At 41.5% G+C, this 56,272-nt stretch carries 59 protein-coding genes, 2 tRNA genes, 1 other RNA gene and 1 pseudogene (2 of these 63 only partly in view); 26 read left to right on the plus strand and 37 right to left on the minus strand.

Annotation, left to right across the window (positions count from 1 at the left end):
• The 3 genes in view from E7413_03770 to E7413_03780 are tightly spaced (at most 34 nt apart) and all read right to left on the minus strand, a layout consistent with a single transcriptional unit that may run on beyond the window.
• Nucleotides 1-168, minus strand: the 5' end (the start) of a protein-coding gene (locus tag E7413_03770) for a SigB/SigF/SigG family RNA polymerase sigma factor (protein ID MBE7018979.1). 555 nt of this gene lie to the left of the window's left edge; the window shows 168 of its 723 coding nt (coding positions 1-168); its start codon is at nucleotides 166-168; its stop codon lies beyond the left edge, outside the window.
• Nucleotides 169-202: 34 nt separating this feature from the next.
• Nucleotides 203-640: an anti-sigma F factor gene (locus E7413_03775; GenBank protein MBE7018980.1), complete on the minus strand. Its 438-nt coding sequence runs from the start codon at nucleotides 638-640 to the stop codon at nucleotides 203-205.
• Nucleotides 628-975: an STAS domain-containing protein gene (locus tag E7413_03780; GenBank protein ID MBE7018981.1), complete on the minus strand. Its 348-nt coding sequence runs from the start codon at nucleotides 973-975 to the stop codon at nucleotides 628-630. Before E7413_03780 ends, E7413_03775 begins: the two co-directional genes overlap by 13 nt.
• 177 nt (nucleotides 976-1,152) lie before the next feature.
• Here E7413_03780 and E7413_03785 point away from each other — a divergent pair, with 177 nt between their 5' ends.
• The 6 genes from E7413_03785 (at nucleotide 1,153) to E7413_03810 (ending at nucleotide 4,392) form a co-directional block, all read left to right on the plus strand.
• Nucleotides 1,153-1,641: a dUTP diphosphatase gene (locus E7413_03785; GenBank protein MBE7018982.1), complete on the plus strand. Its 489-nt coding sequence runs from the start codon at nucleotides 1,153-1,155 to the stop codon at nucleotides 1,639-1,641.
• A gap of 49 nt (nucleotides 1,642-1,690) precedes the next feature.
• A complete protein-coding gene (locus tag E7413_03790) occupies nucleotides 1,691-2,266 on the plus strand; it encodes a peptidylprolyl isomerase (protein ID MBE7018983.1) in 576 nt (191 codons plus the stop codon).
• A 570-nt stretch (nucleotides 2,267-2,836) separates the two neighbouring features.
• Nucleotides 2,837-2,918, plus strand: a tRNA-Leu gene (locus E7413_03795).
• A 71-nt stretch (nucleotides 2,919-2,989) separates the two neighbouring features.
• On the plus strand, nucleotides 2,990-3,178 hold the full coding sequence (gene rpmB / locus E7413_03800; GenBank protein ID MBE7018984.1) for a 50S ribosomal protein L28: 189 nt from the start codon (nucleotides 2,990-2,992) through the stop codon (nucleotides 3,176-3,178).
• A gap of 158 nt (nucleotides 3,179-3,336) precedes the next feature.
• Nucleotides 3,337-3,855 (plus strand): hypothetical protein, encoded by a 519-nt coding sequence (locus E7413_03805; protein MBE7018985.1) that lies wholly within the window; start codon nucleotides 3,337-3,339, stop codon nucleotides 3,853-3,855.
• 39 nt (nucleotides 3,856-3,894) lie between these two features.
• A complete protein-coding gene (locus E7413_03810) occupies nucleotides 3,895-4,392 on the plus strand; it encodes a hypothetical protein (GenBank protein MBE7018986.1) in 498 nt (165 codons plus the stop codon).
• A gap of 120 nt (nucleotides 4,393-4,512) precedes the next feature.
• Here the strand turns inward: E7413_03810 and E7413_03815 are convergent, their stop codons facing one another.
• Genes E7413_03815 through E7413_03825 form a run of 3 tightly spaced genes read right to left on the minus strand, consistent with a single transcriptional unit; the run spans nucleotide 4,513 to nucleotide 7,061 of the window.
• Nucleotides 4,513-4,986: a 23S rRNA (pseudouridine(1915)-N(3))-methyltransferase RlmH gene (locus E7413_03815; GenBank protein MBE7018987.1), complete on the minus strand. Its 474-nt coding sequence runs from the start codon at nucleotides 4,984-4,986 to the stop codon at nucleotides 4,513-4,515.
• Entirely contained in the window at nucleotides 4,986-5,780 is a 795-nt protein-coding gene (locus tag E7413_03820; protein MBE7018988.1) for an MBL fold metallo-hydrolase, read from the minus strand. The genes E7413_03815 and E7413_03820 overlap by 1 nt, the downstream gene beginning before the upstream one ends.
• 18 nt (nucleotides 5,781-5,798) lie before the next feature.
• Nucleotides 5,799-7,061 (minus strand): UDP-N-acetylglucosamine 1-carboxyvinyltransferase, encoded by a 1,263-nt coding sequence (locus E7413_03825; GenBank protein MBE7018989.1) that lies wholly within the window; start codon nucleotides 7,059-7,061, stop codon nucleotides 5,799-5,801.
• A gap of 266 nt (nucleotides 7,062-7,327) precedes the next feature.
• On the opposite strand from E7413_03825, the gene E7413_03830 reads away from it, so the two are divergent.
• The 4 genes from E7413_03830 to E7413_03845 all read left to right on the plus strand — a co-directional run bounded on the left by E7413_03830 (nucleotide 7,328) and on the right by E7413_03845 (nucleotide 10,737).
• Nucleotides 7,328-8,584: a D-alanyl-D-alanine carboxypeptidase gene (locus tag E7413_03830; GenBank protein ID MBE7018990.1), complete on the plus strand. Its 1,257-nt coding sequence runs from the start codon at nucleotides 7,328-7,330 to the stop codon at nucleotides 8,582-8,584.
• A gap of 77 nt (nucleotides 8,585-8,661) precedes the next feature.
• The gene (locus E7413_03835; protein ID MBE7018991.1) at nucleotides 8,662-9,432 is read left to right on the plus strand and encodes a type III pantothenate kinase; all 771 of its coding nucleotides are present in this window, start codon (nucleotides 8,662-8,664) and stop codon (nucleotides 9,430-9,432) included.
• A 17-nt stretch (nucleotides 9,433-9,449) separates the two neighbouring features.
• On the plus strand, nucleotides 9,450-10,052 hold the full coding sequence (locus E7413_03840; GenBank protein MBE7018992.1) for an ECF transporter S component: 603 nt from the start codon (nucleotides 9,450-9,452) through the stop codon (nucleotides 10,050-10,052).
• A gap of 19 nt (nucleotides 10,053-10,071) precedes the next feature.
• Complete coding sequence (locus E7413_03845; GenBank protein MBE7018993.1) at nucleotides 10,072-10,737, plus strand: TVP38/TMEM64 family protein; 666 nt, start codon at nucleotides 10,072-10,074, stop codon at nucleotides 10,735-10,737.
• 48 nt (nucleotides 10,738-10,785) lie between these two features.
• Here E7413_03845 and E7413_03850 read toward each other — a convergent pair whose 3' ends face one another.
• The 3 genes from E7413_03850 to E7413_03860 form a co-directional block, all read right to left on the minus strand.
• A complete protein-coding gene (locus E7413_03850) occupies nucleotides 10,786-11,274 on the minus strand; it encodes a metallophosphoesterase (GenBank protein ID MBE7018994.1) in 489 nt (162 codons plus the stop codon).
• Nucleotides 11,275-11,284: 10 nt separating this feature from the next.
• A complete protein-coding gene (locus E7413_03855; protein ID MBE7018995.1) occupies nucleotides 11,285-12,037 on the minus strand; it encodes a Nif3-like dinuclear metal center hexameric protein in 753 nt (250 codons plus the stop codon).
• A 68-nt stretch (nucleotides 12,038-12,105) separates the two neighbouring features.
• The gene (locus tag E7413_03860) at nucleotides 12,106-12,717 is read right to left on the minus strand and encodes a hypothetical protein (protein ID MBE7018996.1); all 612 of its coding nucleotides are present in this window, start codon (nucleotides 12,715-12,717) and stop codon (nucleotides 12,106-12,108) included.
• A 191-nt stretch (nucleotides 12,718-12,908) separates the two neighbouring features.
• Here E7413_03860 and E7413_03865 point away from each other — a divergent pair, with 191 nt between their 5' ends.
• Entirely contained in the window at nucleotides 12,909-13,856 is a 948-nt protein-coding gene (locus E7413_03865) for an L-lactate dehydrogenase (protein MBE7018997.1), read from the plus strand.
• 511 nt (nucleotides 13,857-14,367) lie between these two features.
• Here E7413_03865 and E7413_03870 read toward each other — a convergent pair.
• The 9 genes from E7413_03870 to E7413_03910 form a co-directional block, all read right to left on the minus strand.
• Entirely contained in the window at nucleotides 14,368-14,835 is a 468-nt protein-coding gene (locus E7413_03870; protein ID MBE7018998.1) for a hypothetical protein, read from the minus strand.
• 187 nt (nucleotides 14,836-15,022) lie between these two features.
• Nucleotides 15,023-15,241, minus strand: coding sequence for a hypothetical protein (locus E7413_03875; protein MBE7018999.1), 219 nt, complete (start codon nucleotides 15,239-15,241; stop codon nucleotides 15,023-15,025).
• Between the two features lie 10 nt (nucleotides 15,242-15,251).
• A complete protein-coding gene (locus E7413_03880) occupies nucleotides 15,252-15,629 on the minus strand; it encodes a metal-dependent transcriptional regulator (GenBank protein MBE7019000.1) in 378 nt (125 codons plus the stop codon).
• A gap of 52 nt (nucleotides 15,630-15,681) precedes the next feature.
• Nucleotides 15,682-16,014, minus strand: coding sequence for a branched-chain amino acid transporter AzlD (locus tag E7413_03885; protein MBE7019001.1), 333 nt, complete (start codon nucleotides 16,012-16,014; stop codon nucleotides 15,682-15,684).
• Entirely contained in the window at nucleotides 16,011-16,700 is a 690-nt protein-coding gene (locus tag E7413_03890; protein ID MBE7019002.1) for a branched-chain amino acid ABC transporter permease, read from the minus strand. The genes E7413_03885 and E7413_03890 overlap by 4 nt, the downstream gene beginning before the upstream one ends.
• Nucleotides 16,701-16,704: 4 nt before the next feature.
• Nucleotides 16,705-17,979: an amidohydrolase gene (locus tag E7413_03895; protein ID MBE7019003.1), complete on the minus strand. Its 1,275-nt coding sequence runs from the start codon at nucleotides 17,977-17,979 to the stop codon at nucleotides 16,705-16,707.
• A 15-nt stretch (nucleotides 17,980-17,994) separates the two neighbouring features.
• Nucleotides 17,995-18,615, minus strand: a complete 621-nt coding sequence (locus tag E7413_03900) for a YigZ family protein (GenBank protein ID MBE7019004.1) — start codon at nucleotides 18,613-18,615, stop codon at nucleotides 17,995-17,997.
• Nucleotides 18,602-19,852: a GTPase HflX gene (hflX, locus tag E7413_03905; protein MBE7019005.1), complete on the minus strand. Its 1,251-nt coding sequence runs from the start codon at nucleotides 19,850-19,852 to the stop codon at nucleotides 18,602-18,604. Before hflX ends, E7413_03900 begins: the two co-directional genes overlap by 14 nt.
• Nucleotides 19,853-20,668, minus strand: coding sequence for an HAD family phosphatase (locus E7413_03910; GenBank protein ID MBE7019006.1), 816 nt, complete (start codon nucleotides 20,666-20,668; stop codon nucleotides 19,853-19,855).
• A 290-nt stretch (nucleotides 20,669-20,958) separates the two neighbouring features.
• Between E7413_03910 and E7413_03915 the strand changes: the two genes are divergently transcribed.
• Nucleotides 20,959-21,210 (plus strand): hypothetical protein, encoded by a 252-nt coding sequence (locus E7413_03915; protein MBE7019007.1) that lies wholly within the window; start codon nucleotides 20,959-20,961, stop codon nucleotides 21,208-21,210.
• Between the two features lie 53 nt (nucleotides 21,211-21,263).
• On the opposite strand, the gene ftsZ is transcribed toward E7413_03915, so the two are convergent.
• The 14 genes from ftsZ to mraZ form a co-directional block, all read right to left on the minus strand.
• Nucleotides 21,264-22,388, minus strand: a complete 1,125-nt coding sequence (gene ftsZ, locus E7413_03920) for a cell division protein FtsZ (GenBank protein MBE7019008.1) — start codon at nucleotides 22,386-22,388, stop codon at nucleotides 21,264-21,266.
• 147 nt (nucleotides 22,389-22,535) lie between these two features.
• Nucleotides 22,536-22,922: a DUF1290 domain-containing protein gene (locus tag E7413_03925; protein ID MBE7019009.1), complete on the minus strand. Its 387-nt coding sequence runs from the start codon at nucleotides 22,920-22,922 to the stop codon at nucleotides 22,536-22,538.
• A gap of 18 nt (nucleotides 22,923-22,940) precedes the next feature.
• Complete coding sequence (locus E7413_03930; protein MBE7019010.1) at nucleotides 22,941-23,696, minus strand: DUF881 domain-containing protein; 756 nt, start codon at nucleotides 23,694-23,696, stop codon at nucleotides 22,941-22,943.
• Nucleotides 23,662-24,447, minus strand: a complete 786-nt coding sequence (locus E7413_03935; GenBank protein ID MBE7019011.1) for an FtsQ-type POTRA domain-containing protein — start codon at nucleotides 24,445-24,447, stop codon at nucleotides 23,662-23,664. Before E7413_03935 ends, E7413_03930 begins: the two co-directional genes overlap by 35 nt.
• Nucleotides 24,448-24,519: 72 nt before the next feature.
• Nucleotides 24,520-25,809: a UDP-N-acetylglucosamine 1-carboxyvinyltransferase gene (gene murA / locus E7413_03940; GenBank protein ID MBE7019012.1), complete on the minus strand. Its 1,290-nt coding sequence runs from the start codon at nucleotides 25,807-25,809 to the stop codon at nucleotides 24,520-24,522.
• A gap of 50 nt (nucleotides 25,810-25,859) precedes the next feature.
• The gene (gene murG / locus E7413_03945; GenBank protein ID MBE7019013.1) at nucleotides 25,860-26,957 is read right to left on the minus strand and encodes an undecaprenyldiphospho-muramoylpentapeptide beta-N-acetylglucosaminyltransferase; all 1,098 of its coding nucleotides are present in this window, start codon (nucleotides 26,955-26,957) and stop codon (nucleotides 25,860-25,862) included.
• A 35-nt stretch (nucleotides 26,958-26,992) separates the two neighbouring features.
• Nucleotides 26,993-28,138 carry a putative lipid II flippase FtsW gene (gene ftsW / locus E7413_03950; protein MBE7019014.1) on the minus strand — a complete coding sequence of 382 codons (1,146 nt, stop codon included), beginning with the start codon at nucleotides 28,136-28,138 and terminating at the stop codon, nucleotides 26,993-26,995.
• 52 nt (nucleotides 28,139-28,190) lie between these two features.
• Nucleotides 28,191-29,153, minus strand: coding sequence for a phospho-N-acetylmuramoyl-pentapeptide-transferase (locus E7413_03955; protein ID MBE7019015.1), 963 nt, complete (start codon nucleotides 29,151-29,153; stop codon nucleotides 28,191-28,193).
• Between the two features lie 7 nt (nucleotides 29,154-29,160).
• The gene (locus E7413_03960) at nucleotides 29,161-30,513 is read right to left on the minus strand and encodes a UDP-N-acetylmuramoyl-tripeptide--D-alanyl-D-alanine ligase (GenBank protein MBE7019016.1); all 1,353 of its coding nucleotides are present in this window, start codon (nucleotides 30,511-30,513) and stop codon (nucleotides 29,161-29,163) included.
• A complete protein-coding gene (locus tag E7413_03965) occupies nucleotides 30,504-31,961 on the minus strand; it encodes a UDP-N-acetylmuramoyl-L-alanyl-D-glutamate--2,6-diaminopimelate ligase (GenBank protein MBE7019017.1) in 1,458 nt (485 codons plus the stop codon). The genes E7413_03960 and E7413_03965 overlap by 10 nt, the downstream gene beginning before the upstream one ends.
• Nucleotides 31,958-34,165, minus strand: coding sequence for a PASTA domain-containing protein (locus tag E7413_03970; GenBank protein MBE7019018.1), 2,208 nt, complete (start codon nucleotides 34,163-34,165; stop codon nucleotides 31,958-31,960). The genes E7413_03965 and E7413_03970 overlap by 4 nt, the downstream gene beginning before the upstream one ends.
• An 86-nt stretch (nucleotides 34,166-34,251) precedes the next feature.
• Nucleotides 34,252-34,719 carry a hypothetical protein gene (locus E7413_03975; protein ID MBE7019019.1) on the minus strand — a complete coding sequence of 156 codons (468 nt, stop codon included), beginning with the start codon at nucleotides 34,717-34,719 and terminating at the stop codon, nucleotides 34,252-34,254.
• 45 nt (nucleotides 34,720-34,764) lie between these two features.
• Nucleotides 34,765-35,685 carry a 16S rRNA (cytosine(1402)-N(4))-methyltransferase RsmH gene (gene rsmH / locus E7413_03980; protein ID MBE7019020.1) on the minus strand — a complete coding sequence of 307 codons (921 nt, stop codon included), beginning with the start codon at nucleotides 35,683-35,685 and terminating at the stop codon, nucleotides 34,765-34,767.
• Between the two features lie 4 nt (nucleotides 35,686-35,689).
• Nucleotides 35,690-36,118: a division/cell wall cluster transcriptional repressor MraZ gene (gene mraZ / locus E7413_03985; GenBank protein MBE7019021.1), complete on the minus strand. Its 429-nt coding sequence runs from the start codon at nucleotides 36,116-36,118 to the stop codon at nucleotides 35,690-35,692.
• Nucleotides 36,119-36,583: 465 nt separating this feature from the next.
• Between mraZ and E7413_03990 the strand changes: the two genes are divergently transcribed.
• From E7413_03990 to malQ, 3 genes are all read left to right on the plus strand, one after another.
• Nucleotides 36,584-36,659 (plus strand) — tRNA-Val (locus tag E7413_03990).
• Between the two features lie 150 nt (nucleotides 36,660-36,809).
• Entirely contained in the window at nucleotides 36,810-37,475 is a 666-nt protein-coding gene (locus E7413_03995) for a hypothetical protein (protein ID MBE7019022.1), read from the plus strand.
• A gap of 111 nt (nucleotides 37,476-37,586) precedes the next feature.
• Entirely contained in the window at nucleotides 37,587-39,014 is a 1,428-nt protein-coding gene (gene malQ / locus E7413_04000; GenBank protein MBE7019023.1) for a 4-alpha-glucanotransferase, read from the plus strand.
• Between the two features lie 18 nt (nucleotides 39,015-39,032).
• Here the strand turns inward: malQ and E7413_04005 are convergent, their stop codons facing one another.
• The gene (locus E7413_04005) at nucleotides 39,033-39,914 is read right to left on the minus strand and encodes a LysR family transcriptional regulator (protein ID MBE7019024.1); all 882 of its coding nucleotides are present in this window, start codon (nucleotides 39,912-39,914) and stop codon (nucleotides 39,033-39,035) included.
• A gap of 134 nt (nucleotides 39,915-40,048) precedes the next feature.
• On the opposite strand from E7413_04005, the gene E7413_04010 reads away from it, so the two are divergent.
• The 4 genes and pseudogenes from E7413_04010 (at nucleotide 40,049) to E7413_04025 (ending at nucleotide 44,140) form a co-directional block, all read left to right on the plus strand.
• Nucleotides 40,049-41,239, plus strand: a complete 1,191-nt coding sequence (locus E7413_04010) for a F420-0--gamma-glutamyl ligase (GenBank protein MBE7019025.1) — start codon at nucleotides 40,049-40,051, stop codon at nucleotides 41,237-41,239.
• A 399-nt stretch (nucleotides 41,240-41,638) separates the two neighbouring features.
• Nucleotides 41,639-42,664, plus strand: a pseudogene (locus E7413_04015) (Gfo/Idh/MocA family oxidoreductase).
• Nucleotides 42,665-42,818: 154 nt separating this feature from the next.
• Nucleotides 42,819-43,856, plus strand: coding sequence for a DUF3048 domain-containing protein (locus E7413_04020; protein ID MBE7019026.1), 1,038 nt, complete (start codon nucleotides 42,819-42,821; stop codon nucleotides 43,854-43,856).
• Nucleotides 43,856-44,140 carry a DUF1294 domain-containing protein gene (locus tag E7413_04025; protein MBE7019027.1) on the plus strand — a complete coding sequence of 95 codons (285 nt, stop codon included), beginning with the start codon at nucleotides 43,856-43,858 and terminating at the stop codon, nucleotides 44,138-44,140. The genes E7413_04020 and E7413_04025 overlap by 1 nt, the downstream gene beginning before the upstream one ends.
• 52 nt (nucleotides 44,141-44,192) lie before the next feature.
• Here the strand turns inward: E7413_04025 and E7413_04030 are convergent, their stop codons facing one another.
• Complete coding sequence (locus tag E7413_04030; protein ID MBE7019028.1) at nucleotides 44,193-45,431, minus strand: hypothetical protein; 1,239 nt, start codon at nucleotides 45,429-45,431, stop codon at nucleotides 44,193-44,195.
• A gap of 221 nt (nucleotides 45,432-45,652) precedes the next feature.
• Between E7413_04030 and E7413_04035 the strand changes: the two genes are divergently transcribed.
• The 5 genes from E7413_04035 (at nucleotide 45,653) to E7413_04055 (ending at nucleotide 49,745) form a co-directional block, all read left to right on the plus strand.
• The gene (locus E7413_04035; GenBank protein ID MBE7019029.1) at nucleotides 45,653-46,861 is read left to right on the plus strand and encodes a cofactor-independent phosphoglycerate mutase; all 1,209 of its coding nucleotides are present in this window, start codon (nucleotides 45,653-45,655) and stop codon (nucleotides 46,859-46,861) included.
• Nucleotides 46,862-47,007: 146 nt separating this feature from the next.
• The gene (locus tag E7413_04040; GenBank protein MBE7019030.1) at nucleotides 47,008-47,808 is read left to right on the plus strand and encodes an SDR family oxidoreductase; all 801 of its coding nucleotides are present in this window, start codon (nucleotides 47,008-47,010) and stop codon (nucleotides 47,806-47,808) included.
• 15 nt (nucleotides 47,809-47,823) lie between these two features.
• Nucleotides 47,824-48,279, plus strand: coding sequence for a DUF386 domain-containing protein (locus E7413_04045; GenBank protein ID MBE7019031.1), 456 nt, complete (start codon nucleotides 47,824-47,826; stop codon nucleotides 48,277-48,279).
• A gap of 47 nt (nucleotides 48,280-48,326) precedes the next feature.
• Nucleotides 48,327-48,672, plus strand: an RNA gene (rnpB, locus tag E7413_04050) — RNase P RNA component class A.
• A gap of 107 nt (nucleotides 48,673-48,779) precedes the next feature.
• Nucleotides 48,780-49,745: an S-layer homology domain-containing protein gene (locus E7413_04055; GenBank protein ID MBE7019032.1), complete on the plus strand. Its 966-nt coding sequence runs from the start codon at nucleotides 48,780-48,782 to the stop codon at nucleotides 49,743-49,745.
• A 566-nt stretch (nucleotides 49,746-50,311) separates the two neighbouring features.
• Here the strand turns inward: E7413_04055 and E7413_04060 are convergent.
• The 3 genes from E7413_04060 to radA form a co-directional block, all read right to left on the minus strand.
• The gene (locus E7413_04060; GenBank protein MBE7019033.1) at nucleotides 50,312-51,394 is read right to left on the minus strand and encodes a hypothetical protein; all 1,083 of its coding nucleotides are present in this window, start codon (nucleotides 51,392-51,394) and stop codon (nucleotides 50,312-50,314) included.
• A 61-nt stretch (nucleotides 51,395-51,455) separates the two neighbouring features.
• Nucleotides 51,456-52,028: a sigma-70 family RNA polymerase sigma factor gene (locus tag E7413_04065; GenBank protein MBE7019034.1), complete on the minus strand. Its 573-nt coding sequence runs from the start codon at nucleotides 52,026-52,028 to the stop codon at nucleotides 51,456-51,458.
• Nucleotides 52,029-52,049: 21 nt separating this feature from the next.
• A complete protein-coding gene (gene radA, locus E7413_04070; protein MBE7019035.1) occupies nucleotides 52,050-53,429 on the minus strand; it encodes a DNA repair protein RadA in 1,380 nt (459 codons plus the stop codon).
• Between the two features lie 372 nt (nucleotides 53,430-53,801).
• Between radA and E7413_04075 the strand changes: the two genes are divergently transcribed.
• Nucleotides 53,802-55,040: a glycosyltransferase gene (locus E7413_04075; GenBank protein ID MBE7019036.1), complete on the plus strand. Its 1,239-nt coding sequence runs from the start codon at nucleotides 53,802-53,804 to the stop codon at nucleotides 55,038-55,040.
• A gap of 105 nt (nucleotides 55,041-55,145) precedes the next feature.
• Nucleotides 55,146-56,272, plus strand: partial view of a cysteine desulfurase NifS gene (gene nifS / locus E7413_04080; protein MBE7019037.1) — the 5' portion only. The gene runs 58 nt beyond the window's last position; 1,127 of the gene's 1,185 nt are visible here — the first part of the coding sequence; the start codon lies at nucleotides 55,146-55,148; its stop codon lies off the right edge, out of view.

A 56,272-nucleotide genomic window follows, 5' to 3' on the forward strand; every position in this document is an offset into this window, starting at 1 on the left:
TCCGATACAACCAATCTGAATGGCATCGTCCGGCTCAATTCCGCGGTTTAAAAATCGTAGAGCAATTTTTTTTACCAAGCCCATATTGAGAGAAAAAAGCTGCTCCATCGCAGCAGTATCTCCCATTTTTGCCAACTTAATCAGTTCGTTGTTTTTGTCAAACAACATAGCACACCTCGTCTTCTTAGCAGGTTTTCTGTTGTTATGTATGGTTGGGGTGAAGCCGTTTTTTCATAAAAATACGGGTACCTTTTCTCGGTGCCGAGTCCACTTCCAAAATATCCATAAAGGATTCCATTACGGTGAATCCCATTCCCGAGCGTTCTTCTTCAGTTTTGGTGGTGAAAAGGGGTTCTCTCGCTTTTTCGATATCGGGGATTCCTTTTCCCGAGTCGGTTACAGTGATTTCCACGCTGTAATCGGAAAAAAGACGCATCTCCAGCGTGATAACGCCAACTGTTTTATCATATCCGTGGATGACTGCATTGGAAACTGCTTCCGAAACAGAAGTTTTTACTTCCACAAGCTCTGAAACAGTGGGGTCTAACGGAGAAATGAATGCTGCAGCTGTAATACGTGCAAAGCCTTCGTTTTCCGATTTGGATAAAAACATCAATCGCATTTCATTTAGAATTTCCATAGTTTGCAAAGCTCCTTTCCGTGGGAGAGAATGGTAACCAGTTCTTGCATATTTGCCATGGTAAATATTCTTTGGTAACGTTGGTTGGTGGTATATATATAAGTACGGGCATCAAAAACGGAGGCAAGCTTGTAGCCATAGGCAACAAAACTGATGCCGGAGCTGTCCATAAAGTCAAGACCTTCTAAGTTGAAAATGATTCGTCGGTAGTTTTTCTCCGACAGTTTTAAAGCAAGTTGTTCCCGCATGCCAATACTGTTATGATGATCAAGTTCTCCCCGAAGCAGTATCATTAGAGTGTCGTTTTGTTCTTCAAAGAAAATTTCCATATTCATTCCTCATTTTTGTCAGTTTTTCTTATTGTAGCATAGCCCCTATGAAAAGTCCGTTGTAATTTGTCGTGAGAGTGAAAAAATCGTTCGACAAAATGATTTGTTTTTTGAAAAAGCGGTTGATTTTTTTGAGAGACTGTGTTATCATATAGAAGATTGATTGCAAAGGAGTATGTTATCATGAAACAAAGAGGCTTTGAAGTTGCCAAGGATTTTTTAGAACGGGATATTAAACTTCCCGAGCGTTCTACGAAAAACAGCGCAGGTTATGATTTTTTTGCTATCGAAGATACCGTGATTCCGTCTTATTATGCTCAGCTATTGGAAAAAGTGGTATCCAAAGAACCCATTAAACCCACGTTGGTAAAAACCGGAATCAAAGCGTATATGGGCGAGGATGAAGTGTTATCCATCTACAATCGTTCTTCCAATCCCGGTAAAAAAGGCTTGATTTTAGCAAATTCCGTTGGGATTATTGATAGTGATTATTATTCCAATCCGGATAATGACGGTCATATCATGTTTGCTTTTTACAATTTTATGCCTTTTGCCATTACCATTAAAAAAGGCGATAAAATCGGGCAGGGGATTTTCACCAAATTTTTAAAAGCGGATGACGATAACGCTCAAGGTGACCGTACCGGTGGCTTCGGTAGTACCGGTAAATAAAAAAAGGAGTAAAAAAATGAAAAAAATTTGTTTAGTACTGTTGGCAACTATGCTTGTATTAACAGGCTGCAGCCAGACATCAGAACAAGAAACTACGCAACAGACAACACAATCAACACAAACCACACAAACCAAAGGAGATGCTGATATGAAAGCAATTGTTACTATGAAAACCGTTACCGTGGATAAAACTGATGCGCAAAAACCTATTGTGACCATCGAAATGGAATCCGGCGGTATCATCAAAGCAGAATTATACCCTGATGTAGCCCCCATCACCGTGGAAAACTTTATTTCCTTAATTGAAAAAGGATTTTACAATGGTTTAACTTTCCACAGAAATATTCCCGGTTTTGTAATTCAGGGCGGATGTCCTCAGGGTACCGGTACCGGTGGCCCCGGTTACACCATCAAAGGAGAATTCTCCTCTAACGGCGTAGAAAACAACTTAAAACATACCCGTGGTGTGCTTTCCATGGCAAGAGCTATGGATCCCGATTCTGCAGGCAGCCAGTTCTTCATTATGCATGCAGATGCACCTCATCTGGATGGGGATTATGCGGCATTCGGTATGGTAACTGAAGGTATGGATTATGTAGATTCCATCGCAACCTCCGGTATGTAATAAGGCTTGTAAAAGAATCCAGAACGCAAAAGGCATAGGTTTCTATGCCTTTTTGTTTTTTAAGGTGAAAATTTGTTAGCACAAATTTTGATTGATAATGCCTTTTGCTATTCACAAACTTCTCCTCTCGCAGTACCTGTGTACGGCTTTGGGGTCAGTTTGTGAATTCTGAATCCTTTTCCTGCACCTTTCATATCCGGTTTGAAAAATTGGCTTAAATGAATGAACCTCACCGCTCGCTGTACACACGGTACAGCTTCGGGCTCGTCAAGGCGTTGCCTTGATTCGATTTCCGAATTCTGCATCAATTTTTCTTCACCTTAGAAAATATGGAAATAGCAAAGACGGAATCTTTGATGGGTTTCGTCTTTTTGTTTGATGTAAGAAACATCATTTGTAGGGGAGGGTGGGCATCCCCTTTCATTGTGAGAGCACTTCATTTGGCAAGATAGGAATCGCGATTTCCCGCTCGTCACATTCTGAAAGAAAAATACAAAAAAATTCCTGAAATCTCTTGACAAATAGGATTGTTTGTGATATATTATTTTAAGTCAGCTTATGTGTTTATATGCCGGTGTGGCGGAATGGCAGACGCGCGCGACTCAAAATCGTGAGGGAAACCGTGGGGGTTCAAGTCCCTTCACCGGCACCATCATTATAAAACCGTGTAAAAAATCGCTGATATATAAACTATATCTAATTTGTTTGGAGGTGCAATCGACTATGGCAAAATGCGAAATTTGCAACAAAGCTACCACTTTTGGTATTCAGGTTTCCCACTCTCACAGAAGATCCAACAGAACCTGGAAACCCAACATCAAAAAAGTAAGAGCAATTGTTGACGGTGCTCCGAAAAAAATTACCGTTTGCTCTAAATGCTTAAAATCCGGTAGAGTTATCAGAGCTATCTAATTGAAAAGCAAAAAAGAAAAAGACCGTTTTTAACGGTCTTTTTTGTATTGATAAAATTTCATTTTTGATACATTTTAAAAAAATTGTTGAATTTTGTGATGAAATATGCTAGGATAAGATTAGTTTAATAATCTTTTTGATTTAGGAGAATGTTCACTATGAAAAAACTAATTGCTATTTTACTTGTTGTCCTGATGGCATTATCTTTATGCGCTTGTGGTAAAAACGAAGCGAAACAGCCGGAATCTGCTAAAGAAAGTTCCATCGATTCCGATGTGGAAGCTCCCGAGATTGTGAGTTCTGACGAAGATTCCCGGGAAAGTATTGTGTCTAAGGTACAGGGGAACTGGGTAAGTCCCGACGGCTATTTCCTGCAATTTAGCGGAAATCGTTTTTCTGACGGACATTACAGAAGCGAGGGTGGACTTTCCGGAAATATTTCTTTGTTCAGAAATGTAGGTGCTGAAGAATTCGAACTTACCATTCATTTTCCTGATGGATATATTTATGAGGAGCTTATCCCGGCACATGACAAAATTTTTATCGTAAAAAGTGACGACAGCTTTGAAAATCAGATGACGGTAACTGATGAACAGGGCAATGTTTATGAATGCCAATATGCAGGAACCACTGATGATGAACTGTTTGCAAAATGTGAAGAAATTGTAGCAGATTAAAAATGTTTCCAATTACTAAACACAGGAAGGAGAATTTTTATGAAAAAGCTTATCAGTATGTTGCTGGTTTGTTTGATGATTGTATCTTTATGCGCTTGCAATCCTGTGGAACGTTTGATATCTCCGGAGAATTCTGAAGAAAAGGGTGCTTCCAACCTTACCGAAGAAACCCTGATAGATGAACTTCAGGGCTGGTGGGTCGGAGAAATTTCCGATGGCTTAGCTTATTTGATGCATTTTAATGGAGAACGTTTTACGGATGGTCAGTATCCGGGATCTTACAATGTTGCCGGAAGTGTTGTGAAAGTAACTGAGCTCGGTACCGATGAATTTGAAATTCAGATTCATTTTCCGGAAGGAACGGTTGATGGCGAAACGATTGCAGAGCACGACGAAACAATGATCGTAACAAGTGATGATGGTTTTGAAAAAACTGTGACAGTTGCCACTTCAGATGGTGAGGCTTATCAATGTGAATATGCCGGAATTACAGATGTTGAACGATTGGAAAAATGTACTGAAATTACCGGTTTTTAAAAGTGGAATATGGCAAATAAGAACCCGACCCGATGACGCAATCGAAGATTGCGGTCGGGTGCCCCGGAACCTTGTTGTATTTACAATAAAAAAGTCCGTTTTGATAACGGACTTTTTTGTTTACTTATGATAGCTTTCATGGTTTAAAATTTTAAAGCCACGGTAAATTTGCTCTGTTAAAAACAAACGGGCAAGATTATGAGGGAAGGTCATTTTAGACATAGATATTTTCATTCGGCAGGCGGCGAGCACATCAGGATGCAACCCGTGAGAGCTGCCGATAATAAAGCACATCCCGCCTTCTGTAGCCTTTTTGTCAATCAGCTCGGCAAATTCTTCGGAGGAATACTGTTTGCCGTTGATTGCCATTGCAACCGGCACCATATTCTTAGGAATATTTTTTAGAATTTGTATTCCCTCTTTTTTGAGAACCGATTCGATTTCTTTTTCTCCCGGACGGTCGCTTAACGGTAAGTCAGGAACCTCAATATGGGTAAAATCGGTATATTTTTTCAGTCTCTTTTCATATTCTGAAATCAGATTACGAGTTGCTTCCTCTTTAATTTTTCCAACGGTGATAATGGTGGTTTTTATCATAATAATACCACCTCACCAAGCATACCGCGGTGTGACACGGAAAGCTCCGCGTCTTGATTCACTTTGATTTTGGATTCTTTTAACACATCTTCTACCGTGTGAAATGCAAGTTCGGAAGTGTTTGCTTCACCGCTTAAGTGGCCCAAAATGATTTTTTTCGTACCGCCTTTTATCAGATGTGTGGCAAATTTTCCTGCATTTTCATTGGAAAGGTGCCCTTCATTTCCACGGATTCTTTGTTTTAAATGGAAAGGATAGGAGCAATTTTCCAAAGCATTTAAGTCGTGATTGGATTCTAAGAAAACCAGTTCTTTTCCTTTTACATCGGTAAATAAATTCTCTGCCAAATGACCAACGTCTGTCAGGATGCTGATGGTTTTTTCGTCGGCAAACAGATTGTATCCCACAGTGTGACAGGCATCATGTGGAACAGGGAAAGATTCAATCCGTAAATCCAAAACACCCACACTCTGATTACGGTCAATCTGAAAAATGCGTTCAGAATAGTCGCAGATTTTGGGATAGAGTTCAATTAATGTGCCTTTGGTGCCACACACCTTCACATTAAGATGCTTCATCATCATGGGAAGGGCTGAGGTGTGGTCAGTGTGAGCGTGGGTTAAAAAAACGGCATCCAGTTTGCCGATGTCTTCCCCGATGGAATCCAATGACTCACGAATGCGCTTAAAGCTGCACCCGCAGTCCACCAGGATGCGGGTGCCTTTATAGGATATGAAAATAGAGTTACCGTTACTTCCTGAAAATAACGGACAAAATTTCAATTGATTCATATATTTTGATATACGGGCTTAGTTTTCTGTTTCGATTTTCTGAATGTCGCCGCCCATTCCTTTGATTTTATCAACAATTTTTTCATAACCGCGTTCAACGTGAAAAATATCAGAAATTTCAGTTGTTCCGCGAGCCATCAGCCCTGCAATTACCATAGCGGCACCTGCACGAAGGTCGGTTGCTCTCAGGGGAGCGGAGGAAAGCTCGTCCACTCCGGTAATCATTGCCATATTACCACTGACTTTAATGTCTGCTCCCATTTTCTTTAATTCTTCGGTATATTTAAAACGGGAATCCCAGATGGTTTCAGTTACGGTGCTGGTCCCTTCAGACACGCACAGTAAGGTGGCAATCAGGGGCTGCATATCGGTGGGGAATCCGGGATATGGTAAGGTTTTTACCACAGTCTTCTTGGGACGTTTTTTGTAGAATACTCTGATAGAGTCGTCTCCTTCTTCCACACCAACACCAATTTCTGTGAGTTTTGCGCTCATACATTCCAAGTGGCGGGGAATTACATTTTTCACCACAACATCACCTTTAGTAGCTGCTGCCATTACCATATATGTACCTGCTTCGATCTGGTCAGGAATGATGGAATAGCTGGAACCTTTTAATTCCTTTACGCCCACGATTTTAATGGTGTCGGTACCTGCGCCTTTGATTTTTGCGCCCATGGAGTTTAAAAAGTTTGCCACGTCAACAATGTGCGGTTCTTTTGCCACATTTTCAATAATGGTGGTGCCCTGCGCTTTGCAGGCACACAGCATAACATTGATGGTTGCGCCAACAGAAACCTGGTCGAAAAATACAGGGGCGGCAGTTAAGGCATTGGATTTTGCAACGATGGCACCGGATTTTACTTCGGTTTGCACGCCCAATGCTTCAAATCCTTTTAAATGCTGGTCAATAGGACGGTTTCCTAAATGGCATCCGCCGGGAAGAGCCACTTCTGCCTGATTGAATTTACCTAAAAGTGCGCCGATAAAGTAATAAGAGGCACGCATTTTGGTTGCCAGTTCATAAGGAACCTTAGAAGTGTTCATCTTGGTAGAATCAATATAGAGAACGCCGGGCTCTTTATAATAAACCTCTGCGTTCATCTGTTTTAAAATATTAATCATAATGCGCACGTCAGAAATATCGGGCACATTTTCTAAAACACAAGGAGTATCAGACAGCAAAGCAGCAGGAATCATAGCAACCGCAACGTTTTTTGCACCGCTGATTACTACTTCTCCGGTTAAAGGCTTTCCGCCGTTAATAACATATTTTTCCAAGTGGTTATCACACCTTTCGTCTATCTTAACAGCATGTTACTTTCCAAAAAATAACAGACTATTACATTCTGAAACCATTATAGCATATTGTTTCCAAAAAATAAAGTCTTTTTTTCACATTTTTTTATTTTTATCTGCTTTTTCTGAAAAAAAGTGGGTTTTCTCAAAAATCTTATGAAAAAAATGGTTGATTTTGTTGCAAACCGGATTGGATTGTGTTATACTATATAATAACCGAATTATAATTTAAAATAAACGGATGGAGAATGATTGTGAAAAAGCTAGTTTGTTTGATTCTTTGCGTTTTGTTACTCCACACGTCCGTGTGGGCAGCAAACCCCGTCCCGAAATTTGATATCTTGTCTAAAAATGCTGTGGTAATGGAAGCGGAAACAGGGCAGGTGTTGTTTGACCAAGGGATGAATGAGCAGAAATATCCTGCCAGCATCACCAAGGTGATGACTGCTTTGATTGCTCTGGAGCATTGTGAACTGACAGACGTTATTACGGTCAGTGATTATGCGGTGGAGCAAACGTTGGGAACCAGCAGTATCGGCCTTGCTGCAGGTGATGTCCTTACCGTGGAAGATGCTTTGCACGGGATGATGTTGGAATCTGCCAACGATTGTGCTATTGTTATTGCAGAAGATGTGGCAGGCAGTGAAAAAGACTTTGTAAAGTTGATGAATGAAAAGGCAAAAGAGTTGGGCGCCACCAACACCAACTTCGTCAATTCTCACGGTCTTCATGATGAGAAACACTATACCACTGCATATGATATGGCGTTGATTACCAGAGAAGCTATGAAAAATCCTGATTTCGTGAAGATTGCCGGAGCAAAAACATACACCATGTCCGACAATCCTGACAGGGTTCGTTCCAATAAAAATCTGATGCTGCAGTCCGGTCCGTATTATTATGAATATGCACGGTTTGGCAAAAATGGGTTTACTACCCCTGCGCAGAACACGATGGTAGTGGAAGCAAAGCGGGGAACCTTGGAGCTGATTTGTGTGGTAATGAACTGTACCGACGGTGAGAAGAAATATGAGGATGCGGCTAATCTTTTGGATTTTTGCTATGAAAACTTTTATAAAACCAAGATTGATAATGATTTGATTGATCCTCCTGCAGGCAAGCTTTGGGGAACCTTTGGGAAAATAGGACGTGTGGATTTTCAGTTGGATGGAGAGGCATTTGTGATGCTTCCCAATGGAGTTGGGGCAGAAGAGTTAAGTTTTTCTTATGAACTCGCTCCCCGCTATAAAAGAGCAGAAGAATACACTGCCAGTGTAACGGTTTCCTCCGACGGAGCAGAATTGTTTCAGATTCCTATGACGGGAACTGCTAAAAAGACCATTACGTTTTATAATATTTTAAAAACCATTTTCTGGTTGATTATTGCTGCAATTGTCTTTATTATTGGCGTTGCGGTGTATTACATCATAGAAGCGGAACGTAAGAAAAAACAGCGCCGCAAGGCGAAATTCCGCAGAACCTTCCGTGTGAAGAAAGATCTTTAAAATTATTTGTTCAAAAAAATAAAATAATATACATTGCATCCGCCTACCGCGGAGCAGTAGTGAAAGGAACAAAAGCGATGATTTTAGCGATTGATGTGGGCAACTCCAACATTGTGATTGGAGCTATCCATCAAAACGAAGTATGCTTTGTATCCAGGATGGCAACCGAAGGGTGCCGTACCGAGGACCAGTATGCGATTTATTTCCGTGAAATTTTGCGGCTGTATAATATGGAAGAAACTTCCTTTGAAGGCGGCATTATTTCCAGCGTAGTACCTCCCGTGACCAATGTAATCGCCAAAGCGGTTTCAAAACTCATCGGGAAAGATCCCTTGATTGTGGGACCCGGTATCAAAACAGGGCTCAATATTTTGATTGATAACCCTTCTCAGCTTGGGTCCGATATTGTGGTGGATAATGTGGCAGCACGGCATTTATATAAAACTGCCGTGATTGTGATTGATATGGGCACTGCCACCACGATTTCTGTGACGGATGAAAAAGGAAATATCCGTGGCGGTGCTATTGCACCCGGAGTTGGTATTTCCTTAAATGCGTTATCTCAGAATACCGCACAGCTTCAGGGAATCAACCTGGATTCTCCCAAAAAAGTAATCGGCACCAACACTGTAGATTCTATGAAAGCAGGGATGGTGTTTGGTTGGGCGTCTATGATAGACGGTATGATTGAACGTATTTTAGAAGAACTGGGTACCCCTGCCACTGTGGTTGCAACAGGTGGACATGCCAAGGCGATTATTCCGTATTGCAGAAAAGAAATTGTATATCGGGAAAACCTGTTGATGACAGGTTTAAATCTGGTATATCAGATGAATGTGAAAGCATAATTGAGGGGAGAATTACAATGAAAAGAAAACAATTAAATACACTTGTTGTTTTAACATTATTTATTGCTATTGAAGCGATTTTTGCATTTACTGCGTTAGGTTCCATTCCCTTGGGACCAGGGATTGTTGCAACTTTGGCACACATTCCGCCTTTGGTAGCTGCCATGGTTTTGGGCTATCGGGAAGGGGTGATTATGGGAGGTGTCATGGGTGTATTCTCATTGATCGTTTTTTCCACCTCTTTGCTGGGAAGCACATCGGCTTTTGCATTTACTCCCATTGCTCCCAACGGCAACTTTTGGAGTCTTGTGATTTGTATTGTTCCCAGAATTCTGTTCCCGGTTATCGGTGTGTTCTGCTATCGTTTTTGTAAGAAAAAATTCCATTCATCTGTTTCTGCAGGAATTGCAGGAGTTGTGGCAAGCTTGATGCATTCGTTTATGGTACTATCCCTGATTTATATTTGTTTTTATGGACATACTGCAGTTGGAAAAGATTATGTGGCTTTGATGATTGCCTGGGGTGGCATCAATGCAGTGCTCGAAATTGTGGTTGCGGCTGTTGTATGCGCAGGGATTGTTCCTGCGGTAGAAAAAACTCGCAGAAAAGCAATAAACTAATTAAGAAAGAGGGCTTCGATTGAATAAGAATAAGAGAAAACAATTTCGCTGGATAGCACTTTTAGTGCTTGGCCTTCCAATTGTGATTGTATTGTTTTACTGGTTAACTAAGCTGTTAACCGGGGTAACACCGGATGATATTTTTCTGTTTGCAGGGGGAAATGTTGTAATTGAGGTTCTCCTTGTACTGGGAATTTATGCCGTAAAAGCGGTACTGTTTTTTATTCCCGTAGCATTTTTATATATTCTGACGGGTAACCTTTTTCCGCCCATTTATAGTATTCTCATTAATATTATCGGCCTTTCTGTTACCATGTCTCTCACATTCTGGCTTGGAAAGAAGTTGGGAAGAAACCTTGTGAAAAAAATCATCCGTAAGTCTCCCAAGGTGAAGCGTTTTATGGATGACAGTGATAAAAGTCAGGTAACGTTATTTGCCCTTCGCGCATCTAATGTTTTTCCCGTGGAATTGATTTCCTTGGTCTGCGGAAGTACAGGTTATCGGTTCTGGAGTTTTTTAGGATTGTCGCTGTTGGCAATGGTTCCCACATTAATTCCCTTTACGTTGATGGGGGATTCTTTGAAAGATCCGTTGTCTCCCGGATTTTTGATTCCTTTTGGAATTGTATTGGCGATGATGGCAGGTTCTCTGATTGTTTATAAAATCAAGCATAAAGAAGAATAAAAAAACTGAATCATTCAAATGTGGAATGATTCAGTTTTTTTTAACTTTTTAAAATGGTGAGGGAAGCTGTACATTGCAATAGCTTATCTTTCCGGCTTCAATTTCAATAACACCGTAGGAAGCATTACCTGTTCTTGGACGTGAAATGCTACCCGGGTTTGCCAAAATTTTCCCTGAAAAATGCTCTACTTCTGCAATATGCGTATGCCCGAACAAAATCACATCAGCTTTCTCGGTGGCAGGAATACTCTTTAAAGGTGCGGGATCCCAACCCAAAAGATAATAATGCCCATGGGTAATAAATATCTTTTTATCCCCGATTGTCAACATTTTTTCGTTGGGATATGCACCGGAATAATCATTATTCCCTTGCACGCCGTAGATGGGAAAATCGAAAAAGTTGTCCTCTAAAAATTGGATATCCCGATTGATGTCCCCTAAATGAATTACGGCAGTAACACCATACATATTTTCAATAATCTGTTTCATTTTTCTCACATCACCATGAGAATCGGAAAACACTAAAATTCGTTCCATAAATTGGTACCTATACGGTCTTATAAAATCCGTGATGAACTTCTTGAACCGTTACGTCTAAATTTAGTTCCGTGAGCGCAATACGGATTTTTTCCAAAGCGGGATTCTCGGTTTCAAAGTGGCCTGCCGTAACCATACAAAGACCCAGGCTTTCTGCTAACTGATATTCGTGATATTTGGCTTCGCCTGTGAGATAAACATCGCAGTCTTTCATCGTTTCCACCATGCTTCCGCCTGCACCTCCAACGACAGCAACGGTTCTCACCTTGCGGTTGGGGTCTCCTGTATAATTCACATATGAAACTTGAAGAGATTCTTTTACCAGTGTGATAAAATCTTGTAAACAAATGGGCTCTTTTAAGAAACCTTTTCGGTAGATAGTAGGTTGGTCTGTGTGATAATCCATAAGCTCAAGCAGTTGACATAGCGTATCGTTTACGCCGCCCCAGCAGCTATCGAAGTTTGTATGCATAGAATATACCGCAATGTTGTGGGAAAGCAGCGTAGCAATCTGACGGCCTTTTTCTTCTTCTAAATTGATTGATTTTATTCCCCCCATAATGAACGGGTGATGGCTGACAATCAGGTTGCATCCGTTTTCGATGGCGCAATCAATTACCCGGTCGGTAATATCCAGTGCCACATAGCATTTTTTGATATCCCAATCAGGGTGTCCCAGCATCAGGCCTACGTTGTCCCATTCTTCGGCGAGGCAAAAGGGCGCGATTGCTTCTAATTTTGCAATAATCGTTCTTAATTTCATAAGACCACTTCCTCTTCTTGAAGCTTTTCTTCATTATATCCCAAAAGAAGAGGCTTGTCAATTCTTTTTCAAAAGAATAAATAATTCGATAGAGGAGAGAGTAATGTGAATTTCAAAGAAACACCGATCGCTACCATAAACGATGTGGCTAATGTGATTACAGACGTGGTGAGAAGTTCTTGCGGAAGGGAAGTTTTAGAGGAATGATGCTGCAATGCGGAGGCAAGCAGATATTTGTTAACAGAAAGACTTTTTCTTGCCAGAATCATTAGAGCCGGAAGAAAAAACATAAGATTGGTAATCAGAAACAGTCCGCCAAGAAAAAAGCCCTTCATAGCAAAATATTTGATTAAAAATGTGAGAAAAAATCCGGAAGAAAACCCCCACTTGAAAACGAGAAAAATCGTGGGAATAAAGCCGGGTAAAAATAACGAAAACAGAGCAATCAGAAGATAGGTGGAAAGTTCCTCTGAAAGCATCAGACGAAAACTCAGTTCGTGTTCTTTTGCTTGCTTGATAAATTCTTCTGCTTGTATCCCTGCACTGAAAAAGTCGGATTCTGAAAGAAAATTTGTGTAAAAGCATCCGACCAAAAATCCGAGAACAATTAAAATAAGCAGTAAGCTGTATGAAAATTTGTGCTCCTTAAAATGATACGCTATTTTTCGAAATTGAAACAAGATATTTTCCTCCTTAGAAATTGCTATACCACAGAGTATGAGAACAAGCTGTGAAAAAGAATAAAAATTCTTTAAAAAGAGAAAAAACAATTGACAAAATCGTTTTCTTTTGATACAATAACAGATACAGAATATAATGGGTTAAAATTTCAATTTGACTATAAAATTATTAGGGAAAAGAGGTTTATTTTATGGGTACTTCCAAGAAAAAAATCACAATTGTAGGAGCAGGTTTTGTAGGTGCTTCTATTGCATATACCATTGCTGCCAGAAACCTTGCGCATGAAATGGTTTTAATTGATGTAAATAAAGAAAAAGCATATGGAGAAGCGCTGGATATTTCTCATGCTTGTCCTGTATTCGGTTCCATGAAAATCACCGCAGGTGACTATGAAAACGTGAAAGACAGCGATGTTATTATTATCACTGCAGGTGTAAACAGAAAACCCGGTGAAACCAGAATGGATTTAGCTTGCAAAAATGTTTCCATTATGAAATCTATTGTTGGTGACATTATGAAACACTATAATGGCGGCATTTTTGTTATCGTTTCCAATCCTGTTGACGTGTTAACCACCTTAGTTCAGAAATGGACCGGTCTGCCCGCAGGTAAAGTTATCGGTTCCGGTACTTACTTAGATACCATCCGTCTGCAGCAGAAGCTGTATGATTTATTTGATATGAACGTGAAAAATATTCACGCAATGATGATCGGTGAACACGGTGAAACCCAGTTCCCTTACTGGAGCCACGCTACCATCGCCGGCGAACTGCTTGTAAATTTAGATACCATTCACGGTCATCCCTTAACTGAAGAAGAAAAAGCTCAGATTAAAGAAGAAGTGAAATTAGGTGGTGCAGCAATCATCAAAAACAAAGGTGCTACCTATTTTGGCGTTGCAAGTGCAGTAAGTGATATTACCGATGCAATCTTAAATGGTAAAGACAGAGTGCTTCCTGTAAGTATCAACAAAGAAGAAATTTACGGTTTCACCAATGTTGCAGTAAGTATGCCCAGAATCGTAAGCAGCGAAGGTGTTGAATTGGATATTCCCGTAGTTCTTTCTCCCGAAGAAGAAGAACTGATGAAGAAATCTGTGGAAAATGTATATAACATTACCAAAGAATTTTTAGACTAAGACTCGATAAAATTGTCCATAACGGATGAATCTCGCCCTCGACGTACACTCGGTACGCCTTCGGGTGCCATCAAAGCAGAGCTTTGACTCGATTTCTCCGTTCTGAACCAATTTTCTCGTCGTCTGAAACAGGAAAGTCAAGACTGCAAAAGGCATAGGATTTATTCTATGCCTTTTTTGTTTTTATAAGGTGAAAATTGTTTGCAACAATTTTGATTAGAATGCCCTTTGCTATCCGCAAACCTCACCGCTCGGCGTACCGTTATGCTGTACGCAGTACTACGCCTTCGGGTAACCCTTTGGTTCGGTTTGCGAATTCTAAGTCCTTTTCTCATCGTCTTTCGGGAGACGTACACTCGGTACGCCTTCGGGTGCCATCAAAGCAGAGCTTTGACTCGATTTCTCCGTTCTGAATCAATTTTCTCGTCGTCTGAAACAGGAAAGTCAAGACTGCAAAAGGCATAGGATTCCGTTTGAATATCCTATGCCTTTTTTGTTTATCAATATAAAATTATCTGTTAAATTTTACCCAATCTTCTAAGGTAGAATATGTAATGATTACGCTGTTTCTTTGGGAAGGATTGCTGCAATCTATACTTACTGTGTAGACTGCTTCACATTCTTCATTCCATTTGTTCGACATCAGGTTCATAACTTCTTGCGATGTCATTTGATGCCACTGTTCGTCAATTTTGTACCAGGCGATGACAAGATCCGCCCATTCAGCACCTTTTGTGAACTCGTCTATGTTTTTAATATCAAATTCGTAAAAATGGCTCATGTTCAATTTCCATACTTGTACGACAGAATTTTGCGCTTGAATGTCATAAGCATCAACAAAATCTTCGATGGATGATTGCAATGTTAAATTTCTGGGCAGAGTGTAAGAACCGGTGGTTCGGTCTTTAGAATATGAAGAGCTTAATTTGAATACTACTGACTGGTTCTGCGTAAAGCCGTAGTAATATCCGAAATTCATAGGGATTTCTTGTTGATTGTTTTCAATGTAAATAAAGTCTTGATCTGTTAATTGACTAGACTCTGATTCTGATGTTGTTTTTGTAGAAACTGGCGGGATGGTTGTGTTGGCAGGGGGAACGTTTTTAGAGCAAGCTGAAAGAGCCAACAATGATATTGTTAACAATATTAAGAGAGATTTTTTCATATTAATGTTTCTCCTTTTTTCTCTTGTAGGGATTGATTTTCTCAGGCTTCTTTTTCTCATTCTTGTTTTCTTTTTTGGTCACGGTAATCATAGAACTGACCGCAAGTAAAATTCCTAAGGTGAACATCGCTGCTCCATTTGCGGTGCCCAGCTGATTGGCGAAAGCACCGATTAAGACGCCACCAACGGCAAGAAGCAAAATTCGCAATGTTTTGTTCATGGTATCCTCCTTAATCCGGGCAGTTATGTTTTTCTAAAAATTCTTTGATTTTTTCAAAACTTTCCTGGCTTAAATCGTGCTCGATTTTGCAACTGTCTTCGTAAGCGGTTTCCTTGGATACGCCAAGAGCCATCAATGCTTTGGCAAGTACGTGGTGCCGTTCATACATGTTATCGGCAACTTGCATACCTTGTTCTGTTAAGGTAATATTTCCAAGTTCATCCACCACCAAAAAACCTTCTTCTCGCAGGTTTTTCATTGCTACGGATACGCTGGGCTTGGATACATTTAAATGATGAGCCACATCAATGCTTCTGACGTTTCCCAATTCTTTTTTTAGGATTAAAACGGCTTCTAAATAATTTTCGCCGGATTCTTTTAATTTCATTTTAAAAACCTCCGATTTTTTTGGGGGGATTGTTTGCTAAAATAGCAAAAAACTAAAAAATACATTGAACCAGTATCATATAAAATACGGTTCCACCACCAACGCTGAATAAAATATTCCGCTTCCACAGATGTACGGCGGTGATGGCTAATAGTGCTATTGCTTCGGGAAGTCCGTGAGACCATTGTAAAATAGAAACATCCTTTAAACAATATACCAACAGCATTCCGATGGTTGCATAGGGGAGCATCTTGCCTAAGTAGAGAATAAATTTGGGCGTTTTTTTATGGGGCGGAAACAGTAAAAATGGTAAAGCTCTGGTCAAAAAGGTGGCAACTGCCGATACCCCAATGATAAGCAGTGCCTGATGGATTGGAAGTGTCATACCAGTTTCGCCTCCAATCTTCTTTTTAAGATGCCGGAGCAAATTAAAATCAAGCTCATAGCAGGAAGTAAAAATCCTTCAGAACCCACAATCAGCAGACAAATAACAGAGATTCCGATTCCAACAAACTGGGGAATATGAGTTTTCGAATCTTTCCATTGGTCTAAGAAAATCACCATAAATAAGGCGGTCATTACAAAGTCAATCCCTTTGGAATTAAAGGGGATGGTGGAGCCGATAATATTTCCCAACACACAGCTTACAATCCAGTAAATATGGTCTAAAAAACCGATGGAGCAGTAAAACTGATGCTCGTCTACATCTTTTGGGGCTTTGATACCGCAGAGCAGGGAATAGGTTTCATCGGTTAAGGAAAACATCATATAAAACCGTTTTTTTTCTGCTTTTTTAAACCGTTCCAACAAGGATAAGCCGTAAAACAAATGGCGAAGGTTTACCATCAGCGTTACGAAAAAAGCGTTCCATAAGTCAAAAGGTGAGGTTAAAAAGCCAATCGCCACAAACTGACCGCTTCCTGCATACATACTCACGCTCATAATGAGTGCCCAAATAGGTCCGTAGCCTTTGCTGCTTAACAGGATGCCAAAGGCAGAGCCTAAAAATAAGTAGCCAAGCATGACGGGAATTGTATAGGGAAATGCTTTTTTTAAGGACTTGAGATTCATAAATTTAGATTTCTTTCTGAGATAATTTCTGTACTGCGTTTAATTTTTCTACATCCATTGTGGGATAGGTGCCGTCTTTGTATAACACTTTGCCGTCCACCATGGTAAGGCATACGTCTGTTCCTGATGCGGAATATACTAAGTTGTTGGTCAGATTGTGAACGGGTTTCCAGTAGGGAGCGTCCATATCTAACACAATTAAATCGGCGCGGTTGCCTACCTTTAATGCACCTGTGTCGCTACGTCCCTGAGCAATAGCGCCTGCTTTGGTTGCGGCATAGATTGCTTCTTTGGGGGTGATAATAGCAGGATCATTTGAGCGCACTTTCTGAAGCAGGGCAAAGAGCTTGATTTCTTCTATCATGTTTAAAGAGTTGTTGCTGGCCACGCTGTCGGTACCGATACCCACGTTGATGCCGTAATCAAATAAGGTTTTCACGTCACAGATACCGCTTGCCAGTTTTAAATTGGAAGCAGGGCAACTTGCCACGGATACGCCTTTTTCTTTCATAATGGCAAAATCGTCTCCCGAAAGATGCACACAGTGCGCCGCCAATACGGGAGAATCCAGCACGCCCAGATGATTGAAATATTCAATGGGAGTCATACCGTTATGACGTGCCATGCATTCTTTGTGTTCTTTTTCCGTTTCGGAAATGTGAATATGAATGGGCAGATGTTCTGTTTTTGCGTGTTCGGAAATTTCACGGATGGTGCGTTCGGTGTTGGTGTATTCCCCGTGAATGGAAAAATCAATTTTGATTTGTCCGTCGTTTTTATTATGATAATTTCTTACTAAGATTTTGTTTTCTTCATAAGCGGGCAAATCGTGATAGCTTGCATCGGAAAAGCAGGTGATACCACGGCTTAAATTGCATTTTACGCCCACTTCCAAGAATGCTTTTAGCATATCTTCGCAAAAGTAATACATATCACTGGTGGACACAATTCCAAACCGAAGCATTTCTGCAATCCCAAGCAAGGTGCCCACATAAATATCTTCGGAGGTCAGTTTATCTTCATAAGGGAAGATTTTTTTGTTGAGCCAGTCGTCTAAGGACAGATTTTCACCGTACCCTCTCATGAAGGTCATAGGAGTATGAGAGTGCAGATTGAAAAAACCTGTCATCAGAAGCTTATTTTTGCCGTTATAACGTTCTTCCTTGGTTTCGGGACAGGTATCTCCTATGTAGGTGATTTTATTCCCTTCGGTTAACACATACTGATGCTCTTTTACTTCTAAATTTTCATCTAAAATCGTGATATCATAAAATAACATAGCAAAAAATTCCTTTTACAGTTGATAGAAATTACGGTTTACTTCTTCCGCGGTCACGGTAGCATTTGTGGTTTCGGTTAAATCGGCAAGGAATCTTTGGTAGCTTCCTTCTTCCATATAATACCGCATGGTAATATGGTCTGCATATACTACGTCAATCTTGCGGCAATCGTGTTTTCTTAAAATATGTTCCACGGTGCCGAATAAATGATAGGGACAATCAATCATAAATTCCACACATTCTGCCATGGTGATGACTTCAGATGCCTGCACGCCCTCGTGGGCAGACTTGGAATAAGCTCGAATCAGTCCGCCTGCGCCAAGCAAGGTGCCGCCAAAATAACGAACCACAATGGATAAAGTATCGGTGATTTCTCCTTTGGATAACACTTCCAAAACGGGAACGCCTGCCGTACCTTGAGGCTCTCCGTCATCGGAAAAGCGCTGAATCTGATTGTTGCGGATGCGGTATGCAAACACCACGTGGGTGGCATCGTAATATTTTTTGCGAGCCGCTTCCAAGTGGGAGAGGGCTTCTTCTTCGCTTGTCACAGGATAAGTCAGCGAAATAAAACGGGATTTTTTTTCGATAATTTCACATTCGCTGGCTTTTAAAACGGTTTTATAACTGCTCATACTGGGCAATCAGCTCCTCTTTTCCGTAAACGGTAAGTTCTTGGTATTCGTTTTCGTATCTGGTGTCCAACACTTTTAACTGGTCGTGAATTCTTGCTACCAGATAGGATTTATCATAGGGAATCCGAATCACTCTTTCCACCTCGGTGGTACGAGTTAATTCGGTAATTTTTTGCAGTAATTCGTCAACATGGTAACCTGTTTTGGCAGATACCATAATACTATCTTTTTCCGAAATAAATTCTTCGGTTAAGTTGTCAGCTTTATTATATACTGAAAGAATGGGTTTTGCTTCGGCACCCAAATCCTTTAGAAGATTTTCCACAGTCTTTTTGTGATTGGGTAAGTTTTCATCAGTAGCATCCATCACGTGCAACAGTAAATCCGCTTCGCAACATACTTCCAATGTGGATTTAAACGCTTCCACTAAGTGATGGGGAAGTTTTCGGATAAACCCAACCGTGTCTGTCAACACTGCCTGACGGTCATCAGCTAAAGTGAGTTTTTTTGATAAGGGGTCCAAGGTTGCAAACACCATATCTTCCACATACTGCTCGCTTCCTGTTAAAGCATTTAATAGCGAAGATTTTCCTGCATTGGTATAACCAACCAGAGCAATGTTTACCACTTCGTTTTTGGCACGCTGTTTTCGTTGGGTTTCACGGTTTTTTTCAATTTCTTTTAATTCTCGGCGTAAATTTGCAATTCTTTCACGGATGTGCCGTTTATCGGTTTCCAGCTGAGTTTCCCCGGGACCACGGGTACCGATACCACCTCCCAAACGGGAGAGGGAAGTACCGATGCCGGAAAGTCTGGGCAGATGATACAGAAGCTGTGCCAATTCTACCTGACATTTCCCTTCACGGGTGGTGGCACGCAGGGCAAAAATATCTAATATTAAGCGGGAACGGTCGATGACACGAACCTTCAATTCTTCTTCAATATTTCTGGTATGGGAGCCGGAAAGTTCACAGTCAAACACTACCAGATTGGCATCCAGCTCTTCCACGGCATTTTTTAATTCTTCAATTTTCCCTTTTCCCAAAACGGTACGGCTGTCGGGAGCTTCACGATTCTGGGTGATTTCTCCCACCACTTCGGCGCCGGAGGCTTCACAGAGTGCTTTTAGTTCTTCTAAGGATTCCGGGTCGGAGTCTTCTAATTTCCCGGTTCCTAAAAACACACCGCATACAATACATTTTTCCGTTTTTACAAATTCATCAATTGGTCTTTCCATTTAAATCGTTCCTTTATCCAGCATTTCTACCACGGCTTTGATCACGTGTTCTTCGCAGGTGACAGGCAACACCACATCTGCCAGTTCTTTTAATCCCTGGTTTGCATTAGCAACGGCAATTCCGCAACCTGCAACGGCAAGCATTTCTTTATCATTCATATTATCTCCCACCGCATAACATTTATCAGGAGATATTTTTAATATATTCAGCAATTCGCTTAAGGCAGAACCTTTATGAACTCCGTGAGGCAACAGTTCAAAATAATGCTCTTCACTTCTTACAAAACTGTACTGGGGATAAAGGGGTGGAATTACTTTTTCTAACATATCGATTTCATCGGTTTCTGCCGCCATTAAGACTTTGCACCAGTCAGGCGTTTCTTCTAAAGAGTGCCACTCAATTTTATTATCGGGAAAAATTTTTTCGTCGTTGATATGTTTTCTCACATAGGGATTGTCGGTGAAAAATAAAATTTCCTCGGGGATAAATGCTTCAATTCCCAACCATGGAAATTTTTTATGAATGTCGTTGACCACTTCTTTATAGTTTCCAAAAAGACGTTTGGCATACAAAAATTCATTGGTTGCAGGATTTTTGATAACACCGCCGTTATGGGAAATCACAGGGATATCAGGCGTTAATTCATCAAAATAACTTTCTAAGGATTGATACACTCTTCCCGAAGCCACGGTGAACTTTCCGCCGTTTGCTCTAAAATAGCGGATGGCTTCCAAGTTTTCTTTGGAGATGGTTTTTTCTTCGGTTAAGAGGGTTCCGTCCATATCGGAAACTAAGAGAATTCCGTCAAATTTCATAGGCGCTTTCCTTTCAGGGACTAAAAATGTACATACATAATTTATTATACACCAATTTTCTTGTAAATTCAAGTTTTTTCTGAAATTACAATGATTTATCTCTCTTTTTTTGTCAAACGGGAGAGGATTTGTTTTTCTTTCTTGGTTTTGCTTGAGGATTGTTGGTTTGTCTTTGTTTTTGCAGAAAAATGAAGAATTTTTTGGGTTGATTGCAAGGGGATGAGTGTGTTATAATCAAAAAGAACCTTTTCCTAATGAAAAATATAAACAAAAGAGGAAGGAATACGATTATGCTAATGAAAACAACAGTGACAAAGAAAAATGTTTGTTATGGGAACAAACGGTATCAACTGACGTATCGCCTTCTTTTGGAAGATGATTCATATTACGGGGTGGAAGTAATCTGCCGACATCAAAATACTGTGGAAACAGAACGAATTCTCATTGGAAAAAATAAACAGAAAGCTCTTAAGCTTCTTCGCTTGTTTGCGAAAGAGACGGTGTTCCCGGTGGCTTTAAAAGAAACTTGGGAAAATTTGTAAATCAGTATAAAAAAACAGTCCTCAATCTGAGGACTGTTTTTTTTATTTGAAACTTAGTTTAAGCCGGTAATCCAATCAGGAATATCTAACACTTCTTCTTTTTTCTTCTTGGGAGTTTCAGTCTGCATAAAGGAAGGAGCGCTTAACGGTTCGGGAGCCGGTTTTTCTACTACTTCTTTTTTAGCAGCGCCGAACTGAGGAATGTTAAAGTGATCACGGAATACTTCATTGGAAGCAAAACCGGTAGCAATCACGGTAACTTTGATTTCGTCCTTCATATTTTCGTCGATGACTGCACCGAAGATTAAGTTTGCATCCGGATCCACATGTTCCTGAACGATGGTGGCAGCCTGACTTGCTTCGATTAAGGACATATTCGGTCCACCGGTGATGTTTACTAACACACCTTTTGCACCGTCAATGGTGGTTTCCAGTAACGGGCTGGAGATTGCTGCTAAAGCTGCATCTTCTGCCTTGTTGTCGCCACTTGCCATACCGGAACCCATATGAGCATAACCGGTATTTTTCATAATAGTTTTTACGTCTGCAAAATCACAGTTGATTAAGCCGGGAACTACGATAACGTCGGAGATACCCTGCACGCCCTGACGAAGTACATCGTCTGCAATGCGGAAAGAATCCTTTAAGGAAGTGTTTTTATCTACTAAACCTAATAACTTATCATTGGGGATGACAATTAAAGCATCCACGTATTCTTTTAAGCCTTCCACGCCTTTTTTTGCAGCGTTGCTTCTTTTCATACCTTCAAAAGCAAAGGGCTTGGTCACAACACCAACGGTTAAAATGCCCATTTCCTTAGCAACGGAAGCAACTACGGGAGCTGCACCGGTACCGGTTCCACCGCCCATACCTGCAGCAATAAATACCATGTCGGCACCCTGAACCACCTGAGCAATTTCTTCTCTGTTTTCTTCAGCAGCTTTTTCGCCGATTTCGGGATTTGCACCTGCACCTAAGCCTTTGGTGATTTTTTCACCAATTCTTAATTTGGTTTGTGCTTTTGAGTTAAGTAATGCTTGATTATCTGTGTTGATGGCAATAAATTCCACCTTGTCCATATTGTTGTCAACCATGGTGTTTACAGCGTTGTTACCTGCGCCGCCAACTCCGATTACCTTGATTTTTGCAAAGGTGTCTAATTCGCTATGGTATGCCATATTCCTAAAACCTCCCTGAAATTTCTATCTAAAGTCTACATTTTTCGTAGATATATGCGCAATTATTCATACTATTCTCATATTATAGCATCTTTTTTTCGAAAAAGCAAGTCAAATGACGAAAAAAATGTAAAAAAACTGTAATTTTTAAGAGGGGTTATCAGACCCCAGTTCTTCCACGGTCAGTTGCTTTCCCAAATTGGAATATTTGTCCACGTAAAAACGACGGATAAAGCCAAAATTCTGGAACATTCTGGTGCCAAATACCACCACGATTGCCACGTATAAATCCAGTCCGAGTTTTTCTCCCAGATAGATGATAAAGGCAGCCAGAATTGCATTCCCGAACAGACCTGTTAAAAAGACCATCATAGAGAATTTTTTTCTTAAATTGGCGGAGATGCCGCCCAACACCGAATCCAGAGCTGCTAAAATGGCAATCGCCATGTAAACTGAATAGTCGGGATTGATGCTGCCCGGAACAAAGAAGGCAATCAAACAACCCAAAACAAAACCGATCAGAGGTAATAACATAATAAATCCTGCCTTTCTTTATTTTTTTGCTGCAGTGGGTGTTGCATATTTGAAGTTGATGGCACCCTTATAGGCAGGCACAGTGATTGATTCTGCGGTTTTTACGTCCACTTCGCAGTATGCGGCAATATCTGCCACAACACCGCCTTTAAACAGCAATGCAGATTCCAGCGTTTTGGCATCACCAATAGCATTGATGATAAACGGAGCGCCGATTCTCACATTGTTGATACTTAAAACAGAGCCCACACAACGAATTTCGGAAATGGAGGTTAAACGTTCTCCATTGATGGAAATGGCTTCTGCACCGGCATCTTTTAATTCGTTGATTACCAAAAGAATATCAGAATCGTGCAACCAATACAGACTTTCCGGTTCGCCGGGGAGAGGTGTTTGGGTTCCGTCGTTCATTTTGACTACCACGCCGGGACCTTCTACTTCTTTTAATCCTGCCAACACTTCCGCATTATCCAGCTGTTCTTTCATCAGCTTGGTAGTGGTGTTGGTATCTTCCACGGAAGACATATATTGATCCAATCGACTCTGTACGGTTTCCAATTCCAGATACAGCGCTTCATTTTTTTCCTTTTCTTTGCGATACATAGATTGGATTTCACCGGCACGAAGACCGCTGATAGAGCCGGCACCATTATTTTTTTTGACACTGCGGAGCTGTATGGTGATGGAAAATCCAAGCAGCAGACACACCAAGCCCATTGCGATTTGTGCTTTCCATTTGCTATTCATATTCTTTAAACACCGCCTTATCTTCATCGATAAATTCTATGGTTCCGGATTTTTCTTCCGGGATGTTTGCCAACACTTCTTTTAAAAATTTAATTTTGTAGGAACTTCTGCTGCCGGAGCCGATGTCTGCTGTAATATTATTCTCAAAATGTACGAAAAAATTGCCTTCTGTGACAGCTAGCTTTTCCAACGGGTCAATCATTTTATTTTGGCTGATTTCCTGTGAAATTGCAATTGCGGTATCCAGTTCATCTTGGTTTGCGGTATCCACAATTTTTCCCACTTCAAACTGTTCTACTGTAATTCCTTCAATTATGGGAACGTTGTATTTTTCGGTATCACCGGTAGAGTCCAGAATTTTTCCGGTTTCATCCACTGTCAGAAAAAGAGCTTCTCCGCATACAATTTCTGCAACGGGTTTGCATTCCGTAATACCGATGGATACCTTGTTGGGGAAGACTCTGGTAACATTTGCGGATTTTACAAAGGGAAGGGCAGCAATTTTTTTCTCGGTATCAACCGTCTGAAAGGTAAAAATGTTGGTTCCTACCGACAATCCGGAAGCATCCAATACTTTTTCGGCAGAAAGATTCTTGGTTCCCGTTACGGTGATTTCACGAATATGAAAAACAGGCGTTAAAAATCCGATGACAATTACCAGCACGATTAAGATGGCGGTAACCAGCACGGTGGTTTTGAACACCTTGTTTTTCTGATGCTTTTTTGTTTGGGGTTGTGGTTGGGCAGATGGTGTGCCCAACCCCTTTTCTTCATTCATAGGAATCCTCGTTTTGATATAGTGTTGTTTCCTCGGTCAAAGAAAGGAATCTGATATGTTATCATATGGATGTCAACCAAATGAGAGCAGCAATTTTTGTTGTTCCAACGATGGCAGAAGCTCTGCATTGGCTCCTAAGGAGCGTAGCTTGACAATCATATTTTCGTAGCCTCTTTCAATATGGTGCACGTCATTGATTATGGTTTTTCCTTCTGCTGAAAGCGCGGCAATTACCAGTGCAGCTCCCGCTCTTAAATCCTTTGCACACACGTTGGCGCTGTGCAGTTTGGGAACACCGTGCACACGGGCTGTGTTTCCGGAAAGGGAAATGTTTGCACCCATTTTTTGGAGTTCTTCCACATGATTGTAGCGGTTTTCAAATATATTTTCCACAATCATACTGGTTCCTGTTGAACGGAGTAGCGCAGCCATCATGATGGCCTGCGCATCTGTGGGGAATCCCGGATGCGGCATTGTGGAAATTAAGTCCACCGGCTTAGGGTGGGGGGGAGCTGTTATGGTTAAGGTATCATCGGAATGGGGTATCACAAATGCGCCCATTTCTTCTAAAATAGCAATGCTCTTTCCTAAATCTGCCACAGGAGCATTGGTTAAGGTGATGGTGCTTCCTGTTGCTGCTGCCAATGAAAGGTAGGTTGCGGCTTCAATGCGGTCGGAGCAAATGCGGTATTCACAGTCGGAAAAGTTTTTGGTGGGAGTAATTTGAATGGCGTTGGTACCTGCTCCCGTAATCTGCGCACCTGCGGTGTTTAAAAAGTTCTGTAAATCTACAATTTCCGGCTCTTTTGCAGGATTTTTAATGGTGACGGGTCCGTCTGCAATCAACGATGCAATCATCACATTCTCGGTAGCACCCACGCTGGGAAAGCTGAGCTGATATTCTCCGCCTTTTAAGGAGGGAGCTGTGCAACAGATTCCGGCTTCGTCTTCTTGAATTTGCACACCCATTTGGGAAAGAACAGACAAATGAATATCAATCGGACGTTTTCCCAATTCGCAACCGCCCGGATAGGAAATTTGGGCAGAACCGAATCGATTGATAAAGGCCCCTAATAAGATGATGGAAGAACGGAGTTTTCTCATCAGCTGTGATGGGACCTGCGGTTTGGCATCGAATCCTGTATTTACGGTGATGGTTCCATTCTCCATGATAACATGATACCCCAAATATTTCAAAATGTCAATGGTGCATCGAACATCCGAGATATCGGGGCAGTTATGTAACACAGTTTTCTTTCCTGTAATAATGGTTGCCGCCAAAATGGGCAACACCGCGTTTTTGGAACCGGAAATGGGGACGGTGCCCGAAAGCTTTTTTCCGCCTTCAATCAGGTATCTCATAGTTTCACACCTTTCTTACAGTTCCATTATATGAAAGGTGTGTCTGATTGTTACGGTTGATTGTGTAATTTCATCACAAGTTCACCCACTCGTTTATCACCGTCGGTGATGGCAAGAGGAGTGAGGGCTTCCGACATTTTCTGTAATTTGGCAGAATCACTCACCATGGAGTGCAGTGCCTGATATAAATTTTCTCCGGTGAGAGTTGCTTCCGGAATTTTTAATGCTCCGCCTAAGGTAACCAAAGCATGAGCGTTTTTATCCTGATGATTTGCCGTTACGTTGGGAGAGGGAATCAGGATGGCGGGTTTTTTCATGGCGCATAGCTCGGAAACCGTCATTGCGCCTGCTCGGGTAATTGCTACATCGCAGGCAGCTAATACGTTGGGCATATCTTCAATGTATTGGGTAATTCTGATCTGATTGGGATCAAAAGATAATTCTTTTACCTGTTCTAAAAATTTTTCATAATAGCGGCTTCCTGTTCCGATGAACATGGTGATGCCGGCTTTTTGTGCCTGCGGAATCATTTTTATAAAGGCTTCATTTAATTGCAGGGCACCTAAGCTTCCGCCGAAACACAGCACTGCAGGAGCATCTTCAGGAAGGTTCAGCTTTTGACGTGCTGTTTTTTTATTCACCTGCATAAATTCCTGACGGATGGGGTTCCCCGTTAATACAGCGCGATCGGGATGTTTTAGGAAGGGTTGTGCTTCCATAAAAGCCAATGCATAACATTTTGCCCATTTGGAAAGCAGTTTGGTTGTTAACCCAGGAATTGCGTTTTGTTCGTGTACCAAAAAGGGAATTTTTTTGGATTTTAAAGCGTACATTGCAAGGGCGCTGATATAGCCGCCGGTGGACACGCCCACATCAGGGCGAAACTTTTCCACAACCTTTTTGATTTCCTTGTGAGCTTGATAGTCGGTTGCCAGGATTTTAAAATTACGAAGCAAATGTTTGCGGTCTAATCCCTGGGAAGGGAATCCGTAAAACTGACAACCGGTTTTGGAATAAAGTTTTTTCTCCAATGCTCCGTCGGAGCCGATATATAACACTTCGGCACCCTGGTTTTGAAGGTAGGTGCCGATTGCAATTGCAGGATTGATATGTCCGGCAGTTCCGCCGCCGGAAATAAGTACTTTCATAAAACGCCTCCCGTTTTGATAAACGTATCAGCCTATCAGATATGATGCTCTGCTTCTTTTTTTGTTTGGGTAGAAATGTTTAAAATCATACCCATAGAAATCATCTGGAATACAAAGGAAGTTCCCCCTGCAGAAAAGAAGGGGAGCGGAATACCTGTGGGCGGAACCGAAGAGGTTGCCACACCGATGTTTAAAAGAACTTGCACAATGGTTAAAGAAATTAAACCGAATACCAACAGCATAGAATAACGGTCGGGTGCTTTCAGGGCAATCCTGATAGCGCGGTAAAGCAGCAGTGCAAACAACAATAATACTGCCAATGCGCCCAAGAATCCAAGTTCTTCACAGATGATAGAGAAAATGAAGTCGTTTTGCGGTTCGGGAATATATAAGAATTTTTGACGGCTTCTGCCAAGACCAAGTCCTGAAAAGCCACCGCTGCCAATTGCATAAAGAGATTGTACTACCTGCCAACCGTCTCCTGCTTTGTCTTTAAAGGGGTCGGTGAAGGAAATCAGACGTTGCATACGGTAGGGTTCGATGATGGCGAAAATCACTCCTGCCACGCCGGCAATGATTGCGGCAATGGAAAACAGACGCATGGGAATTCCTGCTGCAATCATCATGCAGCCCAATGCTAACACGATAATTAAAATTGCAGAAAAGTGAGGCTGTAAAAGTAACAGAATTGCGGCAATTCCCACAATCAATCCGCAAATAATCAGATGAGGGAGAGATTCTTTTGCATCTATGGTTTTGATTTTGGATAAAACCCATGCACAAGTCATAATAATCGTTATTTTTGCAAATTCAGAGGGCTGAATGGTGGAGAAACCAAAATTCAACCAACGTTTTGCACCGTTTACACGTTGACCGATAAAAAGTACCAGCAATAACAGAATCATCGCTACGATATATATGGGAAATACGTATCGTTTGATCACTTTATAGTCAATCATGGAGACCAGGATCATTACCACAAAACCGATGACTGCCCAGAAAGCCTGATTTTTGAAAAAGAATAAGCTGTCACCGTGGATATAGAAGGCGCTGGGAGCCGAAGCGGAGAACACCATAACCAAACCGTATGCAGTCAATGCCACTACGGTTAAAAGAAAAATATGATCGAAATTTCTCCAGTTCAGCCGGAATTTTGGTTTGAGCTTTTTCATGGTATCCATACGGCTCCGGTTACGCTCTGGGAGCCTTCCTTTCTCCTAAAGATTCTTCCTGTTACATTTGAGATAAAAATGCAACCACACAACCAATCACGGTGATCACAGAAAACAGGAACACGATTTTGTTTTCGGAATAGCCGGACATTTCAAAATGGTGATGAATGGGAGTCATTTTGAAAATACGTTTTCCTTTGGTTAATTTAAAATAAGTTACCTGAAGCATTACGGAAAAGGCTTCGATCAGATAAATGATACCCACAATCAACAGAATGAGAGGCATATCGTTTAAAATTGCCAACGCCACAACAGCGCCGCCTAAGAAGAGGGAACCGGTGTCTCCCATAAATACTTTGGCAGGATGCAAATTATAAATCAGAAATCCGCAAAGTGCGCCGCAAAGTCCTGCGGAAAACATTGTCATTCCCGTAGAGGCGAAAATCATGGAAATCAAGGCGAAAAACAGGCTGACAACAGAGGTCACGGTGCCTGCCAGGCCGTCGATTCCGTCGGTTAAGTTTACAGCGTTGATAAATCCAATCATCATAAATACCAGAAGAATACTGATGTAATAGGATAAATCTAAATGAATATGTGTAAAGGGGATTCTGAGCGTGGTTTGAATAATGCCGAGTTCCAGGCCGCCTACCACAAATGTAGAGGAAACCACCAGCATTAAAATCACTTTCCACATTGCGCTGAGACCTAAGTTTCTCTTTTTTACTACTTTAATATAGTCATCCAAGAAACCAATCAGTCCACAGGAAAGGGCAAACAAAGCCACAAACAAGCCTTTTAAATCTCGCACAAAAATTGCGCTTACCACAATGGTTGCCAGCATAAAAATGACGCCACCCATAGTGGGGGTACCTGATTTGGATTTATGCCAGTTAGGACCTTCCTCCAGGATTTGTTGACCAAATTTTAATTTGCGGAGAATTGGGATAAAGATCGGGCCTGAAATTGCACTTACTACAAACCCAATCACTGCGCAGATAGCTGCTGAAATCGGAATTGGCATATTGTAATCACTCCTTTGTTTGCAAATGTTGTTTTACTTGTTCAAACAGTTCTTCGAATTGATATTTGCGAGATGCTTTGAATAAAACGGCATCTCCGGACAGAAACAGCTCAGGGATGTTTGTAATGAAATCTTCTCTTTTTGCAAAGAAATAGATTTGTTCGGGATTCATTCCTGCGTTGATTGCACCGTCTTTGATATGAACTGCATCCTCTTCCACACAGATTAAGCAGTCAGTTTTGGTTTCTTTTACCGCTTCTCCCACCTGATTTAAAATGGGTTTCAGATATTCACCCAATTCGCCGATGGGACCTAATACTGCCACTTTGCGTTTGGCGTCCTGGTTAGCCAGAACTTTCAGGGCAGCACGGTCAGAATCTAATGAAGCATTATAACAATCGGCAATTAACGTGCAGGAACTGATGGTTTCTGTTTTTTGGCGCCATCCTACAGACTGAAAGGCAGACAATCCGTTCTGGATCTGTTCAGGAGTCATTCCCAAATGTTTTCCCAACAGTACTGCTGCACTTGCATTCTGGATGTTGTGTACCCCTGAAATAGGAATCTGATAGGTGTCTCCATCCATTTTGAAGATACCGTCTTCGGAAATGATTTCGTAGGGGAATTGGGCATTGTTTTTTCCGAAATACTGAATGGTTTGTTTGCAGGTTACCGAAGATAACAAGTCGTCATCTCCGTTTAACAGGAATAAACCGTCATCCGGCATTCCTTCTAAAATTTCCAGTTTTGCTTTTAAAATGTTTTCGCGGCTTCCTAAGTATTCAATGTGAGAGGTTCCGATCAAAGAAATAATGGCGATCTGAGGTTTTGCCAGATTGGAAAGATAAGAGATTTCTCCAAAATGGTTCATTCCCATTTCCAACACAATAAATTCTTCGTCACCTTCCATTTTCAGCACGGTTAAGGGCAGACCGATGTGATTATTGAAATTACCGGAAGTGGCAATGGTTTTTCCGTGTTCTGCCACAACAGATGCCACAAACTGACGAGTTGTGGTTTTTCCCACACTGCCTGTGATTCCAATCACTTTGGCATGGGATTGCTTTAGCACATAGGCTGCCAGATCTCCCAATGCTTTGGTGGTATCTTTCACCAATACAGCAAAGTTGCTGACCTTGGGAACATCTTCTTTTTGGGTTAAAAATCCAACAGCACCGTTTTTGGCAGCACTTTCTATATAAGCGTGACCGTCATGGGTTTCACCTACCAAAGGGACAAACAGTTCGGTAGTCATTTTATCACGGCTGTCGGTGGAAACGTAGCGGAAGGTGGTATCGGCAGAGCCAAAGAGCAGAATGCCGTTTACCGCTTCTAACAATTGATGTACTGTTAATTGCATAATGATTTCACAACTTCTCTTTCATCAAATTCGATTTCGTAATCTTTGAATTTCTGCACCATTTCATGACCTTTTCCGAGCAATAACACAATATCGTCTTTTTGGGCTAATTCCATTGCAAGACGAATGGCTTCTTTTCGGTCTGTGTGAGAATAAACATTGGTTTGGTCAGGAATTCCTGCCATAATGTCATCAATAATGGCTTGCATATCTTCGCTGCGGGGATTATCGCTGGTTACGACTACCACATCGGAATATTTCTTGGCGATTGCGCCCATCTGGGGACGTTTCCCTTTATCACGGTCGCCACCGCATCCGAACACGGTAATTACCCTTGCAGGCTTGAATTCATTCACAGATGTTAAAATATTTTCCATACCGTCGGGGGTGTGAGCGAAATCAATCATCACCTGATAGGGCTTATCGATTTCTACCAGTTCGCATCTGCCTTTTACGGTTTTGGATTTTTTCATTGCCATTCGCACAAAACCGTCGGGAACGGAAAGTGCGCCCGACATTGCGCAAACAGCTAGGGAATTATACACGGAGAATCCACCTGGAATGGGGAGCTTCACAGTGTAGGGATCTTTTTCGTGAATTACGGTATAAGTAACACCGTCGGCACGGTATTCAATATCTTTTGCACAAAAATCACATCCGTCGTCTAAGCCATAGGTAACTACTTTGCCGGTTGCCTGTGCTTTCATGGTTTCGGAATAAGGACTATCCTGATTGATGACAGCGATATCACACTGGCGGAAGAATGCAGCTTTTGCGTCTGCATAGTTTTCCATGGTGATGTGATAATCTAAGTGGTCTTGTGTTAAATTGGTGAATACACCGATTTCAAAGTGGATTGCTGCAACTCTGCCCAGACTAACCGAATGGGAGGAAACTTCCATTACCGCAAAATCACAATTTTCATCTGCCATTTTTTTCAAATGAGAAAACAGTTCGGGTGCTTCGGGGGTGGTTGCATTGGCAGGGTAAGAGGTTTTGTCAATCACAATTTCATTGGTACCGATTAATCCCACTTTGTAGCCGCAAACTTCCAGCATATTCTTTACAAGATTGGTTACAGTGGTTTTTCCGTTGGTTCCGGTTACCCCGATCATACGCAGTTTCTTTTGCGGATTTTGGTAAAAGGCTGCGGCAAGGCAGGAAAGGGCAGCGTTAGTATTTTCTACCACGATATTTACCGCATTTTTAGTATCTGCGGGATATTCGGATACAATGACTGACGCTCCTTTTGCTACAGCATCTTCGATGTATTCATGCCGGTCGGAACGAATGCCTTTGATACACACGAAAACGCTTCCTTTGCCTACGGTTCTGGTATCAAAGGAAATATCGGTGATTTCGGTGTTCAATGCATCTTCATTGATTAGGTTTTTATATGCCATATCGGCGTTTTGAAGCAATTCTTGTAATTTCATAGTATTTCTCATCTTTCTTGGGATTCTGTTTGGTTCGAATCAGGATAAGTGAATTCTACTGTAATTTCTGATCCGATGGTTGCGTATTTACCCGCTTCAATACTTTGAGTGCTTGCCACAGCATCCTGGGTGGTGTTGGTGATGCCAACACCGTGGAGCTGGAATTTTGCTTTTTCCAGAATGGATTTTGTTTCTTCGAAACTCTTTCCGATAACATCAGGTACTTCTGCTGTGTTGGAAGGTTTTGCATCTCCTGTGTATACCAGCACAGTTCCGTTTTGCGCGATGATAACATTGGCTTCCGGAATCTGAGTGGATACCTCATCACCATCTCCTTCCACCACGCAGCGAAGACCGCTCTGGGAAAGGATTTGTCTTGCTTCGGTAATGCTTTTGCCGGTTACATCGGGGACTGTTACGTCGCCGTCAGAACTCTGTCCGTCCGGCAGAAGGGGATCTACATCCATGTATCGAAGCACGTCGTCTAAGATTTTACCTGCCAGAGGAGAAGCAATGGTTCCGCCCATATGGTTTCCTGCCGGAGGTTCGTCTAAAATAATCAAAATAGCAACCTGGGGGTCGTTTGCCGGTGCAATTCCGACAAAGGATGCAACATATTTCTGGCTTCCGCGGGGAAGCTTTTCGCTGGTACCGGTTTTTCCGCCTACACGGAACCCTTCCAGATGGGCTTTGTTACCAGTACCTTCGGATACAACTTTTTCCATTAATTCTCTCATAATCTGAGAAGTCTGTGAGGAAATTACCTGACGTACCTCCACAGTGTCAAAACTTTCTAAAACGGTTCCGTTAGAGGAGGTGATTTCCTTGATTAAATGTGGCTTTACCAAAACTCCGTCATTGGCAACGGCGCTGACAGCAGTAATCATCTGTAAGGGGGTGACTGTGGGGCCCTGACCGAAAGAGGCAGTTGCAAGTTCCACTTCGTTGAAACTGCCTTCGGGATAGAACAGACCATTAGTTTCCCCATGAAGTTCGATGCCTGTTTTCTGGGTGAAACCGAAGCCTTTATAGTAATTATAGAATTTGGTTTGACCGATTCTGGCACCGATTTGCATAAATGCAGGGTTACAGGAATTTTCCAGAGCGCCGGTTAAATCCAAAGTTCCGTGGCCTGCACCTTTCCAACAGCCGATGTGTTCTTTTGCAACCTGCTGGCTACCGGTGCAGACGAAAGAATCCTGCATAGAAACTACGTTTTCTTCCAATGCCATTGCAGAGGTGATAATTTTGAATGTGGAACCGGGTTCATAACTGTCTACAACTGCTTTGTTACGCCAAAGTTTGTTTAAATATTCGTTGGTAGCTTTGTTCTTTTCTTCATCGGTTTCCAATTCTTCGAGGGCTTCTTTTACTGAATCGTCAGTCACCTGGAAGGGAGCATTCAGATCGAAGTCCGGTTTTGTGGACATTGCCAGAATTTCACCGGATTTTACATCCATAATGATACCTGCAGCACCTTCTCCCAGTTCCAGATCTGTAACGGCTTGTTCTAAATGCTTTTCCAAAAAATGCTGAATAGAAACGTCGATGGTAAGTGTGATATCTGCTCCGTCTTCCGGGGTGTAGTAACGGTCATATTTGTAAGGCATTTCAGTACCGTCTGCATTTCTTGCGGTAACAATTCTGCCGTATTGACCTTTTAGTTTGTTATCGTAAATTTGTTCAATCCCAAGCAAGCCCTGATTATCAGCACCGGTAAAACCGATGATGTGGGAGGCAATGTTGTTGTAAGGATAATAACGCTTGGTATCGGCATCCAGATAAACGCCGGTCAGCTTTGCATCGCGGATAGCATCTGCCTGTTCCTTTTCCACCTTGCGTTTAATCAGCACATAGGAGGTGTTCTGGTCAATTTTATCTAAAATGTCCGATTTGTCCATTTCTAAAATTGCAGAGAGGGTATCTGCACAAAGTTCCCGTTCGTTTGCTTTGCGGACGGTCACAGGGGAGATACTTACGGTTTCCACATCTGCACTGACAGCAAGCTGTTTGCCGTTACGGTCGTAAATCGTGCCACGCTTCGCATTGATCATACGGTCACGGGTTTGTTGCTCGATAGCTTCTCTGGAGAGCTTTTCGCCATCAATGAACTGAATGATGGAAATTCTTACCACAAAGAAAAGAAAGCATACCAGTAGTACGCCAAATATCCATAAGATTCTTTTTTGGATTTTTAAATTGCTGTTCTTCTTCATGTGGGAGACTCCTTTTTTTGGAAAACCAAAGGGGGAATATATGCAAAATTGAGGAATGAACTCATCCCTCAATTTATCATATTAGCTTATTCGTCCAAATATGCTATCATACCGTTTTGTATGCCGAAATTATCATCAGATGAATCGGAAGTGTCGGTGGCTTTTGCCATAACTCCGTAGTCCTGGTCTGGCACATCGATATACACAATTTGTTCGCTTCTTGCGCGGTTCATACCGTAGCTTGCAATGGCAAGTTCTTCCACGGTTTTTAAATCCATCTTCTGGTTAATTTCCACTTCTTTTTTCTTGTTTGCGGAATACAACTCTGCATACTCTGCTTTTAATGCCGTATTCTTTTTGCTTTGTTCGGTAATCTGCGCATTGTTGAAAATCAAGGAAATACCGCCCACGATAAAGCAAATGATAAAGAGAGTAACTTTTAATTGAGAACGTTTCTTTTCTTTTGCACGTCTTTTTTCAGCGATCGGACGAAAGTCATGGGTAATGGCTTTGTCCCGTTGTTTGTGTTCGTAGGCAAGATTGTCAAACGTCATGATGCGGCTCCTTTCTTTATAATATATAATAGGAAAAGAAAATCCCTAAAGTTTTTCGATAATTCTTAGTTTTGCGGATTTGCTTCTTGGATTTTGTTCCAGTTCTTCGGGTGAGGGAAGAATCGGTTTTCTTGTGATGATTTTTGCCATAGGCTTTTTACCGCACACGCACACCGGAAATTCAGGAGGACAGGTGCAAACGTTCACAAGACTTTTAAAATATTCTTTTACGATTCTGTCTTCTAAGGAGTGAAATGTGATGATGCACATTCTTCCGCCGGGATTTAACAGTTTGAAAAAACTCTCAAGCCCTTGTTTTAGGGATTCCAGCTCACCGTTTACTTCAATACGGATTGCTTGAAAGGTTCGTTTGGCGGGATGTTTTTCCCGAAGACTTTTTGCCGGCATGGAGCGACGGATAATTTCAATCAGCTCTCCGGTAGTCTCGATTTCTTTGATTTCTCGTTGTTTTACAATGTTTTTTGCGATGCTTGCGGCAAATTTTTCTTCGCCGTATGTGGAGATGATGTTGGCAAGCTGCTGGAAAGAATAGGTGTTTACCACGGTTTTAGCGGAAAACGGGGAGGTCTGATCCATTCGCATATCCAAGGGAGCATCTTCCCGGTAGGAAAAGCCACGGTCCTTGTTGTCCAGCTGATAGGAGGAAACTCCTAAGTCGGCTAAAATGCCATCCACAGGAGTGCAAACATAATCGCTGATATTTCGAAAGTCGGAACGGATGAATTGTTTTTTGCACTTGGTATCAGCCAAACGATTTGTTGCAACAGCAAAGGCTTCTTCGTCTCTGTCCACCCCGATGAACATTCCGTTTTCGGAGAGGTGTTCGCATATTTTTCGGGAGTGACCTGCACCGCCCATTGTAGCATCTACGTAAGTACCGTCTTGGGTGATTGCCAGCCCGTCGATACATTCTTGGAGTAACACGCTTACATGTTTGAATTCCATCATCTTAAATTCCAAATATATTCAAAATTTCAGAAAGCTTCTGAGGTTCGTCCTCGGTCTGCTTTTCATATTTTTCGTATTCTTCAACATCCCAGATTTCAATTCTGGAGGAAGCACCTGCGATAATAATATCTTTGTTTAATCCTGCAAATTCCCGAAGACCGGGCGGAATTACAAATCTGCCTTGCTTATCTGCGGTAACCAGCTCAGTGTAGTTAAAGATGTATCGCTGAAGTCTGCCGCCATCGTTGGAGATGGGAAGTGCTTTAATTTTTGCTTCCAGTTCTTTGTAGTCTTCCTGGGTGTAAACAAACAGGCATTTTTCAAAGCCGCGAAGCACGAAAAAACTTTCACCCAAATTCTCACGGTATTTGGATGGAAGTATTACTCTGCCTTTGGCATCTATGGAATGTTTCGCCTGACCGTAAAACATACCCGAAATGTACCCTTTCTGTAAGCATTATGGGGAAAGTGTTGCCGATTCCACCCAAAAATGGGATTTTTGCTTCGATTTACACCACTTTATGGGCAAACGTGCCACTTTCATCCACTTTTATATACATTTTAACATATTTTTGAAAAAAATCAAGTGTTTTTTGAAAATTTTTCAACTTTTTTTAAAAAATTTTAAAAGGGATAGGTCGGACGGCCAAAAATGTGGAAAATTCAGGGAATTTCTTGGGAAACAGCGATAAATTTCAGGATGAAAACTGAGGAGGAAAAAAGCATAGAAAAACAAAGTGGAACACAAGGTGGTGTAAATGCCCCAAAAACGCCAAGGATTTTTCAGGTTTTTCGTTTCTGAAATAAAAATTTTAAAAAAATTAAAAAAAGGTATTGACAAAATGAAATTCATTTGATATAATAGCCCTTGCTTGATGAGAGCAAACAAGAATTTGGGAGCATAGCTCAGCTGGGAGAGCATCTGCCTTACAAGCAGAGGGTCATAGGTTCGAGCCCTATTGTTCCCACCATTATGAAAAATCCTGTCGAGAGATGGGATTTTTTGTTTTACACGCCATTTTCAGCTTTATTTTTTAATGTGTTTTGTTTGTTTCAGGAACATTTTTCCATATCTTTTGTCCAAACAAATAATCAAATGCTATGAATAGGAGAGATATCTTATGAAAACCAAATTTCGTGTATCATCACTTTGTTTGTTGTTGGCGATGGTGACTGTGGTATCAGTTTTTCTTACTTCTTGCAGAAATGATACCTGCGATCATTCCGGAGATATCCGCAGTGATAAACCTGTGATATATTTGTATCCTGAAGAACCCACCGAGGTGGATGTGACCCTTACCTTAAATGGGGAACTGACCTGTACATATCCTGCTTATCAGGATGGCTGGACGGTTCATGCAATGCCAGACGGTACTTTAACGGATGCAAACGGACAGATTTATAATTATCTGTATTGGGAAGGCGAAACCTATTCGGAATATGACTTTTCCAAAGGTTTTTGCGTAAAAGGAGAAGATACCGCAGCATTTTTGGAAGATGCACTTGCTAAACTGGGGTTAAATCGCAGAGAAGCAAATGAGTTTATTGTATACTGGTTGCCTTTGATGCAGGAAAATGCGTATAACGTGATTTCTTTCCAGGGAGCGGCTTATACCGATGATGCAAAACTGGATGTTTCCCCTGCGCCTGATACGGTAATCCGTGTGTTTATGGCATATCAGCCTTCTTTGGAATATGTAGAAATGCAAGCACAAGAGTTAACTGCTCCCGTTCGTGAAGGATTCACGGTTGTGGAATGGGGCGGCTCCGAAGTTGTTGGTTCATGATATCTAAAAAAAGACACCGCAAGGTGTCTTTTTTGTTTCGAAAATTATCTTGCATCTTGTAAAAAGATGTGCTATAATACGCTTATCTTATTTTTAAAGGAAACATTTTAAATGGACAGAAAAAGCGGAGTTTTAATGCATATTTCTTCTCTTCCCGGGGAATATTCAATCGGTTCTTTCGGAGAAGAAGCAAAGCAGTTTATTGATTTTTTAAAGGAAGCGGGATTTACTTACTGGCAGGTGCTTCCCTTTTGTATGGCGGATGCCTATAATTCGCCTTATCAATCCTATTCTGCATTTGGCGGAAATCCCTATTTTGTGGACCTGAATTCTTTGGAAAAGAAGGGACTTCTTACCAAAGTTGAGTTGGAAAACGCCAAACAAAAAACGCCTTATGTGGCAGAATATAAACGGCTGTGGGAAGAACGGTTTTTGCTCTTGAAAAAAGCATCTTCCCGAGTAGCAGACAAAACGGAAATAGAAAATTTCATTTCCAAAAATAAACATCTGGAAGCGTTTTGCTGTTTTATGGCACTAAAAGAAGCCAACAACCATTTGCCCTGGAATGAATGGAAAACCCAAGTATATGACAAAGACATTTGTTTCGCCTGGCAGATGATTCAGTATGAATTTTTCACTCAGTGGCAGGATATTAAAATGTATGCCAATGAAAAGGGCATCAAAATCATTGGAGATATTCCCATTTATGTTTCTTACGACAGTTGTGACGTGTGGGATAATCGCAGTCAGTTTCAGTTGTCTGAAGACGGAATCCCCTCTAAAGTGGCAGGAGTTCCGCCTGATTATTTCAGTGCAGACGGTCAGCTTTGGGGAAATCCTTTGTATGACTGGGATGTGATGAAAGAAGATCACTACCAATGGTGGTGTGACCGAATTTCTCATATGGCAACTTTGTTTGACGCCATCCGCATTGACCATTTTCGTGCCTTTGAATCCTATTGGGCGGTTCCCTTTGGTGCCAAAACCGCTAAAGAGGGGAGCTGGCAGGACGGTCCCCGTATGGACTTTATCCGTACTGTTCGGGATGCGGCAGGAGATTGTCAGATTATTGCAGAAGATCTGGGGGATATCACTCCCGAAGTGCATCAGTTGGTGAAAGACAGCACTTTCCCCGGTATGCGAGTGTTCCAATTTGGATTCTTATCCGAAGGAGACAGTTTACATAAACCCCATCATTACCCCAAAAATTCGGTTGCCTATACAGGTACCCACGATAATAACACATTGCTGGGTTATTTGTGGGAATTGCCAATGCATTTAAAAGAAGAAATGCTTTCTTATTGCGGTCACGAGGGGGACTGGGGTGCAGGTTGCAAAAGCATGATTCGTACTGTGCTTGCAAGCCATGCAGACTGGGCAATTCTGCCCATTCAAGACTTATTGGGATACGGTTCGGATACTCGTCTCAATACTCCCGGAAAAGCCGACGGAAACTGGCAATTCCGCATCACAAAAGAACAACTTGATTCTATTGACAAATCCTATTGGAAAACCTTGAATAAACGCTACGCAAGATAACAAAAAAGCTGACTTTCGTCAGCTTTTTTTTCGTATCAGTTCCAAAAAGGCTTGTGCGGCGTGGGAGAGGGGATTGTGTTTGAGATAAGCACAACCGATGGAGCGTTCTTTTAAGGGTGGTTCCACATTCAACACTTTGACGGAGCCGTTTTGGATGCTTTCTTCGGAAAATTCTTTCACCACACAGGAAACCCCTAAATGAATGGAAGCAAATCGAATCAGTAAATCGTGTACCGCAATTTCGATTTTTGGGGACAGGGGAACTTTTGATTTTTTGAATTCTTTTTCCACAAATTTTCGGGAGGTGGAGTTAGGTTCCAACAAAATTAACGGCTGTTCTGCCAGTTCTTTCCAGGAGTATGATTCCTTTTTGGGAAAATCGGGACCGCAGACAAACACGTCGTGAACGGTAAGACAAGGTTCCACGCTTAATTCTTCATCAGAAATTGGCAGATTGACAAAGGCAAGTTCTGCCTTTCCTTCTTTTACATACTGCACTAATTTTGCAGAATAAGAATTGGTCATTTCGATACGGATATCGGGATAAAGAGTATGAAATTTTTCTAAATAGGGCAATAAATAATGTGTGGTAACTGTGTCACCTGCGGCAATCATCAAAGAACCTGCATGCAGATGATGAAGCTGAGCCAAAAGCGTTTCTCCCTGGGTGATGGAGGAAAGTGCATTATCTACCTTGGGTAACAACAATTTTCCCTCACGGGTTAAGGTGACACCTCTTCTGGAACGGACAAACAGTTGGGTGTTTAAATCGCTTTCCAACTGTTGAATACATTGGGAAATGGCAGACTGAGACACAAACAGTTTTTCTGCTGCCGTGGAAAAAGAGCCGTGATGTGCCACTTCTGAGAAGACGCGATAATAATCAAGTTTGGTATTCATATATAAGCACCTCTTATCACTGATGTAAGAATTATCTGCTTTACTAATGGAATCATTTGTATTATAATAAAGATAGTGAAAAATGTCAAGTATGTTTTTTAAATACAAAACAGACAACAGTTAGGAGAATTGTTATGGAAAGAAAAGTCGGCACAGTATCTCGTGGGATTCGTTGTCCCATTATCCGCGAAGGAGACGATATTGCATCCATCGTGGTAAACAGCGTAATTGAAGCGGCAGAGGCAGAAGGATTTGCTCTGCGTGACCGCGATGTTGTTGCGGTAACCGAATCTGTGGTAGCTCGTTCTCAGGGGAACTATGCTTCCGTTGATGCCATTGCAAAAGACGTGAAAAATAAATTAGGCGGCGAAACCATCGGGGTAATTTTCCCCATCTTAAGTCGTAACCGTTTTGCAATCTGCTTAAAAGGAATTGCAATGGGTGCAAAAAAAGTTGTATTGATGTTAAACTACCCCAGCGATGAAGTTGGTAACGCTTTGGTTTCCTTAGACCAGCTGGATGAAGCGGGCATCAATCCCTATACCGACGTGTTAAGCGAAGCAAAATACAGAGAACTCTTTGGTGAAAACCTGCATCCCTTTACCGGTGTGGATTACGTGAAATACTACGGTGACTTAATCCGTTCCGTTGGTGCAGAAGCTGAAATTGTTTTGGCAAATGACCCCAGAGCCATCTTACAATATGCAGATTGCGTGTTAAACTGCGATATTCACAGCCGTGCACGTACCAAACGTATCTTAAAAGCAGCAGGTGCAAAATGCGTGGTTGGTCTGGATGAAATCTTAACCGAAAGTGTGGATGGCAGCGGTTACAATGAAAACTACGGTCTGCTTGGCTCCAACAAATCCACCGAAGATACCATCAAATTATTCCCCCATACCTGCTTTGATATGGTGGAAGGTATGCAGAAACAGTTCAAAGAACGTACCGGTAAAAACATTGAAGTAATGGTATATGGTGACGGTGCATTCAAAGACCCTGTTGGTCACATCTGGGAACTGGCTGACCCGGTTGTTTCTCCTGCATACACCAAAGGGTTGGAAGGCACTCCCAACGAACTGAAATTAAAATATTTAGCAGATAACGATTTTGCAGATTTAAAAGGTGATGAGCTGAAAAAAGCCATCGAAAATGCAATCCGTCAGAAAGACAGTGATTTAGTTGGCAATATGGCTTCTCAGGGTACCACCCCGAGACGTCTGACCGACTTAATCGGTTCCTTGTGTGACTTAACCAGTGGTTCCGGAGACAAAGGTACTCCTGTGATTTTGGTACAAGGTTACTTTGATAACTTAACCGACTAATAGCTTGATAAAATGGCGCAGAGCAAGCAAACCTCATCGCTTGACGTACAATTTGTACGCCTTCGGATAACCACCCCGTTGGGTGTTCGGTTTGTTTCCTCTGCGCCATTTTCTCTGCGCTTTTTTGAGTAACAGGTAAAGGCAGAGCAAGCAAACCTCATTCCTCGACGTGTTGAGAATCAGATAAAAAGAAAAAATGACAATACTGTAACAAGTATTGTCATTTTTTGTTTTGTGTGATATACTGAATTTATCAAATTTTTCGAGGTGATTCTGACAGTGAAAAAAATAGGTGTTATCGGTTTTGGCGGACGGATTCAGTCTTTAGTCATCAACGAATTTGGCGATTATCCCGAGCTTCAGATTGTGGCGATTGCGGATGCGGATTTACAAGGTGCCAAAGAACGTGCCAACAATACCAAAAATTTAGATGCAACCAAGGTAACCTTTTATGAAAAAGGGGAAGAAATGCTGGATAAGGAAGAGTTAGACGGTGTTTTTGTGGGTACCCGTTGCAACCTACATACTAAATATGCGGTGGAAGTGTTACAAAGAAAAATTCCTTTGTTTTTGGAAAAACCCGTGGTAATCACCTTGGAAGATTACTACGAATTAAAAGAAGCGGTAGATACCCATAAGGGAATCGGGATGACTTCTTTCCCTCTTCGTTTGACCGACATCTTGCAAAAGGTGAAAGAAATCTATGATAGCGGTGCTTTGGGGACCCTGTCTCAGATTCAGGCATATAACAATGTGCCCTACGGCAGAGTGTATTATAAATATTGGTATCGTGACGAAAGCATCACCGGCGGTCTGTTTTTGCAGAAAGCAACCCACGATTTGGATTATATCAATTATGTGTTGGGAAAACAGCCCGTGGAAATCTGTGCTATGGAATCCAAAATGGTTTACAAGGGAGACAAACCTGCCAACTTAAAATGCGAGGATTGCCCTGAATATGAAACCTGCTATGAAAGCACAAAAGTGATTTCCGAACAGGCATCGGATTCTCCCAACGGAGAATACTGTTCCTATGGGGAAGATGTGGGCAATCACGACAGCGCCACCATTATGATGCAGTACGAAGACGGTCTGCACGCGGTTTATACTCAGAATTTTGTGGCAAGAAAAGAAGCAGGCAGACGCGGTATGCGGATGATTGGACAGAAAGCAACCCTGGAATTTGACTGGACTACCAACGAAATCAAATTCTTCCCTCACGATAAAAACACGGTGGAACATATTATGGTGCGTCCCAAAGCAGGCGGTGGACACGGCGGCGGAGACAATATTTTAATCCGCGACTTTGCCGCAATTTTAAATGGGGATACCTCCCGTTCCAGCTTATATGATGGTTTGCAGAGTGCATACCTTTGCCTAAAGGCAAAAGAATCTGCCGAAAAACATCAGTTTATCAGATTATAAATATAACAAATAAATGACAATACCGTAACAAGTATTGTCATTTATTATTTTTTGTGTTATAACTGAGTTAAGTAAAATATACGTTATAATTTAATTGTTGTGATAAGTTTATGTTAAAAAGTTTCACCAATATGAATAGAAAGGTTGTTGAGAGATGAAACGTTTTACATCAGTTGTTGCTTTGTTGTTGGCAGTTACCATAGTGCCCGGCTGTTCGCTAAAAAACAAACAATCCGATCATCAGCCTGTGGCTACTCCTGTTGTAACGCCTGTTGCAACCCCGGAACCCACAGAAGCTCCGGTGGATCCTTTCTTGGAAACTTATATCAATACGGACGAGCGTCCCATTGCCGTAATGATTGATAATGATGATCAAAACGCCCGTCCTCAAGCTGGTTTGGACGAGGCATATCTGATTTATGAAATGTTGGTGGAAGGTGGAGCTACCAGATTTATGGCACTCTTCCGCAATACCGATGTGGAAAAAATCGGACCGGTTCGTTCTTCCCGTCATTATTTCTTGGATTACGTTATGGAAAATGATGCGATTTATACGCACTTTGGATGGAGCCCTCAGGCCGGTTCTGATATTACCACTTATCAGATTCAGAAAATTAACGGTGTGTTGGGAGAAGATGCAGATACCTTCTGGAGAGAGGAAAAGTTCAAGGGGGACTGGCATAGTGTCTATACCTCTATTGAAAAAATTACTGAAAAGGCTGACGTAAAATCCTATCCGAATACCACGGAACGTACCAATGGGATTGCGTATGCGGAAGCTGTGTATACTCCTCAATCCACTCAAATAGCTAATGAAGTGAGCTTTGATTACTCCACTCGTTACCAAACTTCATACACATTTAATCCCGAAACGAAGCTTTATGAAAAGTATATTTTTGGTGAACCTCACAAAATGCAAAATGGTAACGTGTTAAGTGTGCAAAATATTATTGTGCAATTGGTAACGGATACTTCCTGGAATAATGACCCCAACCGCAGAGAACTGCAAAATACAGGCAGTGGCGTAGGTTATTATATCACCAACGGTGTGTATGAAGAAATTACTTGGGAAAAACCTTCCCGAGAAGAAAACACCGTTTATAAAAAAGCAGACGGCACACCCCTGCAGATTAATCCCGGTAAAACAATCATTAATCTGATCAGTCCCGCATTGGGGGTGCAGTTTGAATGATGTTGCTACATTTTTCAATCTGGAGTTATCTGTTTTTGAAAATTTTCATTGTATGGAATTTACTCATCTTTTTTCTTTATGGTTGGGACAAGCTTGCTGCCAAAAATCATTGGTGGCGTGTTCCAGAAAAGGTGCTGCTCTTTACAGCTCTGTTGATGGGGAGCTTTGGTGCAATGTTCGGTATGGTTCTATGGAATCATAAAACATCCAAGCTGAAATTTCGTTTTTGTGTTCCGGTATTTACCCTATTGAATATGATCTTTTTTTGGATATTTCTGTTTTAAAATGAAATATAAAAAAAACAGTATTTGCAAAATCGCAAATACTGTTTTTTAGTTACATAATGGACTCTCCTTTAAGCCACAGCCTGGTATACATAATACAAAACATAAAGCTTATCACCAAAATGGCATATCGGACATACTTGTTTTTAGTGGAGGAGTATACAATGAACAGAGGTAAACAAGCACACATGTAGCGAGAGCCGCTAATGAGCCATCCGTGGGTGTAGCAGGTCACGATGTAGGCCCCCAAGTATACCAGATATTCAGAGCGAACCTTTTTATAAATGCCGTAGAAAATGCTGATAGTCCCCACAAAGAATAAAATGAGCTGAGGATGGTAGACGAATTTGGCAAGACCGGGGTATGCCTTTGCCATATCATAGCTATAGGTTAAGGTTTTTCCGAACCATTGTGCTTTGTTGTACCAAGGCGGCGCTGCCTGAAATTCCAAATATTGGAACCAGTTTCCGAAAAGGACTTTGTTCATCAGAAGATACACAAAAAAACCCAGCGGAATCAAAAGTGCCCAAAGGAATTCTTTTAGATTGAATTTCTTTTCTTTCAGTAATGAAGATGCAACGGGCACCAAGGCGCACACGAATAAAATGATACCCTGTGTTCGTGACAGACACGCCAGAAAACCGCAAATGCCCATCCACATCGGTTTTTTGGTTCTCATAAAATATAAACACAGAACGGTGGTTAACAAAAATACGCTTTCGGTGAAAATGGCACAGTAAAACATACTAAACGGTGCTAACATCATCAGAAGTAATCCGCTGAAAGCGTTTTCTTTTTCGTAGTCCAAACGAAGCAATTCGTAGAATACGCAGGCTGCAAATGCAAATGCCAGATTGGACACTAAAATTCCGCTGATAAAATAATCGTTGCAGAAAATATTGAATAGTTTAACCAGTAGGGGATATAGCGGATAAAACACGATGAGGTTGGCTTTATCTCCCGTGGAAACGTAGCCGTGTTCTGCTAAATGCAGGTAGTGTGGAGCATCTCCGGAAACGGAAAACACGTTGCTGATTATTTGCCAGAATGATTGGTTTGTATCCAAAAGAGAAAAGCTGAACAGATAAATCCACCAACGCAGAGCAATGGCAAAAATACCCACACGAAGCCAGATTTTATAATCGATTTTATTCGATATTGTTGGAAGTTTGTTTGGAGATTTTTTGGTAGCGATAACGGGGGCCGGTTTTTCCATAAAAAAGGCAATCAAAACGCCGATTCCTGCCGCAATGAGCAGGATGGATCCAAAGATGTTTAAAAAATCTGCCATAAGAATCCCTCCTTCTAAACGATATATTATAATACTTTCATTATAAACTATTGTGAAAAAAATGCAAGAGTTTTTTTCCTATTTCAAAAAAATACAGTCTATTCTCGGGAAAATCATCTGAAATAACTTGAAAAAATCGAGATAATATGTTACAATAAAGCCACAAAGAAACATAACATTGCTTGACAGTGAATTTGATACAACCGTATGGAGGAAGCAATATGAAATATGTGGTATTTTTATGTGATGGGATGGCTGATGTAAAACTGGAGAATTTTGGGAATAAAACACCTTTAGAAGCAGCAAATACTCCCAATATGGACCAATATGCAAAGAAAGCCATCTTAGGTACCTTGAAAACCGTACCCGACCATTTGTCACCCGGAAGTGACGTATGTAATTTGTCGGTAATGGGGTACGATTCCAATTTGTATTACACAGGCCGTTCTCCGCTGGAAGCGGCAAGTATCGGCGTTACTTTAGCAGACAACGAAACTTCTTTCCGTGCCAATCTGGTAACACTTTCGGGAGAAGGAGAATACGAAGATCTGATTATGGAGGATTATAGTGCAGGAGAAATCAAAACTGCTGACGCAAAGAGACTTATCGAAGATTTGACTTCTGTGTTAAATGATGAAAAAACCAAAATCTATGCAGGGGTATCGTATCGTCACCTTTTGGTGTTATCTGATAAAAAGGTGGAAGGAAAGTTGATTCCTCCTCACGATATTTCCAAACGCTCGATAAAAGAATATCTGCCCAAAGATACAGAGATTCTTTCTTTGATGAAAAAAAGTTATGAATTTTTGAAAAATCACCCCTATAATCTGGAAAGAATCAAACAAGGCAAGAAACCTGCATCTTCCATCTGGGTATGGGGAGAAGGCAAACGTCCGAAAATGGACAGCTTCTATGATAAATTCGGCGTAAAGGGTTCTGTGATCAGTGCTGTGGATTTAATCAAAGGGATTGGTATTTTAACGGGAATGCGCTCCATTGAAGTGGAAAATGTGACCGGAAATATTGATACCAATTTTGATGGAAAAGCCAAGGCATGTATTGATGCCTTAAAAGAGGGTGACGATTTTGTTTATGTGCATATGGAAGCACCCGACGAATGCGGACATCGTTTTGAAGCAGATAATAAAAAACTGGCAATTGAGTTGATTGATGAAAAAGTAATCGGTCCTGTTTGTCGTTATTTAGAGGGATGTGGAGAAGATTTTGCTATTTTGGTAGCACCCGACCATCCCACTCCCATTGCTACGGGAACTCATGACAGAGCACCCGTTCCGTTCTTTGCTTATTATAGCAAAAAAGAAGCGGAAGGCAATTTATACAATGAAGACAATGCTAAAGAAACTGGTTTCCATATTGAAAACGGCTACGAACTGATGGGCAAATTTTTGAAATTGGATTTGTGGAAATAAGGGAAATCACAACGGAGGAACACTTGCAAAAAAACTGCAGAATAAAATCTTTGAGGCAAGTTACCAAATGGAGCTGTTTATTTCCCTGCTATAAAGCAAATATGTAAAGAATAATAGGATATAAAAATGCGAAAAGGAGAATTGCTATGGGATTTTTAACTGGAAAAACCGCGATTATCACAGGAGCAGGATATGCTGTGTTATCTGACGGCAGATGCGGCTCCATTGGTTACGGTATTGCAACCGCTTATGCAAAAGAAGGTGCAAACATCGTAATCACCGGCCGTAATGTAGCAAAATTAGAAAAAGCAAAAGAAGAACTGGAAGCAAAATACGGCATTAAAGTATTGGCTTTGCAGGCAGATATTTCTGCGGGAAGCGACAATGAAGCAACTGCCAAAATGGTGGCAGAAAAAGCCATGGAGGAATTCGGCAGAATTGATGTGTTAATCAATAATGCCCAAGCCTCTGCATCCGGCGTAACCATCCAGGATCACACTACCGAACAGTTTGATTTAGCAATGTATTCCGGCCTGTATGCCACTTTCTATTATATGAAAGCTTGCTATCCTTATTTAAAAGAGACCAAAGGTTCCATCGTGAACTTTGCATCCGGCGCAGGATTGTTCGGTAATTACGGACAGTGCTCCTATGCGGCTGCCAAAGAAGGAATCCGTGGTTTAAGCCGTGTGGCAGCAACCGAATGGGCAAAAGACGGCATCAACACCAATGTAGTTTGTCCCCTTGCCTGGACCGCTCAGCTGGAAAACTTTGAAAAAGCATACCCCGATGCATTTAAAGCAAATGTGCATATGCCTCCTGCAGGTCATTTTGGTGACCCCGAAACCGAAATCGGCAGAGTTTGTGTGCAGCTGGCAAATCCTGATTTTAAATATTTAAACGGAGAAACCCTGACCTTAGAAGGCGGTATGGGATTGCGTCCGTAAGATAGGAGATTAACTATGATTTTTGATACCATTGCAAATTGTGAACAGTACTATAAACTGCATCCTAACTATGAAAAAGCTTTTTCTTTTTTAAAGGATGCCATGAAAAAATTCCCGGAACCGGGCAAACACGAAATTGACGGAGATGCTTTATTTGCATCGGTTCAGGCATACAATACCTTAACCGAAGACGGCAAAATGGAAGCTCATGAAAAATATGTGGATATTCAGTTTATCGTGTCCGGCAAAGAAACAATGTATGTGAACGATATCGAAAAATCTGAATTAACCGATGCTTATCGGGAAGATTGGGATGCCGCTTTCTACAAGGTGGATGAAAATGCATCCCAATTAACCTTAACTCCCGGCTGCTTTGTGGTGCTTCTGCCCAATGATGCTCACAGACCTTGCGTGGCATTTGGCGGCGTTAGTGAACCGGTTCAGAAAATTGTCATGAAGGTGAAACTGTAAACGATTTTCTTGACAAACGAATGGTGCTGTGTTATCATAGTACCCGATGAGTAAAACAGACAGTCGCGGGGAAGGGTTCTTTGGAATTCTTCCGTGAGGAAAGTCCGGGCTTCACAGAGCAAGGGTGCCGGCTAACGGCCGGTGGAGGTAACTCTAAGGAAAGTGCAACAGAAAAGAACCGCCATTCTTTTTGGATGGTAAGGATGAAAAGGCGAGGTAAGAGCTCACCGGCAACCTGGAGACAGGTTGGCCGTGTAAACCCCACCCGAAGCAACACAAGACTGCACCATAGCTTGCTCGGCTGTGCGAATTGTGGCTTGAGGTAATCAGCAATGGTTATCCTAGATAGATGACTGTCAAATACAGAACCCGGCTTACAGTTTTGCTCATTTTTTAAAAGAAAAATCCCTGAGATCATTTGATTTCAGGGATTTTTATTGACTTTTTTGTCAGTTGTGTTATAATGAATATAACTTACCTATCAGGAGGATTCAATCATTATGAAAAAAATCGTTTCTTTGTTGTTAGTGTTGTTGATGCTTTCCGGCACTGTGTTTGCTGCAGGTTTTACCGATTTGGACGAAACCCACTGGGCATATCCTCATGTGAGTGAATTGGTAGAAAAAGGTGTCATCAATGGTTATGAGGACGGAACCTTTCGTCCTGATGCCAATGTGACCCGTGCGGAACTGGCAAAACTGTTGTATATGCAATTCGGCGAAAATGGTTGGACATTATATATGGATGTTGAGATGACCGATTGGTTCTACCCTTATGTAACCCAAACCCACAATTATTTTATCGTGCCGATGCTGTCGTTTTATCCCGATAGAGCTGCAACCAGAGAAGAAGTGGCATATGCCATTTATGTTGCCAAAAATTTAGCTCCTGTTACCACCATAAACTTTACCGATGCGGCTGACATTGATACACAATATCAGCAAGCGGTTGCCGCTGTGGCGGCAGAGGGTATTATCAACGGATATCCCGATGGCACATTTTTACCTAAAAATAACATTACCCGTGCGGAAGTTGCCACGGTGCTTCACAGAGCAATCGATCTTAATGGAACTCCCGAAGGGGAAGAAGATATTCCGACAGGTTCTGCCGGTTCTCTAGAGGAGGTTCGGGAAGGAATCGTCGGTACTTGGGTGGTTGTGAAAAATGACATTTATGACGGTCCTTTAAAATGGTTGGCACAGCAGTGGGTAGACGAGTATTTTTATGAAGGCTCAGAACACATTTTTACAGAAGATGGTATTTTCCAATGTGCCGAAGGGAAATATGTTACAACCTACGAGATTTTAAGCGACACGAAAATCAGCTGTGTTACGGTAATCGGTGGCGATGGCGAACAGATTTACGATTACGAACTAAACGGCGACGAGTTTGTTTTATACGGCAATTATTATATGGATGATGTTGTGATAGGACATTCTAATGCTACCTATTTTAAAAGAAAGTAAATAAACGAAAAAAATCCCTGAGATCATTTGATTTCAGGGATTTTTTCGTTTGGTTAGTTATTGAAACAGAACAGTAAGATCACTGCAATAATGATGATGATGGTAAGCCAGTTATCATTGTTATCACAGCAGTTGCGATAGGTATTGTCGCAACAAGGGTTACTCTGACAACAGTCATTGGAAAATAAGCCGTTCATGGTGTGCACTCCTTTTCGGTTTTTTGATTACTTATGGATTAGTCGCAGCAGTTGTTGGTATTTCTGGTATCGCCACAACCGCCGCAGAAGAATAACAGTACAAACAGAATGATAAACCATAAAATGGTGTTATCTTTACATCCGTCTTCTCTACAACCTCTGAATAATTGCATAACAAATCCCTCTTTTTCATAATTTTTGGGGTGGTGTTTTGCACCCTTCACCATTAATATATGAGAAAAGAAATGATGTGTGAAAAATTTTACGGATAAAAAAACCGTGTCTTAAGACACGGTTTTTTTATTGTGAATACAACAAGGTTCCGGGGCACCCGACCGCAATCTTTGATTGCGTCATCGGGTCGGGTTCTTATTGGTCAGGTGAATCAAATTGTAATGTCAATTGCGATTGACCGGCATTTGCATCGGTGGGATATCCCAGCACTGCTTCCAATTCTGTTTTGGTGATGGTAACAAGATAGGTATCGTTTGAGATTGCTTGGTGGGGGAAGTTTGCCAGGATAGGTTCTTTCCATTGGTCTGCGATTACAATGCTTTTATCTGTTTCTGTGTTTTCTTGGGTAATTCCTCTTGCGGAGTAAATGGTTGCATCCATAGGCTTCTGCGTGGATTGCGGTGTAGGATGCGGTGTAGGAGATAGCGCTTTTTTGGTACCAGATTCCAAGGCCATTGCAGAATCGGTTGCTTTTTCCGAAACAGTTTTCGGTGTATCCGCAGCTTCAGTTGCTACAACCTTGGTATTTACATCGGGTGCTGCTTTTGTTGCGGTGTTTGTATCTGCCGATGCAGTTTTTTGTGTGTTGTTCGGTTTCGGGGTTGCTTTGGGAGCACTTTCGGCTACAACTTTTGAGCTGCTCTTCGGTTTTTCAGTTGCTTTCGGAGAAACCTTTTCTTCCTTTTGTGGTTTAGCATTGTTGCTTTCTTCGGGAATCGTTTTCTCAGAAGCGGCTGCATCGTTTAAAATTTGTTCCTGTGTTGGAATCTGTGCAACGTCCTCAGGTTCAGCGGTAACAACATCATTGCTGTCGGTTTCTCCTGTGGAAAAATCTGCTGTTTGTACCAACTGCGGATTAGAAACTTGCGCAGCTTCTTTTATTTTACTGTAACGAGATGCACCGAAGATACCAACCACAAACAAGAAAGCGCAAGCCGTAGCAGCGGAAAGAATTCGTTTATTCTGCCAGAAAGGGACTTTCTTAGTTGATTTTGCCTGATAAACGGCATATTTAATTTTGGCATCCAACTGAGGAGGAACGGGAAAATCATTTTCGATGTTGACATCTGCAAAGAATATACGGTAAAGCTCCAACTGTTTTCTGCAGGTTTCGCAAGTTGCAATATGTTGTTCCAACGCTGAAGACTCTTGCGGTGTTGCTGTGCCTTTTAAGTAACTGTCAAAGAGCTCAACAATGTGATTACACTTCAAATTTATCCCTCCTTCTCATTTTGATGATTGTATATGTAATGCCTATTTCGATGTTTTAGACGAAGCATTACAAGAAAAGTTCCGTATTTTTTTGTAATTTTTCAAGCAGTGCTTTTCTGGCACGGTTGATACCGGATTTTACAGTTCCGGTATTCATATTTAAAATTTCAGCAATTTCCTCGTAGGGAAGTCCTTCGATATCCCTTAGCACAATGAGCTGCTTCTGTTTTGGTTTTAAGGTGTTGATGGCTTGATATAGTGCTTCTTTTCTCTCTTTTTCTAAAACTGCTTTTTCCACATTTTCTTTTTCGTCCGGAATTTCTAAGGTATATTCTTCTTCATCTGCACCGGTTGCATATAATGAAGTGGCAGTTTCTTTTTTTCGTTTTCTGAGCACGTCGGTACAAACATTTGCACCGATGCGGTAAAGCCAGGTGGAAAGGCTGGATTTTTCTTCGAATTTTGATAGACTCATGTAGGCTTTTAAAAAGACGGTTTGGACAGTATCTTCGGCGTCTTTTTCATTTTGCAACATTTTTAAGCACAGGTAATAAAGCTTTTTCGAATAGCGTGAAACCAGTTCGTTAAAAGCTTCTTCATTGCCGTTTTTCAATTGTCTGATTAATTCTTTTTCGTCCATCAAAACGGCGTGATCCTTTCTTTAATCGTTATCCTGTGAAGAAAATCCTTTTTGGAAGGCATCTAACACACTTTTGACGGGAATCAGTTCCAGTTTGAAATCAGATACCTTTATATATGTATAGTTATGATAGGGGAGAATACACTTGGAAAAACCAAGTTTTTCTGCCTCAGAAATTCGTTTTTCAATTCCGCTGACTGAGCGGATTTCTCCCAATAATCCAATTTCACCGAAAACGGCACAATCAGAGAGTAACGGCATATTTTTTACACCGGATGCAATCGCCATGGCAATTGCCAGGTCGCAGGCAGGTTCGGATACAACAAGTCCGCCGGTGATATTCACGTAAACGTCTGATTGAGGGAGAGAACCAAGTCCTGCCCGTTTTTCCAATACCGCTAAAATCAAGTGTAAGCGGTTAGAATCAATTCCTGTACCCGTTCTTCTGGGGTTGTTGTATGCTGTTTTGGCAACCAAAGCTTGTACTTCTGCTAAAATGGGACGGCTACCTTCCAGCGTGCAGGCAATCGCACTACCCGACACACCGTTTACACGGCCTCCGATAAACAACTCTGAGGGATTTGTAATTTCGGAGAGCCCATCGGATAACATATCAAACACGGCAATTTCATTAGAAGAGCCAAAGCGGTTTTTATTGGAACGGATAATGCGGTATGCAGAATTTTTTTCTCCTTCAAAGTAAAGTACGCAGTCTACCATATGCTCCAGCACTTTGGGACCTGCAATCATACCGTCTTTGGTCATATGACCCACAATGAACACACAGGTATTAGTTTCTTTTGCATAGCGCATCAGACGCATGGTGCATTCTCGCACCTGACTAATACTTCCGGGGGTAGATTGTGTATCTTCGGTATACACTGTTTGAATAGAATCCACCACCAGAATACCGGGTTTTACTGCCTCTGCTTCACGCATAATAGAATTCAGTTCATTTTCAGAATAGAGAAAAATATCTCTTTCTGAGGCGTTCAGACGAATGGCACGCATCTTGATTTGGGTTTTAGATTCTTCGCCTGACGCATAAAGCACCCGTTGATCGTCTTTGGCAAGATGACTGCAAATCTGAAGTAACAGTGTGGACTTCCCGATACCGGGATCTCCGCCAAGCAAACAAACCGAGCCGGGAACAATTCCACCGCCAAGAACACGGTTCAACTCTGAAAAACCGGAATCCATTCTGGGCACAGGGGTTAAATCCACCTGACCGATAACTTCGCTTTTTTGCGGTTCCCGAAGAGTGGTTAAAGTGCTTTGTTTGGTTTTGGCAATCTTTTGTTCAAAAAAAGTATTCCATGATTCGCAGGCGGGGCATTTGCCCAGCCATTTGGAGCTTTCATATCCACATTCATTACACACAAAAACTGATTTGGTTGCCATTGCAGAATCCTTTATTCAATCGTCACATTTTTTCTTAAAATATTTTGGAAATATTTTGGAACAAAACGGTCCGTGTTTCGTCAAAACATTTCGTAAAATACAAAAGTTTCTTGCATCATTGTCATAGTCTTATAATAGATTATGACAGTGTCACTTTACCGATTATACAATAAAATGCACAATTTGTCTATAGTTTTTTTGAAATTTCTATTCATTTTGACATGACCCCGAAAAAAAATCCTGAAATTCTGCTTTTTTTTGCAAAAATCACTTGCATTTTCAAAGGGGTTGTGCTATATTTATATAGGTAAAAAAATGCCCTGATAAAGGGAGTTGTAGTACATAGAAAGTATACTGAAGGAGAACATCGTTATGCAACCTATTTTTATCGCTCTGAGTTTTTTGATTCAGCTTTTTGCGTATGTTGTTACAGGGTACCACTTTATTGTTTCCCTCTTCGCATGGTTTCCCAGAAAAGAGAAAGAATTTGTTGTTGATAAAAAACACACCTTTGCTATGGTGGTAGCTGCTCACAACGAGCAAAGCGTAATTAAAAACATGGTGGAAAGTTTAACCGCTTTAAATTACGATAATGATTTGTATGATATTTACGTAATTGCAGATAACTGTACTGATAAAACCGCAGATATCGCAAGAGAAGCGGGTGCGATTGCACTGGAGCGTTTCAACGAAACCCATCGCGGTAAAGGCTACGCATTAGACTGGGCGTTTAACGAAATTTTAAGTGGCGAAAAAGAATACGATGCAATTTGTGTTTTTGACGCGGATAACATTGCTCACGGCGAATTTTTAAATGAAATCAACAAACGTCTTTGCCAGGGATACGAAGCTGTTCAGGGTTATATCGAAACCAAGAACCCTTACGATACTTGGGTTACCGCATCTTACGCGATTACCTTTGGTTTGATGAACAAAATTTATCAGACTGCAAGATACAATGTTGGACTTCCCAATCAGTTAAACGGTACCGGTTTTGCTTTGAAAACCGAGATTATCAAAGAATTCGGTTGGGGTGCAAACTGTCTGGCGGAAGATATGGAATTCACCATGAAGCTTCTTCAGAATCATATTATGGTTGGCTGGGCAGAAAAAGCGATTGTTTATGATGAAAAACCTTTGACTTTATCTCAGTCCTGGAAACAGAGAATCCGTTGGACTCAGGGGCATGCAGATGTTGCATCCCGTTTTGTTCCGAAGTTGGGGAAAAGCTTCTTTAAAGAAGGAAAACTTCGTTACATCGATTGTATCATTTATTTGTTGCAGCCGCTTCTGATGATGATTTTAGCGGTTACAGCAGTAATGGGAGTTGTTCAGAGTTGGTATCCCAACACTAAAATCTGGTTCTCGTTTGCAGATTTCGGTTCTCCGTTGTTTTGGAGTTTGCTGTATTATGGACAGCTTGCGTATGTTCCCGCCATTTTATGGTTAGAAAAGAAATTGACAATCAAAACAGTGGTTTATTATGTTCCGTACTTATTCTTTACCTACACTTGGTTGCCTATCGCATTTATCGGCGTAGCCAAGAAGAACAAAAAAGAATGGTTCCATACTCAGCATACCAGAACCATCAGTATCAAAGAAGTGGAATAGAGACGGTAAAATAACCGATTAAATCTATACGAAAACGATGAGAAGACCGCTGAAATGAATGTCTGTTCAGCGGTCTTTTTTTACACAGTAAGGAGGAGGGTGACGATGAATCGTCCGACGAATACAATTTATCTGGATCATGCAGCAACTACACCCATGCATCCCGAGGTGATAGATACTATGGCAGAGGTGATGAAAAACACCTATGGAAATGCCTCTTCCGTATATCATGTAGGTCAGGATGCCAAGGTTTTGTTGGAAGAAGCCAGAGTTTCTGTGGCAAATATCTTAAACTGCTTACCGAATGAAGTTTATTTTACAGGTTGCGGATCCGAAGCGGATAACTGGGCCATCAAAGGTTATGCGATGGCAAACCGCAAAAAAGGCAATCATATTATTACCACTAAAATTGAACATCACGCAATTTTGCACCCCTGCGAATATTTGGAGAAAAACGGATTTGAAGTGACATACCTTTCGGTGGATGAAACAGGACTTGTTTCCTTGGAAGATGTGAAAAACGCTATCAAAGATACTACGATTTTAATTTCCGTGATGTATGCAAATAATGAGGTTGGTACCATTGAACCCATTGCTGAAATCGCAAAGATTGCCAAGGAACATGGCATTTGTATGCACACCGATGCTGTTCAGGCAGTTGGCGCAGAAGCGATTGACTTTCAAACATTAGGTGTTGACATGTTATCTCTGTCGGCTCATAAGTTTGGCGGGCCCAAAGGTGTTGGTGCACTGTTGGTGAGAAAGGGATTAAGAATTGATCCTTTTATGCACGGTGGCGCGCAAGAACGCTCCAAACGTGCCGGTACCGAGAATCTGGCAGGCATTGTGGGATTAGCAAAAGCTCTGGAAATTTCAGTTGCCAATTTGTCCGACAAGCAAGCAAAAATCAAAGAATTAAGAGATTATCTGATTGCACAAATTGAAGAAAAGATTCCGTATATCAAGTTTAACGGTCACAGAGAGCGCAGATTAGCGAATAACGTGAATTTCTGCTTCCGTTATATTGAGGGGGAATCCTTGCTCTTGATGTTGGATATTAACGGTATTTGTGCTTCTAGCGGTTCTGCTTGTACCTCAGGCTCTTTAGATCCTTCCCACGTGCTTTTAGCGTTAGGATTGCCCCACGAAATTGCACACGGTTCTCTGCGTTTGACATTATCGTCGAAAACTACCAAGGAGGAACTGGATTTCACAGTTTCTAAATTGCAGGA

The organism is Oscillospiraceae bacterium, from assembly GCA_015068645.1.
GTDB lineage: Bacteria > Bacillota > Clostridia > UMGS1840 > UMGS1840 > SIG452.

What these genes read in the sequence shown, in the direction of transcription:
- E7413_03775 (MBE7018980.1), bottom strand. Translation starts at nt 640, where the DNA reads ATGGAAATTCTAAATGAAATGCGATTGATGTTTTTATCCAAATCGGAA.
- E7413_03780 (MBE7018981.1), bottom strand. Translation starts at nt 975, where the DNA reads ATGAATATGGAAATTTTCTTTGAAGAACAAAACGACACTCTAATGATA.
- E7413_03785 (MBE7018982.1), top strand. Translation starts at nt 1,153, where the DNA reads ATGAAACAAAGAGGCTTTGAAGTTGCCAAGGATTTTTTAGAACGGGAT.
- E7413_03790 (MBE7018983.1), top strand. Translation starts at nt 1,691, where the DNA reads ATGCTTGTATTAACAGGCTGCAGCCAGACATCAGAACAAGAAACTACG.
- rpmB (MBE7018984.1), top strand. Translation starts at nt 2,990, where the DNA reads ATGGCAAAATGCGAAATTTGCAACAAAGCTACCACTTTTGGTATTCAG.
- E7413_03805 (MBE7018985.1), top strand. Translation starts at nt 3,337, where the DNA reads ATGAAAAAACTAATTGCTATTTTACTTGTTGTCCTGATGGCATTATCT.
- E7413_03810 (MBE7018986.1), top strand. Translation starts at nt 3,895, where the DNA reads ATGAAAAAGCTTATCAGTATGTTGCTGGTTTGTTTGATGATTGTATCT.
- E7413_03820 (MBE7018988.1), bottom strand. Translation starts at nt 5,780, where the DNA reads ATGAATCAATTGAAATTTTGTCCGTTATTTTCAGGAAGTAACGGTAAC.
- E7413_03830 (MBE7018990.1), top strand. Translation starts at nt 7,328, where the DNA reads ATGATTGTGAAAAAGCTAGTTTGTTTGATTCTTTGCGTTTTGTTACTC.
- E7413_03835 (MBE7018991.1), top strand. Translation starts at nt 8,662, where the DNA reads ATGATTTTAGCGATTGATGTGGGCAACTCCAACATTGTGATTGGAGCT.
- E7413_03840 (MBE7018992.1), top strand. Translation starts at nt 9,450, where the DNA reads ATGAAAAGAAAACAATTAAATACACTTGTTGTTTTAACATTATTTATT.
- E7413_03850 (MBE7018994.1), bottom strand. Translation starts at nt 11,274, where the DNA reads ATGGAACGAATTTTAGTGTTTTCCGATTCTCATGGTGATGTGAGAAAA.
- E7413_03855 (MBE7018995.1), bottom strand. Translation starts at nt 12,037, where the DNA reads ATGAAATTAAGAACGATTATTGCAAAATTAGAAGCAATCGCGCCCTTT.
- E7413_03865 (MBE7018997.1), top strand. Translation starts at nt 12,909, where the DNA reads ATGGGTACTTCCAAGAAAAAAATCACAATTGTAGGAGCAGGTTTTGTA.
- E7413_03870 (MBE7018998.1), bottom strand. Translation starts at nt 14,835, where the DNA reads ATGAATTTCGGATATTACTACGGCTTTACGCAGAACCAGTCAGTAGTA.
- E7413_03875 (MBE7018999.1), bottom strand. Translation starts at nt 15,241, where the DNA reads ATGAACAAAACATTGCGAATTTTGCTTCTTGCCGTTGGTGGCGTCTTA.
- E7413_03880 (MBE7019000.1), bottom strand. Translation starts at nt 15,629, where the DNA reads ATGAAATTAAAAGAATCCGGCGAAAATTATTTAGAAGCCGTTTTAATC.
- E7413_03885 (MBE7019001.1), bottom strand. Translation starts at nt 16,014, where the DNA reads ATGACACTTCCAATCCATCAGGCACTGCTTATCATTGGGGTATCGGCA.
- E7413_03890 (MBE7019002.1), bottom strand. Translation starts at nt 16,700, where the DNA reads ATGAATCTCAAGTCCTTAAAAAAAGCATTTCCCTATACAATTCCCGTC.
- E7413_03895 (MBE7019003.1), bottom strand. Translation starts at nt 17,979, where the DNA reads ATGTTATTTTATGATATCACGATTTTAGATGAAAATTTAGAAGTAAAA.
- E7413_03900 (MBE7019004.1), bottom strand. Translation starts at nt 18,615, where the DNA reads ATGAGCAGTTATAAAACCGTTTTAAAAGCCAGCGAATGTGAAATTATC.
- hflX (MBE7019005.1), bottom strand. Translation starts at nt 19,852, where the DNA reads ATGGAAAGACCAATTGATGAATTTGTAAAAACGGAAAAATGTATTGTA.
- E7413_03910 (MBE7019006.1), bottom strand. Translation starts at nt 20,668, where the DNA reads ATGAAATTTGACGGAATTCTCTTAGTTTCCGATATGGACGGAACCCTC.
- E7413_03915 (MBE7019007.1), top strand. Translation starts at nt 20,959, where the DNA reads ATGCTAATGAAAACAACAGTGACAAAGAAAAATGTTTGTTATGGGAAC.
- ftsZ (MBE7019008.1), bottom strand. Translation starts at nt 22,388, where the DNA reads ATGGCATACCATAGCGAATTAGACACCTTTGCAAAAATCAAGGTAATC.
- E7413_03925 (MBE7019009.1), bottom strand. Translation starts at nt 22,922, where the DNA reads ATGTTATTACCTCTGATCGGTTTTGTTTTGGGTTGTTTGATTGCCTTC.
- E7413_03930 (MBE7019010.1), bottom strand. Translation starts at nt 23,696, where the DNA reads ATGAAGATAAGGCGGTGTTTAAAGAATATGAATAGCAAATGGAAAGCA.
- E7413_03935 (MBE7019011.1), bottom strand. Translation starts at nt 24,447, where the DNA reads ATGAATGAAGAAAAGGGGTTGGGCACACCATCTGCCCAACCACAACCC.
- murA (MBE7019012.1), bottom strand. Translation starts at nt 25,809, where the DNA reads ATGAGATACCTGATTGAAGGCGGAAAAAAGCTTTCGGGCACCGTCCCC.
- murG (MBE7019013.1), bottom strand. Translation starts at nt 26,957, where the DNA reads ATGAAAGTACTTATTTCCGGCGGCGGAACTGCCGGACATATCAATCCT.
- ftsW (MBE7019014.1), bottom strand. Translation starts at nt 28,138, where the DNA reads ATGGATACCATGAAAAAGCTCAAACCAAAATTCCGGCTGAACTGGAGA.
- E7413_03955 (MBE7019015.1), bottom strand. Translation starts at nt 29,153, where the DNA reads ATGCCAATTCCGATTTCAGCAGCTATCTGCGCAGTGATTGGGTTTGTA.
- E7413_03960 (MBE7019016.1), bottom strand. Translation starts at nt 30,513, where the DNA reads ATGCAATTAACAGTACATCAATTGTTAGAAGCGGTAAACGGCATTCTG.
- E7413_03965 (MBE7019017.1), bottom strand. Translation starts at nt 31,961, where the DNA reads ATGAGAAATACTATGAAATTACAAGAATTGCTTCAAAACGCCGATATG.
- E7413_03970 (MBE7019018.1), bottom strand. Translation starts at nt 34,165, where the DNA reads ATGAAGAAGAACAGCAATTTAAAAATCCAAAAAAGAATCTTATGGATA.
- E7413_03975 (MBE7019019.1), bottom strand. Translation starts at nt 34,719, where the DNA reads ATGACGTTTGACAATCTTGCCTACGAACACAAACAACGGGACAAAGCC.
- rsmH (MBE7019020.1), bottom strand. Translation starts at nt 35,685, where the DNA reads ATGGAATTCAAACATGTAAGCGTGTTACTCCAAGAATGTATCGACGGG.
- mraZ (MBE7019021.1), bottom strand. Translation starts at nt 36,118, where the DNA reads ATGTTTTACGGTCAGGCGAAACATTCCATAGATGCCAAAGGCAGAGTA.
- E7413_03995 (MBE7019022.1), top strand. Translation starts at nt 36,810, where the DNA reads ATGAAAACCAAATTTCGTGTATCATCACTTTGTTTGTTGTTGGCGATG.
- malQ (MBE7019023.1), top strand. Translation starts at nt 37,587, where the DNA reads ATGGACAGAAAAAGCGGAGTTTTAATGCATATTTCTTCTCTTCCCGGG.
- E7413_04005 (MBE7019024.1), bottom strand. Translation starts at nt 39,914, where the DNA reads ATGAATACCAAACTTGATTATTATCGCGTCTTCTCAGAAGTGGCACAT.
- E7413_04010 (MBE7019025.1), top strand. Translation starts at nt 40,049, where the DNA reads ATGGAAAGAAAAGTCGGCACAGTATCTCGTGGGATTCGTTGTCCCATT.
- E7413_04020 (MBE7019026.1), top strand. Translation starts at nt 42,819, where the DNA reads ATGAAACGTTTTACATCAGTTGTTGCTTTGTTGTTGGCAGTTACCATA.
- E7413_04025 (MBE7019027.1), top strand. Translation starts at nt 43,856, where the DNA reads ATGTTGCTACATTTTTCAATCTGGAGTTATCTGTTTTTGAAAATTTTC.
- E7413_04030 (MBE7019028.1), bottom strand. Translation starts at nt 45,431, where the DNA reads ATGGCAGATTTTTTAAACATCTTTGGATCCATCCTGCTCATTGCGGCA.
- E7413_04035 (MBE7019029.1), top strand. Translation starts at nt 45,653, where the DNA reads ATGAAATATGTGGTATTTTTATGTGATGGGATGGCTGATGTAAAACTG.
- E7413_04040 (MBE7019030.1), top strand. Translation starts at nt 47,008, where the DNA reads ATGGGATTTTTAACTGGAAAAACCGCGATTATCACAGGAGCAGGATAT.
- E7413_04045 (MBE7019031.1), top strand. Translation starts at nt 47,824, where the DNA reads ATGATTTTTGATACCATTGCAAATTGTGAACAGTACTATAAACTGCAT.
- E7413_04055 (MBE7019032.1), top strand. Translation starts at nt 48,780, where the DNA reads ATGAAAAAAATCGTTTCTTTGTTGTTAGTGTTGTTGATGCTTTCCGGC.
- E7413_04065 (MBE7019034.1), bottom strand. Translation starts at nt 52,028, where the DNA reads ATGGACGAAAAAGAATTAATCAGACAATTGAAAAACGGCAATGAAGAA.
- radA (MBE7019035.1), bottom strand. Translation starts at nt 53,429, where the DNA reads ATGGCAACCAAATCAGTTTTTGTGTGTAATGAATGTGGATATGAAAGC.
- E7413_04075 (MBE7019036.1), top strand. Translation starts at nt 53,802, where the DNA reads ATGCAACCTATTTTTATCGCTCTGAGTTTTTTGATTCAGCTTTTTGCG.